The following is a 57159-nucleotide window of genomic DNA, read 5'->3' as shown; positions in this document are numbered from 1 at the left end:
GCGCGTGTGCGGGTCGAGCGCGGAGTCGAACATGTCGCCCAGCTGCTTCATCAGGCGCGGGTCGGCGACGTTCAGGGCGACCTCGACGCGGCGGTCCAGGTTGCGGTGCATCATGTCCGCGCTGCCGATCCAGTACTCGTTGGCGGCGACGAAGTGGAAGACGCGCGAGTGCTCGAGGAACCGGCCCAGGATCGAGCGCACCCGGATGTTCTCCGACAGTCCCTTGATGCCCGGCTTCAACCCGCAGATGCCGCGCACGACCACGTCGACGGGCACGCCGGCCTGCGACGCCCGGTACAGCGCGTCGATGACCTGCTCGTCCACGAGCGAGTTCACCTTGATGCGCACGCCCGACGGCTCACCCGCCTGCGCCCGCTCGATCTCCAGGTTGATCCGGTCCACGATGCCCTTGCGGACGCCGTAGGGAGCGACCATCAGCGAGCGGTACTCGTCCTGGCGCGCATAACCCGTGAGGACGTTGAAGAGGTCGGTGAGGTCCGCACCGATCGTCGGTTCGGCGGTCAGGATGCCGACGTCCTCGTACAACCGCGCCGTCTTCGGGTTGTAGTTGCCGGTGCCGATGTGGCAGTAGCGCCGGATCGTGGAGCCCTCCTGGCGCACCACCAGCGACGTCTTGCAGTGCGTCTTCAGGCCCACCAGGCCGTAGACGACGTGCACGCCCGCCTTCTCCAGCGCCCGCGCCCACTTGATGTTCGCCTGCTCGTCGAAGCGCGCCTTGAGCTCCACCAGCGCCACGACCTGCTTGCCCGCCTCGGCCGCGTCGATCAGCGCATCCACGATGGGCGAGTCGCCGGAGGTGCGGTACAGCGTCTGCTTGATGGCGAGCACGTGCGGGTCGGCCGCGGCCTGCTCGATGAAGCGCTGCACCGACGTCGAAAACGAGTGGTACGGGTGGTGCACGAGCACGTCGCCCTCGCGCAGCGTCGCGAACACGCTCTTCGGCGTCTCGCGCTCACCGAACGCCGGGTGCGTCGCCGGCACGAACGCCGGGTCCTTCAACGTCTTGCGGTCGATGCCGTAGAGCTGCCACAGGCACGACAGGTCGAGCAGACCGGGCACGGTCACGACGTCGTGCGGGTCGACGTCCATCTCCCGCAACAACAGTTCGAGCATGTGCTCGGTCATGTCGTCGGCGACCTCCAGGCGCACCGGCGGACCGAACCGGCGGCGCGCGAGCTCGCGTTCGAGCGCCTGCAACAGGTCCTCGTCGCGGTCCTCCTCGACCTCGAGGTCCGCGTTGCGCGTCACGCGGAACGCGTGGCACTCGATGACCTCCATGCCGGTGAACAGCTCGCCCAGGTGCGCGGCGATGAGCTCCTCGAGCGGCAGGAAGGTCGCGGACGACGACGACCGGTCCGCCTCGACGCGGACGAGACGCGGCACGTTGTCCGGCACCTTCACGCGGGCGAAGCGCTCGCCGCCGCCCTCGGGATCGCGCACGGTCACCGCGAGGTTCAGCGACAGCCCCGAGATGTACGGGAACGGGTGCGCCGGGTCGACGGCCAGCGGCGTCAGGACCGGGAAGACCTGCTCGCTGAAGTAGTTGGAGAGCCTCAGGCGGTCGTAGTCCGTGAGGTCGCCCCACGTCACGATGCTGATCCGGTGCTCTTCCAGACCGGGCCTGATGTGGTCGAGGAACGCGCGGGCGTGCTGCTCCACGAGCTCCTGCGAGCGCTTGAAGATCGCGATGAGCTGTTCCTGCGGCGTGAGCCCGTCCGCGCTGCGCACCGAGAGACCGGTCTCCGCGCGCCGCTTCAGCCCCGCGACCCGGACCATGTAGAACTCGTCCAGGTTCGACGCGAAGATCGCGGAGAACTTCGCGCGCTCCAGCAGCGGCTGCGACGAGTCCTCCGCCAGCGCGAGCACGCGGGCGTTGAAGTCCAACCAGGACAGTTCACGGTTGAAGTACCGGTCGTCCGGGAGGTCCGTGGGCAGAGCGCTCGGCGTCACCGCGGGCGGCGCCGAGGGGACGCTCCGCGTGGGCGCCACGGCCGGTGGCTGCTCCCGTTCGACCTTCGCCCGTGCCGTGGAGGCCCGCCTGGTCGCCGCGCGTGGCTCCCTCTTCGGCGTGGCCGCACGAGGGGTGGCCGCTGCCTTGCCGCGCGTCGAGCGGCGTCGGGAGGGGGTCGCCTTACCGTCGTTGTCGTCCTTGCTCACGTCACGCATTGTGTCTCACTATTGCCGTGAGCGCCCCTAACCAGGACGTCCGTCTGGTGAACTCCTCGTCACAGAACAGGCATGCGAAGAGCGGTGACGGCTCCGTCAGGGCTACGTTCGAGGGTCACCCTCTGGCCCGGACGCAGCATCCGCCAACCACCCGCCGTGACGGCTTCGGCACTCACGTCGACGAGAACGCCGTCATCTCGGAGGACGGTCGCGGAACCGTCGCTGTTAAAAGTAGACACAGTCGCCTGCACGGAGCAGAACCCTAGACGTTCGTCGCTACTGGCCTGCTCCGGCGCGCTGCCAGGGTCGATGCATGAAGGTCATCACCACGATCACCGCGGCGACCCTGTTGGCCTTCACCACGGCAGGCCTGGCTTCGGCGGCTTCCGCCGAACCCAGAACTCCGGTGGTGGACGAACCACGACTCCAGGCGGCGGCCAAGAACGTTCGCCTGAAAGCCTCACTTCCCGGTACCGAACGGGCCATCTCGATCGCGTTCGCCCAGTACGGCAAGCGCGACGTGGCGTTCGTCAGCATGGAGACCGGGCTCAAGACGTTCGACGTCTCCGACCTCGACTCCCCGAAGCTCCTCGACCACCTCACCAAGGAGGAGCTGGCGCTGCCGGGCGACGACCCGACGAAGCGCTTCTGGGAGAACGAGGACATCAACGTCGACCCCAAGCGCAAGCTCGCGTTCCTGGCGCGGGAGGTCAACTCGTTCGGCCGCGCGCTGCCCGGCGACCGCCCGACCGGCAACTACATCGTGTCCGCTGTGGACCCCGCCGACCTCAAGGTGCTCAGCTTCCACAGGCAGAACACCGGTCACACGAGCACCTGCGTCAACGACTGCTCGTTCCTCTGGGCGGCCGGGCTGGACAGGTCGGACGCCAAGACCGGCCGGATCTTCGTGACGGACATCCGCGATCCGAAGACCCCGAAGGAACTCCCGGTCTCCGTCGACGTCCGCGGCAAGGCGGGGGAAGGGAAGATCACGCACGACGTCCAGGTCGACGCTCAGGGAATCGCCTGGGTGGCGGGCGACGACGGCACCCGCGGCTACTACACGCAGGGCTGGCACCGAGACCCGTTGAGCGGCAAGTACCGCGAGGCCAAGGCGTGGGATCCGGTTCCGTACGCGGGCGGCGCGGTGCCGAAGGCGGACATGCCGACCTCGTTCACGCACAACTCGTTCCGCCCGGTCGGCCGCACGCTGCTCGACGGTCCGCTGCCCACGCGGGAGAACCCGCCGGGCTCGTTGCTGCTGCACACCGAGGAGGCGTTCGGTTCTCCCACCTGCAAGACCGAGGGCCGGTTCGTCATCTCGTCGTTGAAGGGCACGCACGACGGTGAGGGCTGGGGCGAGACGCCGAAGGAGATGAAGACCGTCGGCATCTGGAGCCCGGACGACCAGGAGGGCACGATCCCGGGCGACGTCACGTGCTCCGCGCACTACTTCGACGTGCAGAAGAGGATCGTGGCCTACTCCTGGTACAACCAGGGCACCCGGTTCCTCGACATCTCCAACCCCGCCAAGCCGATCCAGATCGGGTACTGGCGGCCGGACACCGCGACCTCGTGGGCGCCGTACTGGCACCGCGGCACGGTGTTCGTCGCGGACATCTCGCGCGGGGTCGAGATCCTGCAACTGGAGAAGGGCGCGTACGACGCGCAGGCGAGCGGCACTCCCGTGACGCTCACCGCGCACCACGCCAGGGAACTGGCCAGGGAGAGCGACCGGGAACCCGTGCCGCTCGCCCCGAACCCGTTCTACGGCTGGGCCTGCCCGATGGTCGCGAGCCGCGACGACTCGGACTGCGGCGTGGGAGCCTGCGGCGCACCCTGCTGAGAGACGCCGTCCTCGACGGCGGTCTTCGCGCGCTGGCGGGTGATCACGCGCCGGCCGAGGTTGATCATCGGGATCTCCACGGTCGAGTAGAGAACGCTCGCCAGCGCCAACCCCAGTGCCGTGACCACGACGGACTGACCGAGGCCGGACAGGTCGGGCCAGAAGAACGCGATGACGGTCGCGGAGATCGTCTGCACCAGGTAGAGCGAGTACGAACGCTCACCGACGAACTGCATCGGCTTCGTGGACAGGAAGGTCGTGGCCGGTCCGGGCGCGACCATCGCGGTCAGCAGCACCGCCGTCGCGAGCGCGTACACCGGGATCACGAGCACGTGACCGGCGATCCCGCCGATGCCGTCGAGGAGTCCGGCGATCGGCTTCACGCTCATGTGCACGCAGACGAACCCGATCGCGACGAGGACCTGCGCGACCTTGCTCGTGAGCGGCCGCAACAGCGCGAACCCGCGCGGGCTGTGCAACGCGATCGCGAGCAGCACACCGGTCAGGATCGAGAAGTAGTGCAGCGGCCAGCCGGGGTTGCTGTGCGACGCGGTGAAGTTCACGACCACGAGCGCGAGCAACATGCCCAGGGCGGCGGCAGCGGCGCGGCGTCGCAGCACGACGGTGCCCAGCGCGATCGCCACCAGCGGCCAGACCAGGTAGAACTTCTGCTCGATGCCCAGCGACCAGGACTGGCCGAACGGGCTCGCGCTGGCGAACTCGTTGGTGAACGTGAGGAAGTACGGCAGCGCGGAGCCGATGCCGTTGCTCAGGAACGTGCCCGCGACCGCGGACGCCACGACCGTGACGAGCAGCAGCACGAAGTACACCGGCAGGATCCGGAACCCCCGCCGCAGGTAGAACTCACGAAGGGAGATCCGGCCCGTCCTGCGCTCCTCGCGCAGCATCAGCGTGGTGATCAGGAATCCGCTGAGGACGAAGAACATCTGGACGCCGGCCCAGCCCTGGAGCCAGTCGGGGCCGCCGTAGTGGAAGAACACGACCAGGACCGCGGCTATGGCGCGCAGGCCGTCGAGTGCGGGAAAGCGGCGCAGCGCCAGGTAGTCGGCGTGCGTCAGTGAACTCATGCAGGTACACCTCAGGGGAACGCGTCGGGGAACGACGTCGGGGGGATACGTCGTCTGGCGTAGGGGGATACGGATGTAAAGGTGCCCGGGTTCCCCCTTGCGTTGCCCAAACCAACACTTTCGTGTTGTTCGTCACTGCGTCAGCAGGCGGGCAAAGGGGAAAGTCCGGTCAGCGGGGTGGAAGCCGCTCGGTGTTCAGGCGCGATCGTGCCCAGCCCTGAGCGCGCACAGCCGGTGCCCTCCGGTCCAGACGGACGCCGCGCCGTCCGGCAACCAGCCGGGTTTCTCGTACTTCCCGTCGACGAGTACGGCAGCACTGTCCGGTGTGTGCAGTGCGAGTTCGTGCACGCCCGCATCAGCAGGCGGACAACGCGGACAGCTCCGACAGCGGAGCGGCGGCCGCGACGCGCCAGCCCTGCTGCGTCAACGCCCCACCGTGGACTTCCAGCCAGTACGAACCTTCGGACGTGTGCATGGTCGCGCCGCTGCGCATGTCCGTGACGTACGACGATTGCGACTGCCACGACACGAAGTCGCCGCTGACCCGCGGGAACACGATGCCCTCGCCCCTGGGTGCGGACCTGATCCCGGCCAGCTCACGCGGTTCGGTCCAGCCTTCGCGCCAGCCGCGCAGCTCGTCGCCCTGCGTCCACACCACCGTGCGGCCGTCCGACGCCACGCTGTCGCCGGGTGTCGCGTTCGCCAGTTGACCGGGAACGGCGCCCTCGGCGCGGAACTTCCCGTCCTGCAGCCAGATGACGGCATCGCCCAGGAAGACCGGCCTCTTGCCGGGGCCGACGACCCTGTCCTTCTTCTTCGCCAGGTCGTAGACGTGCACGCCGAGGCTGTCCGACCAGGCGGCCTTGCCGTTGTGCACCACGGCACCGCTGTCGCCGATCCGCACGGGCGCGCCGTCGTTGCGCGAGTCCCACGCGTAGGTCGTGGTGGTGTGGTTCGCGGGGTTCGGTGTCGTGGAGAACGTCACCCAGCGGCCGTCGAACTCGACGCCGAACAGTTGCCCGTCGTTCTGCACGGCCATCACCTGCTGGCGTTTGCCGTGGTCGTGCAGCACCAGCTCGGTGGTCCTGTTGCGCGTCGTCTTCACCAGCGTCGTGCCGGCGTCCTCGTTGGCCGCGACGACGATGACCTTCTCGTGCGAGCCGGCCTCGGTCCTGTTGCGGGACAGCCGGTCCTTCCAGTCCTGGGGCAACGCCACCTGGCACGTGCTCAGATTGCTCTCGGCCGTGTAGTCGGACGGACGGTCGATCGGATAGGCGGCGACACAGCCCGCGACGGCCGTGACGCCCGCCAGCGCGATGAGCGCTCGCATCAGTCTCCCAAGTCGTGATCACCCCGGTGACCCGGAAGACGCGCGGGGACTGCTCAGGTTGTCCAGGCGGGCAGGGCGTTCGCGGTGCGGGTGCCGAGACCGAGCGCGTTCGCCAGCCGCAGGTCTTCTTCCGTGTCCACGTCGCAGCGCAGCGACGGCCACGGCCCGATCAGCGCGGCGGCACCGGAGACGCGGTGGTGCCCGGCCGACCCGACGCCGAACCTCGGGTCCAGCTGCCCGCCGGGTGCGGCGAGGAGCAGGGTCGTGCCGGTGCCCTGGCGGTCCGGGACGAACGCGCGACGGCCGGCCGCGGCGTCGAGCGCGGCCCGCAGCTCGGCGGACCTGAGCGCGGGCAGGTCGGCCTGGAGCGCGCCGACGCGGGACGACCGGAGCGTGCGGGCGCCGTGCCGCAGCGCCGCGTTGAGCCCGGGCTCGGCGGGCTCGGGCAGCGACTCGACGCCCAGTGCGGCCATCTCGGACGCGACGGCCGGATCGGATGTGATGGTCACCACGCGCCGGACCCCCGGTGTGGCGATCGCGGCGCTCACCGTGTCGAGGGCGAGCGCGAGCGCCAGGGCGGCGTGGGAGACCGGATCTCCGCCGGTCGCGCTGGTCAGCCTGGTCTTGGCCCTGTCCAGCGTCTTGACCGGAACCAGGAGGTCGACTTCGTCTCGCACCTCGTCATAGTCCACGATTCGCGGACTACTGTGCTCCAGGGCGCGGTCTGCGCAGGTCGGGAGTGAGGAGAGGCCACGTGGCCAAGGAGAAGGGCGGCTTCTGGGTGGGGGTCGCCGCGGCGATCGTCTACCCCATGTCGTTCGTGCTGGGCAGGCATCGGATGGTGCACGGCGAGCGCATCCCGCGCGAAGGCGGCGTGCTGCTGGTCATGAACCACATCTCGCACCTCGACCCGTGCTACGACGCCATGTTCGTGCACAAGAACGACCGGGTGCCGCACTTCCTGGCGAAGCACAGCCTGTGGAACGTGCCGATCATGGGGTCGATCCTCAAGGGCGCGAAGCAGATCCCGGTCTACCGGGGCACCACCGACGCCCAGCAGAGCCTGCGCGCGGCGCACGCGGCGCTGGCGGCCGGCCAGGTCGTGGTGATCTACCCGGAGGGGACGATCACGAAGGACCCCGGCGGCTGGCCCGCGAACTCGCGCACCGGCGTCGCCCGGCTCGCGCTGCAGCACGACGGCCCGGTCGTCCCGGTCGCCCGCTGGGGCACGCTCGACCTCTACAACCACTACCAGAAGAAGTTCCGGCCGTTCCCGCGCAAGACCATCACGCACTCCGTCGGTGAGCCGATCGACCTGTCCGCCTACCGCGGCAGGGAGGAGACGCTCCCGCTGCTGCGCGAGGTGACGGACCTGCTGATGGGCGCGGTCAAGGACGAGCTCGCCGAGGTGCGGCAGGAGCAGGCCCCCGAGGGCTTCTACGGACCGAGGAAGGCCTGACATGGCGATCGAACGTGTTGCGGTGCTCGGCTCCGGTTCGTGGGGCACGGCCTTCGCGAAGGTCATCGCGGACTCCGGGCCCGAGGTGGTGATGTGGGCGCGGCGCCAGGAGGTCGCCTCCGAGATCACCGAGACCCGCGTGAACTCCGGTTACCTGCCCGGCATCTCGTTGCCGGCCAACCTCTCGGCCAGCTCCGACCCGGCGAAGGCGCTGGACGGGGCGGACGCGGTGGTGCTGGCCGTGCCGTCGCAGACGTTGCGGGTCAACCTGTCGGCGTGGAAGGAGCTCCTCCCGCCGGACGCGACCCTGGTGTCGCTGTCCAAGGGAGTCGAGCTCGGCACGCTGAAGCGGATGAGCGAGGTGATCCGCGAGGTCGCCGGCGTCGACGAGTCGCAGGTCGCCGTGGTGTCCGGACCGAACCTGGCCAAGGAGATCGCCGTCGAGCAGCCGACCGCGACGGTCATCGCGTGCATCGACCACGACCGCGCGGTCGACCTGCAGCACGCGTGCTCGAACTCGTACTTCCGCCCGTACACCAACACCGACGTGGTCGGCTGCGAGCTGGGCGGGGCGTGCAAGAACGTCATCGCGCTGGCGTGCGGCATGGCGGCGGGCATGGGCTACGGCGACAACACGATGGCGTCGATCATCACGCGCGGCCTGGCCGAGACGGCACGGCTGGGCGCGGCGCTGGGCGCGGACCCGCTGACGTTCGCGGGTCTCGCCGGGCTGGGCGACCTCGTGGCGACGTGCGCGTCGCCGTTGTCGCGCAACCGGTCCTTCGGCGAGCGGCTCGGCAAGGGCGACACCCTCGCGCAGGCGCAGGAGGCCGCGCACGGACAGGTCGCCGAGGGCGTGAAGTCCTGCTCGTCGATCCGCGAACTCGCGGCGGCGCACGGGGTCGACATGCCGATCACCGAAGGCGTCCACCAGGTCTGCCACGACGGTCTGGGCGTGCGCGAGCTCGGTGCCGCGCTGCTGGGCCGCGACCGGAAGCACGAGCGCCAGTGACCCCCGAACTCGGTGACGGCACGCGGGTCGTGCACGCGACCCAGGGCGCGCCGGGCGAACCGTTCGGCGCGCAGCCGGTGTTCGCGTCGGCGTTCCACCTGGGCGGCCAGGACTACTACGCCCGCGCGGGCAACCCGACCTGGCGTGCGCTGGAAGACGCGCTGGGGTCGCTGGAAGGCGGCGAGTGCGTCGTCTTCCCGTCCGGCATGGCGGCGATCTCGACGTTGCTGCGGGCGGTGCTGTCCACTGGGGACACCCTCGTCGTTCCCTCGGACGGGTACTTCCTGACGAGGAAGTTCGTGTCCGAAATGGACGTGAACGTGGTCGAGGTGCCCACGGCGGGGCCGTACCCGTCCTTCGAGGGCGTGAAGCTCGTCCTGCTGGAGACACCGTCTAACCCCGGCCTCGACGTGTGCGACATCGCGGAGCTGGCCGCGCAGGCGCACGCCGCGGGCGCGTTGCTGGCCGTGGACAACACGACCGCGACGCCGCTCGGGCAACGGCCGCTGGAGCTGGGCGCGGACGTCGTGGTGGCGTCGGACACCAAGGCCGTCGCCGGCCACAGCGACGTCCTCTTCGGACACGTGACGCTGGCGTCCTCCGAGCTGGCGACCCGGGTCCGTGACGCGCGGACGCTGAACGGCGCCATCCCCGGCCCGTTCGAGACGTGGCTCGCGTTGCGCGGCCTGGGAACCCTCGACCTGCGGCTCGCGCGGCAGGCGGAGAACGCGGCGGCGATCTACGAGCTGCTGAAGGGCCGTGTCGCGGGACTGCGCTGGCCGGGGGCGTCGGACGACCCCTCGTACCTCGTGGCGGCGCAGCAGATGCGGCGCTTCAACGGCGTGCTGACGTTCGAGCTCGAGTCGGTCGAGGCGGTCGACGAGTTCCTGGCGCGCTCGAAGCTCGTGTCGGCGGCGACGTCGTTCGGCGGCCTGCACTCGACCGCGGACCGGCGCGCCCAGTTCGGCGACCCGGTGCCGGAGGGCCTGGTGCGCTTCTCGGCCGGCTGCGAGGACACGCGCGACCTGGTCGCGGACGTGTCCCACGCCTTGGGACTGGATTGACGGAGGGTCCCGACTTCGGGACCCTCTGCTCCATGTCCTTCAACGCATGTTGCTGTTGTACCTGGCGATAGTCCCGCGTCCTCTTTTCGCGCACTCGCCTGGTAAGGACCTTTCTCCCGATGTTCGCCGTTCCTGAGAACAGCCTCGTTCTGCCTGAGAACTCCGCGCTGCTGCACCCCGTCCGGGTGGCTTTGGCGTGGGCGGCCGACCGCGACCGCTGGAAGCACCTGCTCCGCTACGACATGGAGGAGCGCTTCTCGGCGTTGGTCGACAAGACCGACGACCAGGAGATCTGGCTGATGAGCTGGCTCCCCGGTCAGACCGCGTCGCTGCACGACCACGACCACACCTCGGGTGCGTTCACCGTGGTCAGCGGCCTGCTGACCGAGGTCGTGACCACGAAGATCCAGGTCGTGCACTCGCTGCGCACCGGACAGTCGCGGGTGTGGGGCCCTGGTTACGTGCACCAGGTGCGCAACGACGGTGTGGATCCGGCCGTGTCGATCCACGTCTACCGCCACGGCACCCGCGCCATGACCCCGTACCACTACGACCCGGTCAACGGCCCCGTTCGCTGACGTGCGGCGGGATCGCCCTGTCCGTCTCGTGCGGCACCGGCGCGCCCCACGTCGTGACGAGTGGCATGTGCCCTGCCCACACCAGGTTCGCTTCGAGGTCGGACGGCTCCTCACCGGGGCCGCCGGCGCGCACCTTGACGCTCGCCTCGGTCAGGTCGATCTCCAGCGCGACCGTCTGCGCCATCTCCTTCTTGGACGGGCTGCGCGCGTAGTCCCAGCTGCCCGGCGTGACGTGCTCGACGATGACCTTCAGCGCGTGCTCGGGGTCCTCGGCGATCTTCGCCGTGGCGTGGATGATCGCCGACCGGTAGTTCATCGAGTGGTGGAACACCGACCGCGAGTAGACGACGCCGTCCACGAGCGTGACCGCGACACAAACCGGCTTGCCCTCGATCATGCTCCTGATGGACCGTGAGCCCGTCGACCCGTGCAGGAAGATGCGGTTGCCGTCCCGGCCGTACGCGGTGGGGATGAGGAACGGCGCCCCGTCGACCTCGACGGCGAGATGGCACACCATGCCCGCGTCGAGGACGTCGTAGAGCACCTGGCGGTCTTCGACGGCTCGTTTCTTGCCGCGGACGACGGTGCTGCGCGCGGTGGGGGAGAGCTGCACGTCAGTGGTCATGGGTTCTACTGTGCTCGCGGAAGTGGCATCATTGAAGTGCCAACTTTCGTCGATTTGAGAAGGCCACTTTGGCTGAGACCGCGCTTCCCGTGGCGCTGGACCGCGAGTCCGCCGAACCGCTCGCCGTCCAGCTCGCCGACGCCCTGCGCTCCGCCGCGTCGGAGGGCCGCCTTCGCGCGGGCGACCGCCTGCCGTCCACGCGCGCGTTGGCCGACTCCCTCGGAGTCTCCCGCACGGTGACAGCCGCCGCCTACGAACAGTTGCACGCGGAGGGGTGGATCGCCGGCCGGCACGGCTCCGGCACCTACGTCACCACGACGCCTCCCGGCCCGTTGCGCAAGCGTTCGCGCAAGCCCGTCGCACCCGCCATCACCGACTTCGTGGACCTCGGCACCGGCGCGCCGTGGGCCGGCGGCCTCGACCGCGCGGCCTGGCGCAGGGCGTGGCGCGCCGCCGCGGACGCGCCCCCGCTGTCCCGCCCCGAACGCGCGGGCCTGCCCGACTACCGCGAGGTCATCGCCGAACACCTGCTGCGCCACCGCGGCCTCGCCGTCAACGCCGACCCCGTGCTCGCGACCGGAGGCACCACCGCCGTGCTGACCGAGATCGCGGTCGCGGTGCTCGAGCGCGGCGACACCGTCGCCGTCGAGGAGCCCGGTTATCAACGGGCGGTGGGCGTCTTCAAGGCCAACGGCCTGCGCGTCGTCCAGGCGGCCGTCGACGCCGAGGGCCTGCTCCCGGACGCCGTGCCGGCGGGCGTGAAGGCCGTCTACTGCTCACCCGCGCACCAGTACCCGCTGGGCGGCCGCATGTCCGCCGCGCGCAGGGTCGCCCTGGTCGAACGCGCCCGGCGCGACGGCTGGCTCGTCATCGAGGACGACTACGACGGCGAACTCCGCTACGACGTCGCCCCGCTTCCGTCGCTGGCCGCCCTGGCACCCGACGTCGTGGTCCACCTCGGCACCACGAGCAAGATCCTCACGCCGACCCTGGGCGCGGGCTGGATGGTCGCACCGGAGCACATCGCCACGACCGTCCTCGAACACCGCGACCTGACCGGCACCAGCCCGGCCGCCGCGGGCCAGCGGGTCGTCGTCGAACTGGCGCGCACCGGCGACCTCGGCCGCCACCTGCGCAAGCTGCGCCGGGAACTGTCCGAACGGCGTGCGCTCATCATCGACACGTTCGCCGAGGCCGGCATCGAGGTGCTCGGCGACGACGCGGGCGCGCATGTCGTGGTGCTGCTGCCTGGCGCCGAGCTGGAGCGCGACCTGACGAGGCGGGCGCTCGAACGCGGCCTGCGGGTCGACGGCCTGGCCAGGCACTACGTCAACAGGGCCAAGCTGCACGGGCTCGTCATCGGGTACAGCGCGTGCTCGCGGGAGCAGTTGGTGAACGCGCTGCCCGTCCTCACCGAACTGCTCAGCACGAGCGGCTGACCACGACCACCTCGCGGTGCGTGACGAAGCCGAGCTGCTCGTTCACCCGGATCATGTGGACGTTGGCCGCGTCCGTGCCGGTGTCGATGCGTTCGAGTTCCGGCCGGTCCTCTCGAAGCCACCGCACCATGTGCGCCTTCACGGCCAAGCCGAGTCCGCGGCCGCGATGTGCGGGCGTGACCGCGGTGGTGCCCCATCGGGTGTCCGCCGAGTCGGACGGGTGCAGCGGCACGTCGGTCAGCGCCACCACCTGACCGCCCACCTCCTCGATCGCGACGACGACGCGCTGCTCGACCCCGGCCGCCAGCGCCTCGGCCTCCCCGGCTCGCACGACCTGCGGCGTCCACTCCGGCGCCCGCACCGCCGACGCCGTGGCCGGTGCGTCCTTGATCGACTGCCGGGTGCGGGCCACCGACTCCAGAAGGGGTTCGGGCGTCGCACCGACCCACTGCTCCACCCGGTAACCGGCCGGCGCGACCGCGTGCGCGACGGCTTCGGAGACCGTCAACCGCTGCATGGTCCTGACCGCGGCGATGCGGAACCCGCGCGCCATCGCCCAATGCTCACCCGCGCTGTCCTTGACCACACCCCAGCTCTCGAACGCCGTGCAGCCGCGGTCGCGCAACTCAGGCAGCAGCGCGTCGAGCAACGCGGTGCCGACACCCTGCCGGCGGTAGGCCGGGTGCACGGTGATCGGACCGACCGCCAACTGTGCGTTCACTCCGCCGAGCAGACCCACCGAGGTGATGCCGACGCCCTCACCGCCACGGCGTGCGACGAGTCGGACCACCTCGCCGAAATCGGGGCTCGGTGCTCGCAGCGACGCGATCACACGTTCCCTGACCGAGTCCGGATGCGCGGCCGTCCGGACGTCGGCGTAGGCGTGGACCGCGGCCTCGTCGTCCAGGTCGAGCGGTTTGATCTCCAGCACGCGGGCGAGGCTAACTGGCGGGTAAGGACAATCGCCCAAACGGGTAGGGTCCCCGGCATGACGCAGCGCAAGACGAGGGTGGCCGTGGTCTTCGGCGGCCGCAGCTCCGAGCACGAGGTCTCCTGCCAGTCCGCCAAGAGCGTCCTGCCCTACCTGGACGCGGACCGGTTCGAGGTGGTGCCGGTCGGCATCACACCGCAGGGGCAGTGGGCACTCGGCACGGACCCGAACGCGCTCGAGGCCGGCGCGGGCAACCTCCCGACGTTGCGCAACCAGACCGTCACCGCGATCGAGCCGGGCCAGGCGCTCAAGGACGTCGACGTCGTCTTCCCGCTGCTGCACGGCGCGTGGGGTGAGGACGGCACGATCCAGGGGCTGCTCGAACTCGGTGGCCTCCCCTACGTCGGACCCGGCGTGTTCGCTTCGGCGGCCGCGATGGACAAGGTCTTCGCCAAGAAGATCCTCCAGGCCGAGGGCCTGAACGTCGGCAGGTTCGTCGCTCTCGACCGTTCGGCGAAGACGCTGACGCTCGACGAGCGCGAGCACCTCGGCCTGCCGGTGTTCGTGAAGCCGTCGCGCGCCGGGTCGTCCGTCGGCATCTCCAAGGTCGACGACTGGGACGACCTGGACGCGGCGATCTTCGAGGCGCGCCAGCACGACCCCAAGGTCATCGTCGAGGCCGCCGTCGCGAACCCCCGCGAGATCGAGCTCGCGGTGCTGGAGTTCCCGGACGGCCGCGTCGAGGCCTCGCTGCCGGCCGAGCTGCGCCCGACCGGCACGGGCGCCGACTGGTACGACTTCGACGCCAAGTACGTCAACGACTCCTACGAGGCCGACATCCCGGCGAAGCTCGACGACGACCTCACCGCGCGGGTGCGCGAGCTCGCCGTCACCGCGTTCAAGGCGCTCGACTGCCAGGGACTGTCCAGGGTGGACTTCTTCCTGACCGAGCAGAACGAGCTGATCGTCAACGAGCTCAACACCATGCCCGGCTTCACGCCGATTTCCATGTACCCCAAGGCGTGGGACGCGACGGGCATCGACTTCGCGACGCTGCTGACCACGTTGATCGAGACGGCGATCGCGCGCGGTTCGGGTCTGCGCTAGGGCGCTGTCCTGACCGGCTGCTTCGGCAGGAGGTCGCGCACGGTCGTGGAGATGTCCTGCAACGGTCCGGTGCCCGCTTCGCCGGGCACCGTCAGCGCCACGTACGCGGCGCGGTCGACGATCACCCACGTGGAGCTGCCGGAGCCGGGCAGCTCGAGCCACTGCACGTCGGAGATCACTCGCAGCTGCGAGGTCGCCGACAGCTCGGCCGGCCGCGGCAGGCCGCAGCGCAGAACCACCGGATCGTGTTGGGCGTCACCCCACGCGACCGTGGCGGTGGGGGCGGGCGAGGCGAGTTCCCGGCGCGACAGCATGTCCTTCCCGGACGGCAGTCCCACCGGCAGCTTCTCGACCAGCGTCGTGCACGTCGGAGAGCCGGCGTCCGGGGCGTCGATCGAGACCAGCGCGAGGGGACCCGTGCGACCGGGCACGTCTTCGGACTGGTTACCGGTGCCCAGCCACAGACCGAGGCCGGCCACACCGATGGCGAGCACGACGGCGAGCCCGACCGCCGCGATCAGCGGCCGGGACAACGCCGACGTGGTTTCCTGCTGAGTCACCCGGCTATGACAGCACGAGCTAGAGATGCACCACCGGGCAGGTCAACGTCCGGGTGATGCCTTCGACGTTCTGGATGCGCGCGACCACGAGCTGGCCGAGCTGGTCGACGGTCTCCGCTTCGGCGCGCACGATGACGTCGTAAGGACCGGTGACGTCTTCTGCGGTTGCTACCCCGGTGATTCCGGAGATCTCGGAGGCGACTGCGGCGGCCTTGCCGACCTCGGTCTGGATGAGGATGTATGCATGCACCACGGCGTGCCCCTTCGTCGCGACAGGTTGGGTCGAGGTAGGAACGTGTCACGCAACGTACCCCAGTTGGGGTTCCGAATGCTCAGATTGGGAGGCAACTTTGCGTCCGGAGCCGCCGCGCGACGCGGAGACGGTCGCCGACGTGGGTGAGTTCAACCTCATCCACCGGGTGACGGCCGGTCGGGCGCAGCCGGAGACGACGATCCTCGGTCCCGGTGACGACGCGGCCGTGGTCGCCGTCCCGGACGGACGGGTCGTCGCGTCGATGGACGTCCTGGTCGAGGGTGTCCACTTCAGACTCGACTGGTCCAGTCCCGAGCAGGTGGGCCGAAAAGCGGCCGCGGTGAACCTCGCCGACGTCGTCGCGATGGGAGCGTTGCCGTCCGCTCTGCTCGTCGGTTTCGCGTGTCCCGCGGACACCCCGGCGTCGGTCGTGCAGGGGATCATGGCGGGGCTGTGGGAGGAGTCGGCGAAGGCCGGCGCGGGCATCGTCGGCGGCGACATGGTCAGCTCCGCCACGCTCGTGATCTCCATCACCGCCATGGGGGACATGAACGGGCTCGAGCCGATCACGAGGTCCGGAGCGCTCGTCGGGGACGTCGTCGCGGTCACCGGGAGGCTCGGCTGGGCCGCCGCGGGCCTGGCCGTCCTCGGCCGCGGATTCCGTTCCCCCGTGGGCATCGTGAACGCCCAGCGCACCCCGGAGCCGCCGTACGAGGAGGGCCCCAGGGCCGCGGAGGCCGGCGCCACGTCGATGATCGACGTCTCGGACGGACTGCTGCAGGACCTCGGCCACATCGCGGACTCCTCGGGCGTCGCGATCGACGTCCGAACCGAACTGCTGCCGTTGCACCCGCGCCTGCTCGACGTCGCCTCGGCGCTCGGCGGTGACGCGCGGCACTGGGCGCTGACGGGAGGCGAGGACCACGCCCTCGCGGCGACGTTCCCCGGCCCCAAGGCCGTTCCTCCGAACTGGACGACGATCGGCACGGTCCGCGCGGGCGCGGGTGTGACGGTCGACGGCAGGGTCTACGAAAAACCTCCTGGCTGGGAGCACTGGCGGGCGTAGGATTCACGCCGTGGAACTATGCACGCGCACGTATGACCATCCGGACTCGGTCAAGATGATCGACGACCTCCAGCAGGTCTACGTCGAGCGCTACGGCGACGTCGACGCCACGCCCGTCGACCCGGCGCAGTTCACCGCGCCGCTCGGCTACTTCGTCATCGGCTACCTCGACGGCGTGCCCGTCGCGTGCGGCGGCTGGCGGGTGAACGACGAGCTGGAAGGCGCCGCCGAGATCAAGCGGATGTACGTGGTCGACTCCGCCCGCGGCAGGGGCCTGTCCCGGCTCGTGCTCGCGCACCTGGAGGTCACCGCGCGGGAAGCGGGCCTCGAGCGGATGGTGCTGGAGACCGGGATGAAGCAGCCCGAGGCGATCAGCCTGTACACGTCCAGCGGTTATTCGCCGATCGGCAACTTCGGCGTGTACCGCGACCACCCGGACAGTCGCTGCTTCGGGAAGCCGTTGTAGGTTCAGGCGCATGGCCATCTACGCGCTGGGGGACTACACGCCGCAGATCCACCCGGACGCGTACGTCCACCCGGACGCGACGGTGATCGGCGACGTGCGCATCGGTGCTTTCTCGTCGGTGTGGCCGCAGGCCGTGCTGCGCGGCGACTACGGGCGCATCGTGATCGACGAGCGCACGTCGATCCAGGACGGCACGGTCGTCCACTGCACCGAGGTCCACCCGGTGCACATCGGCTCGTCGTGCGTCATCGGCCACAACGTCCACATCGAGGGCGCCACCGTCGCGGACGACTGCCTGATCGCCTCGGGTTCGGTGGTGCTCAACGGTTCCATCGTCGAGAAGGGCGCGATCGTCGGCGCCGGCGCGGTGGTCTCGTTCGACGGCCACGTCCGCGAACGCACGATGGTGCTGGGCGTTCCCGCCCGCGAGCGCCCCGGACACGTTGTGCCGGAACAGGCCTGGGCGTTCATCGTCGAGAAATACGTTCAGAACATCGCTTTGTACCGGGAGAAGCTCCGTCGGCTCGATTGAGTGAGATAGGGTTCACAGCCGTGGCTCGTCCCCTCAACGAAGTTGTCGAAGCCGGTTGGGCTGAAGCTCTCGCCCCCGTTGCTGACCAGATCGCCGCCATGGGTGAGTTCCTGCGCGCGGAGGTGTCCGCCGGTCGCACCTACCTCCCCGCGGGGGAGAACGTGCTGCGTGCCTTCCAGCAGCCGTTCCACCAGGTGAAGGTGCTGATCGTCGGCCAGGACCCGTACCCGACGCCCGGCCACGCGGTCGGCCTGTCGTTCTCGGTCGCGCCGGACGTCCGTCCCATTCCCAAGTCGCTCATCAACATCTACAAGGAATACGCGGAGGACCTCGGTCATCCCATTCCGTCCAACGGCGACCTGACGCCGTGGTCCGAGCGCGGTGTCCTGCTGCTCAACAGGGCGCTCACCGTGCAGCCCGGCAAGGCGAACTCCCACCAGGGCAAGGGCTGGGAGGCCGTCACGGAACAGGCGATCAAGGCTCTCGCCGCCCGTGACGCACCTCTGGTCTCCATCCTGTGGGGCCGCAACGCGCGCAACCTGCGTCCGCTGCTGGAACCGTTGCCCGCCATCGAGTCCGCGCACCCGTCGCCGTTGTCCGCGCACTCCGGGTTCTTCGGTTCGAAGCCGTTCAGCCGCGCCAACGAGCTGCTCGAGAAGCAGGGCGCCGAGCCGATCGACTGGAAGCTCCCGTAGTTGTCCGTGCCAGACGCGATCTGACGCTGACGGCCGCCGGTGCGGCCGTCAGCGAGTTCGGCAACGCGTTGTCGACACTGGTCCTGCTCTTCTGGGCGACGCCGATCAGCCCTTTGCTGGTCGCCGCTGTCCTCGTCGCCGAACTGCTCCCGTTCGTGCTCGGCGCGCCCCTCGCCGGTGTGCTCGTCGACCGCTTTCCCAACCGCCGCCTGCTGATCACCGCCCTGCTGTGCCAGGGCGTCGCGATCGCGGCCATCGCACCGTTGATGGGGCAGCCCGCGTTCGTGGTGGCGCTGGTGTTGCTCTCCGGCTGTGGCCGTGCGGTGGCGCAGCCCTGCATCTCCGCTCTCGTGCCGCACATCGCCGGTGAGGAAGAAGCGACGCGGGGGTACGCGTGGCTCAGCACCGGGCGCAGTCTCGGCAGCATGGCGGGCGTCACCGGGGGTGCGTTGCTCGCCGGGATCTTCGGCCACCCCGTCGCGTTGCTGATCGACGGCGGCACTTTCCTCGCCTACGCGGCGCTGCTCGCGTTCGTGCGCTCGGAACGCCGGCCGTCCGGCACGCACGAGACGCGGCCCAGTGCGCTCGCGGGCATCCGGCACGTGCGGCGGGACTCCGTGCTGTTCGCGTCGATCATCGGGCTGGCGTTCTGCGTCGGTGCTGTGGTGGTGATCAACGTCGCTGATCCCGCGTTTGTGCGGTACGTGCTGCACGGCGACGAGTTCATGCTTGGTGCGATGCAGGCGTGCTGGATGACCGGAATTCTCGTCGGCAACCGGCTGGCGGCGCGGCTCGAGACGGTGTCCCAGGTGGTGCACGCGATCGCTGTCGCCGCGATCACCACGGGTGTCGGCGTGCTGGTTCCGGCGACGTTGCCGTTCGTCGTCGCGGCGGGGACGGGCTGGGCCATCGGCGGTGTGTCGAACGGCGTCCACAACGTGGCGCTGAACGCCATCGTGCGGTTGCGCACACCTGAGGAGATGCGCGGACGGGCGTTCGCCGCGGTCGGGTCGATGGTGATCGGCGCGAACCTGCTCGGGACGGCCGCTGCGGGAGGGTTGCTGCTGGTGGTGGGTCCGCAGGCGGTGTTCGCGCTCGGCGGCACCGGGGCGTTGCTCAGTGGTGTCGCGTGCCTGGTGTTCGTGCGCCTGGCCCTGAAACGCGAAAAGAGCCCGGCCGAAGCCGGGCTCTCCTCACACTAAAAACGAACTGTGGCGGTGATCAGCCGCGCACGACCTTGCCGGCCTTCAGGCAAGACGTGCACACGTTGATCCGCTGGCGCTGCGAGGCCGAAACCTTGGCGCGCACAGACTGGATGTTCGGGTTCCAGCGGCGGTTCGTCTTCCGCTGGGAGTGCGAAACCGAATGGCCGAAGCCCGGCCCCTTGCCACAGACGTCGCACACGGCAGCCACGTCAGCCACTCCTTCAGGTTCCTCAAGCGGTAAGTCTCGCGTCCCGGTGGGCGCGCAAGCGTGCACAAGCCTCAACCGGGCACGGCAACCCAATCAGGGTAGCCGGTGGGCTCACCCGCGACCAAACCGGGTGGATACTCTCGCCGCCATGCAGGTCATGGATGCGGTCGCGGTGCGCAGATGGGCAGACGCCTGCGTGCGGTCGTTGGACGCCAATCGGGAGTCGATCGACCAGATCAACGTCTTCCCCGTCCCGGACGGCGACACGGGCACGAACCTGCTGCACACGATGCAGTCGGCGCTCGACGCGCTGCTGCGCTCGCCCATGTCGACGGTGGGGGACGCGCTGTCGGCGCTGGCCCGCGGCGCTCTCGCCGGGGCGCGCGGGAACTCCGGCGTGATCCTGTCCCAGGTGCTCAGGGGCCTCGCGGAGACGGTGCAGGAGGTCTCGCTGGTCACCGGCACGGCGTTGCGCAAGGGCCTGCACCGGGCCGACGAACTGGCCACGGCCGCCGTGTCGAAGCCCGTGCCCGGCACCGTGCTGTCGGTGCTGCACGCCGCCTCCGAGGCCGCTCGTGACTGTGCTTCGGACGAGCTGGACGACGTCGTGATGGCCGCGTCGCGCGCGGGGGCGGTCGCATTGGCCGACACGCCCCGTCAGCTCGCCGTGCTGGCCAAGGCCGGCGTGGTCGACGCGGGCGGACGCGGGCTGGTTGTGTTGTTGGACACACTGGCCGCGGTGATCACCGGCCAGAGCGTGGCGACGCCGGTGGACGCGCCTCTCGCGCCTCGCACGCCCGAATCGCTGACGACCGAGCGCGAGAGCGGGTCGCCGGAGTTCGAGTACGAGGTCATGTACCTGATCGACGGCACGTCCGAGGAGGCGGTCGCGGAGCTGCGCGCCTCGCTGAACCTGCTCGGCGACTGCGTGTCGGTGGTGGGCGACGGAGTTTCGTTGTGGACCGTCCACGTGCACTGCAACGACATCGGCGCGGCCATCGAGTCGGGTGTGCGCGCAGGACGTCCGCACCGCATCACCGTGGCGCGGTTCGCCGACCAGATCGCCGCGCAGGCCTCCCGGTTCGTGCGCGACCGGGCGATCGTGGTGGTCGTGAGCGGCGCTGTGGACCTGTTCCGCGCGGAAGGCGCCGCGGTGTTCGACCTCGCTTCTTCTTCGGCGACGCCCACGGACCTGTTGTCGGCCATCGTGTCGACGCGCGCGCGTCACGTCGCCGTGCTGCCAGGCGATCCGGACATCCGCGGGGTCCTGGACGAGGCCGTCGCGTACGCACAGGCCGCCGGGCAGGACGTGGTGGTGGTGCCGACGTTCTCGCCCGTGCAGGCCCTCGCGGCGTTGGCGGTGCACGACTCCTCTCGTCGTGCCGGTGACGACGTTGTCGCCATGGCCGAGGCCGCCGCGGCGACGCGTCGTGGTGAGCTCTCGATCGCCGCCGACGAGGCGTTGACGTGGGTCGGCCGCTGCCAGCCCGGCGACCTGCTGGGCATGCTGGACGGCGAGGTCGTGCTGATCGAGCCCGGTCCCGCGGCGCCGGAGTCGGTGGTGGACCTGTCCTGCCGCCTGGTCGACCGCATGCTGGCGGGCGGTGGTGAACTGGTGACCGTCATCCTGGGTGCGGACGCGCCGGACGGCCTCGCCGACGTGCTGGAGGACCACGTGCGGGTCACCCATCCGGAGGTCGAGGTGACCGCGTATCCGGGTGGTCAGCCGGACGCGGTGATTTTTGTCGGTGTCGAGTAGTTCAATGGGACGCGATGATCTCCTTCGACGACAAGCTGCAGCCGTTGCTCGGCAAGAAGACCGCCGACGCACTGGAGACCGGCCTCGGCCTCACGACGGTCGGTGACCTGCTGCGCCACTACCCGCGCCGCTACGACGAGCGCGGGAAGCTGACCGACATCAAATCGCTCGAGATCGACGAGCACGTGACGGTGCAGGCCGAGGTCCGCAAGTGCCAGAAGCGCCAGATGAAGGCGCGCCGCGGCCAGATGACGGAGGCCGTGATCACCGACGGCACCTCCGAGCTGCACCTGGTGTTCTTCGGCAAGCCCGCGTTCGTCGCCGAGCAGGAGCTGCTGCCGGGCACGCGCGCGCTGTTCGCCGGCAAGGTCGGCCGCTACCGGCAGAACCTGCAGCTGGTGCACCCGGCGTTCGAGGTCCTCACCGCGGAGCACGACGGGTCGTCGTTCCTGCAGGCGTTCCTGCCCGTCTACCCGGCGTCGCAGCACATCAACACGTGGAACATCGCGAACTGCGTGAAGCAGCTCCTGGAGATCTGGGACGGCGTGCCGGAGGACCCGCTACCCGCCGACTTCCGCTCCGAGCAGGGCCTGATCGGCCTGGAGGACGCGCTGCGGTCGATCCACCGGCCGGAGAGCTGGGCGCAGATCTCGGTCGCGCAGCTGCGGCTGAAGTGGGACGAGGCGCTGGCCGTGCAGCTGGCGCTGGCGCAGCGCCGCAAGGCCTCGACGGCCCGTCCCGCCCCGTCGTGCGCGCGCCGGTCCGGCGGCATCCTCGACGCCTTCGACGCGCGGCTGCCGTTCACGCTGACGGCGGGCCAGGTCGAGGTCGGCGAGCAGGTCGCGTCGGACCTGGAGTCCGTGGTGCCGATGAACCGCCTGCTGCAGGGCGAGGTCGGGTCGGGCAAGGCCCAACCGCTCGACTCGCTGGTCCTCACGCCGACCGGCTTCGTCAAGATGGGCGAGGTCCGGGTCGGAGCCGAGGTCATCGCGCCCAGCGGCGAGGTCACCGTCGTGACCGGGGTCTTCCCCCAGGGGGAGCGAGATGTCTACAGGGTGCTGCTCTCCGACGGCCGCGGCGTGGAGTCCGATCTCGAGCACCTGTGGGCCGTGAACACGACGGTGCGCCGTGACCGGGGGAACCCGCTGAAGGTGCTGTCGTTGCGAGAGATCCGCGACGACCTCACGACGTCGGACGGTGCCTCGAAGTGGCATCTGCCCGTGGTGGAAGCGCCCGAGTTGGACAGCCTGACCGAGCGGCCGCTGGACCCGTACGCGCTCGGGTGGCTGATCGGGGACGGTTCGCTGCTCAACGGCGGAGTCGTGTTCACCGGTGCCGATCCAGAGCTGCTCGTCGAGCTGACGGCAGCTCTTCCCGAGGGCGCGCACCTGGTCGAGCCCGGCTGGTCGAACAAGTACGACCGGCTTGTGGACGGGTGCCGCGAGGGTGCGAATCCGGTCCTCGACGCGCTGCGGGATCTGGGGGTCTGCGGTCATCGGGCCGGGGACGAGTTCCTGCCGGAGAACTACCTGATCGCACCGGTGAAGGTGCGGCACGCGTTGTTGCAGGGGCTGCTGGACACCGGCGGCACGCTCGACCGGCAGCAGGGCTCGGACGTGACCTTCCTGTCGGCGTCGCCGCGGTTGGCCGACCAGGTGTCCTGGCTGGCCGAGTCGTTGGGCGGCACGGGCCGGGTCCGCCCGGTCGAGAAGATGGGCAACACGTACCACCTGGTCAGCCTCCGTCTGCCGAATGAGTTCCCACCGTTCCGGCTCAGCCGGAAGGCAGAACTCGTCAAGGAGCGCACCAGGTGCGAAGAGCCTGTCCGGGCGATTCGCTCGGTCGAGTTCGTCGGTCGCAAGCCGGTGCAGTGCATCTCTGTCGCACACCCTGATCAGCTCTACGTCACCGACCACTTCGTGGTCACCCACAACACCATGGTCGCGTTGCGCGCCATGCTGCAGGCCGTCGACTCGGGCCGTCAGGCGGCGATGCTCGCCCCCACGGAAGTCCTTGCGGCACAACACGCCCGTTCGCTGGCGGAGATGCTCGGCGACCTCGCCCAGGCGGGCCAGCTCGGCGGCGCGGAGCACGCGACCCGCGTGACGCTGCTGACCGGCTCGATGAACACGGCCCAGCGCCGCCAGGCGCTGCTCGACATCGTGACCGGCGAGGCGGGCATCGTCGTCGGCACGCACGCGATCATCCAGGAGAAGGTGGAGTTCCACTCCCTGGGTCTGGTCGTCGTTGACGAGCAGCACCGCTTCGGCGTCGAGCAACGAGCGGCGCTCTCGGCCCGCGGCGAACGCGAGAACCCGCACGTGCTGGTCATGACAGCGACCCCGATCCCGCGCACCGTCGCCATGACGGTCTACGGCGACCTGGAGGTCTCCGCCCTGCGCGAGCTGCCCGGAGGCCGCTCACCGATCAAGACCTCGGTGGTCCCCGTCCGCGAGAAGCCCGCGTGGCTCGACCGCGCGTTCGCCCGAGTGCGCGAGGAGGTGGCGAAGGGCCACCAGGCGTACTTCGTGTGCCCGCGCATCGGCGACGAGGAACCGGCGAAGTCCGACGACGAGGACAAGCGCCCCGCCCTGTCCGTGATCGACGTGGCGACGATGCTCGCGCAGGGCCCGTTGCGCGGCCTGCGCATCGAGATCCTGCACGGTCGCATGCCCCCCGACGAGAAGGACGCCGTGATGCGCGCCTTCGCGGCCAACGAGGTCCACGTCCTCGTGGCCACCACCGTCATCGAGGTGGGCGTCAACGTCCCGAACGCCACCGTCATGGCCATCATGGACGCCGACCGCTTCGGCGTCTCCCAGCTCCACCAGCTCCGCGGCCGCGTGGGCCGCGGCAGCGCACCGGGCCTCTGCCTCCTGGTCACCGAGATGCCCGAGATGACGGCGACGATGGAACGCCTGCGCGCCGTCGAGTCGACCCTGGACGGCTTCGAACTGGCCCAGCTCGACCTCGAACTGCGCCGCGAGGGCGACATCCTCGGCGCGGCCCAGTCAGGCCGCCGCTCGGGCCTGAAGATGCTCTCGCTGCTGCGCGACGAGGACATCATCGCGGACGCCCGCACGTCCGCGCAGCAGGTCGTGGACGCCGACCCGGACCTGGAGAAGCACCCGGGGCTGGCCGGCATGGTGGCGACGCTGCTGACGGAGGAGCGCGCCGAGTACCTGGAGAAGACCTAGACGCTGTCCTGCAAGTTCGTCAGGTGAGAGACGGGGGCCCTCGGCCGCCGCTGTCGCCCGACGAGACTTGCAGGACAGCGCCTAGCCGCGCGGGACCGGGCCCGCGAGGTGGCGCACGGCCGTGACGCGATCCGCAGTTCCGGGCACGCACGAAAAACGCCACCCCAGCTGGGGTGGCGTCGTTCGACGGCACGAATCGACCGGTGGCTCCCGGCGAACGGCGGCGGTCACACGAGACCAGTCCGTCGCCGTCCCCGGCTGAGCCTCAGTCCCTCTGACGCGGTTTCGGCAGCTGCTCGGTCTTCTGCTCACCGGGCGCAACGGGCGCGACCGGCGAAACAGGCGCGGAAGGAGCCTCGTCGGCGTCGGCGGTCCCGTCCTCCAGGGGCTTGAGCACCGACATCGCCGCGTCCACCGCGGCCTGGGCCGCGTGGAACTGCGTGGCGAGGTTGTCGTGCGCCGAACGCAGCGACGCCTCCTTCTCGGACGCGGCGGCGGCACGCTGGTCCGCCTCGGCGACGGCCGCGGCCGACTTCTCCTCGGCCTCGCGAACGAGCGCGCGCGCCTTCTCGTCGGCCTCGCGCACCGTGGTCGCGGCCTTCTGGTCGGCGTCGCGCACGGTGGTCGCGGCCTTCTCGTTGGCGTCGCGCACGGTGGCCGTGGCCTTCTGATCGGCCTCGGTGACGGTGGCGGTGGCCTTGTCCTCGGCGGTGCGCAGGGTCGTCGCCGCCTTCTCCTCCGCCGCGCTGACCAGGGCGATCGCCTGCGCGGACGCGTCGGAGGTGACCTTCTCGGCCTTGGCGAGCGACTCGGTCTCGAGCTCGGCGAGGACCTTCGCGGCCTCCTCCTGCCTGGCCGAGAGCTCGCTCTCGAGCTTCTGCAGTGCCGCGGCGCGCTTGGCCTCCGCGTCGGCGACGATCTGCTCGGCCTCGGCCCGCGCGTCCGCCAGCACCTTCTGGTGCTCGGCGGTCAGCTTCGCCTTGAGGCCGTCGTACTCCTTGTCGAGCTGGTCGTGGTACGCCTTGTACTTCGCGTCGAGCTCGGCGCGGTGGGTGTCCAGGTCGGCCGACTTCTTCTCGAACTCGGCGGCGACGCGATCACCGTTCGCGCGCACGTCGGCGACCAGGGCCTCGTGCTCGGCGGTGAGCTTCGCCTGCAGCGACACGTGCTCGGCTTCCAGCTCTGACCTGCGGCCGGCGGTCTGCTGGTCGAGCTCGGCGTGGCGCTGCTGGTAGTTCATCTCCAGCTGCTTGCGGCGCGCCTCGGTCTCGGCGAGCAGGCGCTGGTGGGCCTCGCGCTGCTCGGCTGCCCACTTCTCGGCCTCACCGCGCGTGGCGGCGGCCTTGTCGAGGGCGTCCTTGCGGATGTCCGCGATCTCTTCCTCGGCCAGGCTCATCATCACGCGAACGCGCTCGGTGACGTTCGACGCGCTGACGGGACTGTTGGCGAGGTTGTGGAGCTGCACCTTGGACTTGTCGAGGTCCGCGCGCATCGAGTTGAGCAGTTTGGTGAGCTCCGCCACCTGCGCGGCGGCCGCGTCACGGGAGCGGTTCGAGTTCTTGAGATCGAACTCCAAGCGGGTGACTCGTTCGTTCACCTGTCGCTGGTTGTAACCACGAAGGACAACGTCGAAATGCGGTGTGCGGGCAGTAGGCTGCCCGGCTCCATCAGCCCCGGCCATATGGCTCACCCTACCGAGATAGTCACGAAGATCGTCACTCGATCTGGTTAAACCCACTACCGGCCGCAGTCTGACCGGGTGGTGGGTATCGGATTCGCTCCCATCACGCGAGAATCCCTGCGAGCAAGACCGATCAGGATGACACCCATCACGTGAGACAGTCCTCCCAACAGGCAAGAGTCGCACGGTAACGTGCCACGACTGATGACCGCCGAGTAACACCGGGAGGGCACGGATGTTCCGCAAGGTTCTTGTCGCCAACCGCGGCGAGATCGCGATTCGCGCGTTCCGAGCCGCTTACGAACTGGGCGCTGGAACGGTCGCCGTTTTCCCTCACGAGGACCGGAACTCGCTGCACCGGTTGAAGGCGGACGAGTCCTACGAGATCGGCGAGCCCGGCCACCCCGTTCGCGCGTACCTCTCCGTCGAGGAGATCATCAAGGCCGCCCGCAAGGCCGGCGCCGACGCGATCTACCCCGGTTACGGCTTCCTGTCGGAGAACCCCGAACTCGCGATGGCCTGTCGTGAGGCAGGTCTCACGTTCGTCGGCCCCGTGGCCGAGGTGCTGGAGCTGACGGGCAACAAGGCGCGCGCCATCGCCGCCGCCCGCGAGGCCGGGCTGCCGGTGCTGGAGTCGAGCCCGCCGTCGTCCGACATCGACGAGCTGCTCGAGGCGTCGAAGACGATGCGCTTCCCCGTCTTCGTGAAGGCCGTCGCCGGTGGTGGTGGCCGGGGCATGCGCAAGGTCGACGAGCCCGCCGCGCTGCGCGAGTCGCTCGAAGCGGCGTCCCGCGAGGCGGAGTCGGCGTTCGGCGACCCGACCGTGTTCCTCGAACAGGCCGTGGTCGAACCGCGCCACATCGAGGTGCAGATCCTCGCCGACGGCCAGGGCAACGTGATCCACCTCTTCGAGCGCGACTGCTCCGTGCAGCGGCGCCACCAGAAGGTCATCGAGATCGCGCCCGCGCCGAACCTCGATCCCGAGCTGCGCGACCGCATCTGCGCCGACGCGGTGAAGTTCGCCCGGCACATCGGCTACCGCAACGCCGGCACCGTGGAGTTCCTGCTCGACCCGCAGGGCCACTACGTCTTCATCGAGATGAACCCGCGCATCCAGGTCGAGCACACGGTCACGGAAGAGGTGACCGACGTCGACCTGGTGCAGTCGCAGATGCGCATCGCGTCCGGCGAGACGCTGGAGGACCTGGGCCTGTCCCAGGACACCGTCCAGCTGCGCGGCGCGGCGCTGCAGTGCCGCATCACCACGGAGGACCCGGCCAACGGCTTCCGCCCGGACACCGGCACGATCAGCGCGTACCGCTCGCCCGGTGGTTCGGGCATCCGCCTCGACGGCGGCACGGCGGGCGCGGGCATGGCCATCAGCCCGCACTTCGACTCGATGCTCGTGAAGCTCACGTGCCGCGGCCGCACGTTCTCCCTCGCCGTCGCCCGTGCGCGCCGTGCGATCGCGGAGTTCCGCATCCGCGGTGTGTCCACGAACATCCCGTTCATCCAGGCCGTCCTGGACGACGCGGACTTCTACGAGGGCCGCGTCACCACGTCGTTCATCGAGAAGCGCCCGCACCTGCTGACGGCCCGCCACTCGGCCGACCGCGGCACGCGACTGCTGACCTACCTCGCGGACGTGACGGTCAACCACCCGAACGGCACGCGCCCCACCGCGGTCGACCCGCGCGAGAAGCTGCCGGTCGTGGACCTGAACGCCGAACCGGTCGCCGGCTCCAAGCAGAAGCTGGTCGAGCTCGGCCCCGAGGGCTTCGCGCGGTGGATGCGGGAGAGCAAGGCCGTCGGCGTCACGGACACGACGTTCCGCGACGCCCACCAGTCGCTGCTGGCCACCCGAGTGCGCACCAAGGACCTGCTCGCCGTCGCGCCGCACGTCTCGCGCATGACGCCCGAGCTGCTGTCCCTGGAGTGCTGGGGCGGCGCGACCTACGACGTGGCGCTGCGGTTCCTCGCGGAGGACCCGTGGGAGCGGCTCGCCGCGCTGCGCGAGGCCGTGCCGAACATCAACCTGCAGATGCTGCTGCGCGGCCGCAACACGGTCGGCTACACGCCGTACCCCGAGGCCGTGACCAAGGCGTTCGTGGAGGAGGCGACGAAGACCGGCATCGACATCTTCCGGATCTTCGACGCCCTGAACGACGTCGAGCAGATGCGCCCGGCGATCGAGGCCGTGCGCGAGACCGGAACCGCGGTCGCCGAGGTCGCCCTCTGCTACACGAGCGACCTGTCGAACCCGGACGAGCGTCTGTACACACTGGACTACTACCTCAAGCTCGCCGAGCAGATCGTGGGCGCCGGCGCCCACGTGCTGTGCGTCAAGGACATGGCCGGCCTGCTGCGGGCTCCCGCCGCGTCGCGCCTGATCTCCGCGCTGCGCAAGGAGTTCGACCTCCCGGTCCACCTCCACACGCACGACACGGCCGGCGGCCAGCTCGCGACCTACCTCGCGGCGATCCAGGCGGGCGTGGACGCGATCGACGGCGCGACCGCGTCGATGGCGGGCACGACGTCGCAGCCGCCGCTGTCGTCGATCGTGGCGCTGACCGACCACACCGAGCACTCCACCGGCCTCAACCTGCAGAACGTCTGCGACCTGGAGCCGTACTGGGAGTCGGTGCGCAAGATCTACGCGCCGTTCGAGTCCGGCATCCCCGGCCCGACCGGCCGCGTCTACCACCACGAGATCCCCGGTGGTCAGCTCTCGAACCTGCGCACGCAGGCCGTCGCGCTCGGCCTCGGCGAGAAGTTCGAGGAGATCGAGTCGATGTACGCGGCCGCCGACCGCATGCTCGGCCACCTCGTGAAGGTGACGCCGTCGTCCAAGGTCGTCGGCGACCTCGCGCTGCACCTCGTCGGCGCCGGCGTCTCCCCGAAGGAGTTCGAGGAGAACCCCGGCAAGTTCGACATCCCGGCCTCGGTGATCGGCTTCCTGCACGGCGAGCTGGGCGACCCGCCCGGCGGCTGGCCGGAGCCGTTCCGCAGCAAGGCCCTGGAGGGCCGTCCCGCCCCGAAGCCGGTGGAGGAGCTCTCGGCCGAGGACGAGGCGGGCTTGGCGGACGACCGGCGCGCGACGCTGAACAGGCTGCTGTTCCCGGCTCCCACCAAGGAGTTCCGCACGCACCGCGACGCCTACGGCGACACGTCGGTGTTGCGCTCCAAGGACTTCTTCTACGGCCTGCGTCCGGGCGAGGAGTACTCCGTCGACCTGGAGCCGGGTGTCCGGCTGTTGATCGGCCTGGAGGCGATCTCCGAGGCCGACGCGCGGGGCATCCGCACGGTCATGGCCACGCTGAACGGCCAGCTGCGCCCGATCCAGGTCCGCGACCGCTCGGTGGCCGCCGACATCCCGGCCGCCGAGAAGGCCGACCGCTCGAACCAGAACCACGTGGCGGCCCCGTTCGCCGGCGTGGTGACGGCGGTGGTGGCCGAGGGCGACAGCGTCGACGCCGGTCAGACCGTCGCGACGATCGAGGCCATGAAGATGGAGGCCGCGATCACCGCCCCGAAGGCGGGCGTCGTGCAGCGCCTGGCGTTGCGCGGTGCCCAGCAGGTCGAGGGCGGCGACCTCCTGATCGTCCTGCAGTAGCCGAGTTGCCGAAGGGCCCGGTCTCCGCGTGGGACCGGGCCCTTCGTGCTGCGGGGAGCCTGGAACTCCACGACTATTTCGTGCGTTGCACCGAGCACGGGGTCAGGGAGAGGGAATCGCATCATGAAGAAGGCGTTGGCCGGCCTGCTCGGCCTGGCAGGGGTGGCGTGGGCGCTGAAGGACGTGCCCCGGCAGCTGGGCGGCAAGCCGGACCCGGTCCACATGTCGCGCTCACCGCGGTATCGCGACGGCAAGTTCCACAACGACAAGGAAGTCCGCACCGTTCCGGATGGCGACTCCTTCTCGGCGCGTGACTTCCTGTTCGGCGGCGCGGACCGCAAGCCGTCTGTTCCCGTGCCGCTGGTCGGGCCTGCGGCGCCGGTGTCCGACGGTCTGCACATCACCTGGTACGGGCATGCTTCCGCGCTCATCGAGATCGACGGGGCGGCGGTTCTCGTCGATCCTGTGTGGAGTGAGCGGGTCTCGCCGTCTGCTCGGTTGGGGCCTCGGCGGTTGCACCCGGTTCCGCATCAGTTGTCTGATTTGCCTGCTGTCAGTGCGGTTGTGATCTCGCACGACCACTACGACCACCTCGACATGGTGACCGTGCAGTCGTTGACTGCTTCCACGTCTGCGGTGTTCGTGGTTCCGTTGGGGCTTGGGGCGCATCTTGCTCGGTGGGACGTGCCATCCTCGCGGATCGTTGAGTTGGACTGGGACGAGTCGCATTCCGTTGACGGGTTCACGCTCACTTGTACTGCGGCGCAACACTTCTCTGGGCGGTCGGTGCAGCGGAACGTCACGTTGTGGGCGTCTTGGGTGATCGCTCGGGGTTCGCGGTCGGTGTTCTACAGCGGGGATACGGGGTATTTCGCCGGGTACAAGGCGATCGGGGCTGCTCATGGGCCGTTTGATGCTGTGTTGATGCAGGTTGGGGCCTATGACGACGCATGGCCGGACATCCACATGACGCCTGAGGAGGGGGTTCGGGCGTTTGATGATCTTGGTGGGGGGTTGTTGATCCCGGTTCATTGGGCGACGTTCAACCTCGGGTTGCATCCGTGGGGGGAGCCGATTGATCGGATTTGGCGGGAGGCGAAGGCCGGAGGGGTTCGGTTGGCTGTGCCTCGGCCTGGGGAGAGGGTGGATGTGGACTCTCCCGGTGAGGTTGATGGGTGGTGGCAGGCGCTTGTCTGAGGTGGGGTGATTTGTCGCGTCGCGGTTTGGGGGGTGGGTTGGGTTGCGGGCGGCGTGTTGCGGTTGCGTGCTTTCCCCTGGGGGCTCTGCCCCCAGACCCCCGGCAATCTGATCCGGGGGGTGGCGCCGCCGGCGGGTTGATGGCACGCCTGTTTGTGCTGGGCGGCTGGCTGTTGCGTTGTTTGTTGCGTTGGCGGTGGGGTCCCGTCACAAGTCGCACCAGGAGCTGGCCACACCTGAGGGGTGAGGTCAAGTCGACGAAAAGCGTGTCGACTTGACCTCACCCCTCAGGTGCAGCAGGAGCTGTGGCGCGACTCGTGACGGGACCCCACCGCCCAGGCCTCCGGCTAAGGGCAAGGACGGCTCGCCTGCGGCATTGCGTGGGGAGGACGGCTCGCCTGCGGCATCGCTGGGGGAGGACGGCTCGCCTGCGGCATCGCGTGGGGGAGGGCGACTCGCCTTCGGCATCGCGTTCGGGGTGGGGTGGGTCGCCTGAGACGATGTCCCGGTGACACGAATCGTTGCCGGGACGGCGGGGGGTCGCAGGCTCAGGGTGCCGCCCAAGGGCACTCGGCCCACGTCCGACCGGGTCCGGGAGGCCCTGTTCAGTTCGCTCGAGGCTGCGTTCGACCTGGACGGGGCTCGGGTGCTGGACCTCTATGCGGGGTCTGGGGCGCTGGGGTTCGAGGCGTTGAGCCGGGGGGCGGGGCACGCGACGTTCGTGGAGTCGGACAGGCGGGCCGCTGACGTGCTCAAAGGCAACGCGAAGGAGCTCGGGTTCGGCGATGTCGTGATCGTGAACCGTACGGCCGAGGCGTTCGTGGCGGTCGAAGGGGAGAAGTTCGACGTTGTTTTTGCGGATCCGCCGTATGCGGTGGGCGATGAGGAGCTCGCCAAAGTGCTTGCGGGGATCGTGCCCAGGCTCGCGGGGGAGGCCGTCTTGATCGTGGAACGTGCTTCGCGAAGTGGCGAACCTGTGTGGCCTGAAGGGGTGGAATCCTTGCGTGCCAAGCGTTACGGGGACACTGCCGTGTACTGGGGGCAGGTGCGTTCTGATGGGTGACGAGAACCACGGACACGCCTGGAGGCGTCCGATCGGGTGCTAACGTCCGCTTCATGACACGTGCCGTGTACCCCGGCTCCTACGACCCGGTAACCAACGGTCACCTGGACATCATCGGGAGAGCCGCGCACCTGTTCGAAGAGGTTGTCGTCGCCGTGCTCATCAACAAGAACAAGCGCACCTTGTTCGACGTCGAGGAGCGGCAGGAGATGCTGCGCGAGGTCACGGCGCAGTGGGACAACGTGCGCGTGGACTCGTGGCATGGGCTGTTGGTCGACTACTGCCGTGAGAACAACATCAAGGCCATCGTGAAGGGTCTGCGCGCGGTCAGCGACTACGACTACGAGCTGCAGATGGCGCAGATGAACCACCAGCTCACGGGCGTCGACACGCTGTTCATGCAGGCGAGCCCGCAGTACTCCTACCTGGCGTCCTCGCTGGTCAAGGAGGTTGCGACGTACGGTGGCGACGTTTCGACGCTGCTGCCCTCGACCATCGAGCAGCGGTTGCAGCAGCGCCTCGCGGAGACGCGCTAGAGCGTCAGCTTCATGCCCACGTGCGACGCCGGTGCGCGTCCACGCGTGACGCGTCCGTCGTCAGCTGCACCAGGCCGCAGCCGCGTGCGCGGGCCTCGTCGACCGCCCACCTGATCAGGTGTTCGCCGAGGCCGTTGCCGCGCTGGTCGGAGCGCACGCGCACGGCCTCGATGGTCGCCCGGGTCATGCCCAGGCGGGACAGGCCCGACGTGAACGTCAGCTGCAGCGTGCCCACCACCTCGCCGTCCGCGTCCGCCACCGCCAGGAGCTGGTGCGGGTCGGCGTCGATCACCTCGAACGCCTTCAGGTACGCCGGGTCGCCCGGCTTCTCGCGCCGCGCGCCCAGCGGGTCGTCCGCCAGCATCGTCACGATCGGGTGGACGTCGTCGGCACGGGCTCGCCTGATTGTGATCTTCACGGTTCCCCCAGGTGGATGTGGGGAAATCCTGACACGCCCTGCCGATGTCCCGGGTCGGGGGAGATCGGCAGGGCACACTTGTGGGTGGGAGTCACAGGGCTTAGGGAGTGAGACGTGTACCGGGTGTTCGAGGCACTCGACGAGCTCGTCACGATCGTCGAGGAAGCGCGCGGGGTTCCGATGACATCGGGGTGCGTGGTGCCGCGCGGCGACGTGCTCGAACTGCTCGACGACGTGCGCGATGCGATTCCTGCCGAGCTCGACGACGCGCAGGACGTGCTGGACCACAAAGAAGAGCTCGTCGGCAAGGCCAAGCACGAGGCCGAGTCGGGCGTGTCCAAGGCGCGTGCCGACGCGGACCGCATGCTCGCCGAGGCGCAGGCCGAGGCCGAGGCGATGCTGTCCGACGCGCGCGCCCGTGCCGAGCGGATGATCGCCGAGGCGGAGGACCAGGCCGAACGGACCGTGGCCGCCGGTCGCCAGGAGTACGACGACCTGGTGGGCCGTTCGCACGCCGAGTCCGAGCGCATGATCCAGGCGGGCCGCGCCAACTACGAGCGCGCCACCGAGGACGGCAGGGCCGAGCAGGCCAGGCTCGTCAACGAGCAGGAGGTCGTCCGCGCGGCGCACTCCGAGGCCGCGCGTCTGCTCGACGCCGCCCAGAACGAGTCGATCCGGCTGCGGTCGGAGTGCGACGCGTACGTGGACAGCAAGCTCGCGGACTTCGAGGACCTCCTCGCGCACACGCTCAGGTCGGTCGGCAAGGGCCGTTCGCACCTGCGCGGGCCGGCCGTGGCGGGCGCCGCGGCGCCGTTCGACTACGGTTCCTGACGAACCAGCCGGTTCCGAGGCACCTGAACGTGTGATTCGCGCTACGTCTTGCAGGTGCGATCACCTGCGGATTTCACGCGTGAGCCCGTCGTCCCGTACCCTGGAACGGCTGGACGTGGTAGGTCCCCGTCAGCAAAACCCGAAAAATCATGACTGAGCATCGTCACGCGTCCACGCGTCCCACAGCATCCAGTCCCTGGGTCATCGACACCAGGGACATCGGCCGTCGCGCCGGTCTGAGCCGACCCCTCGCGAGGTCGGTCCCCGGCGCAGGTGTGGGGTTGCTCGGGGTGATCGCGGTGCCCGAGAACGGGGAGGTCGAACTCGACCTCCTGATCGAATCGGTCGTCGAGGGTCTGCTGGTGTCGGGAACGGCGTCCGCGAAGGTCGAGGGTGAGTGCTCGAGGTGTCTCGAGCCGCTCACCGATGAGGTTGAAGTCCGGATCACGGAGCTCTACGCGTGGCCGGACAGCACCACGGACGAGACCACTGATGAAGACGAGGTCAGCCGGATCGTCGACGATCTGATCGACCTCGAGCCTGTGGTGCGGGACGCCATCGTTCTCGCACTGCCGCAGGCGCCGCTTTGCGAGCCGGACTGCAAGGGGCTTTGCTCCGAGTGTGGTGGCAGGTGGGCGGAGCTCGGGCCCGACCACGGGCATGAGACGATTGACCCTCGGTGGGCCGCGTTGCAAGAGCGGTTCAGCGATGACAACAACGAGGAGAAGTAGTCGTGGCCGTCCCGAAGCGGAAAATGTCGCGTTCGAACACCCGTGCGCGCCGTTCCCAGTGGAAGACGTCTGCTGTGCACCTGGTGGCGTGCCAGAACAAGGCCTGCCGTCAGCCGAAGCCGCAGCACGTCGCCTGCCCGGCCTGTGGTCAGTACGCTGGCCGCCAGGTCGCTCAGCCGGCCTGATCTCCTCGCTGACGTAGTGGGGGGAAAGCCGCCGCGCGCACCGCAAGCGGACCGCGCGGAACTGCTCGAAGCGCTCGGCGTCCACCTGGACGCCGAGCTGCTCGTGCTGTCGCTCACCCACCGGTCTTACGCGTACGAGAACGGCGGCTTGCCGCCGAACGAGCGTCTCGAGTTCCTGGGAGACGCGGTTCTCGGGCTGGTCGTCACCGACCACCTCTACCGCACTCACCCCGATCTTCCCGAGGGTCAGCTCGCGAAGCTCCGCGCCAGCGTGGTGAACATGCACGCACTCGCGGGCGTAGCGCGTGACCTGGGACAGGACGGGCTCGGTGCACACCTGCTGCTCGGTCGTGGCGAAGAGCTGACCGGCGGCAGGGACAAGGCGAGCATCCTCGCCGACGGCCTCGAGGCCGTCATCGGTGCGGTGTACCTGCAGTTCGGTATCGATACCGCACGAACGTTCGTTCACCGGCTGTTCGATCCGCTCTTGGCCAAAGCTCCGCTTTTGGGTGCTGGACTGGACTGGAAGACAAGCCTGCAGGAGCTCACCGCTCAAGCCAGCCTCGGCGTCCCGGAGTACCGCGTGGACGACCAGGGGCCGGACCACCGCAAGGAGTTCACCGCAACGGTGCTCGTCGGTGGCCAGCCTTACGGCAAGGGTGATGGGCGCACCAAGAAGGAAGCCGAGCAGAAAGCCGCCGAAGCGGCTTATCATGTTCTGTCGGAACGGGTCAAGGCCGAGCAGGAGTCGGTCCGATCCGCAAACGGACAGAATGGCGCCTCGGTGACGCCAGGGACCGCCCCAACCGAGGAAGACTGAGACACGCGATGTATGCGACCAGGAACCGCACGAACCGCCGCACCCGCACCGTCCGCGGGCCGGTGAACACCTCCCGCAGTGGAGGCATCCAGGGCCTTGTGCTGGTCAGGGACACGAGCCGCGCGGGTGTGTGGGTGCTCAAGCCCACCAAGCCGCAGGCTGCCGTGATCGAGGCGCAGCCCATCGACGAGGGCAAGTCCGAAGCCTGACGTGCCCGAACTCCCAGAGGTCGAGGTAGTACGCCTCGGCCTCGAAGCCCACGTCGCCGGCCGGGTCATCTCCTCGGTAGAGGTGCTGCACCCACGCGCAATCCGCCGGCACGACCTGGGTTCCCAGGACTTCTGCGCGCGCCTGGCAGGCCAGCCAATGGCCGCTGCCAGGCGCCGCGGCAAGTACCTCTGGGTGGAGCTGGCAGACAAGGCCGCCATGCTCGCGCACCTGGGCATGAGCGGCCAAATGCTCGTCCAACCCTCGTCGGCCCCCGACGAGAAGCACCTGCGCGTCCGCTTCCGGTTCGACGACGGCGGACCAGAGCTCCGCTTCGTGGACCAACGCACCTTCGGCGGCCTGGCCTTGGCCGAACTCGTCGAGGTGGACGGCACCCTGGTCCCCGACTCCGTCGCGCACATCGCCCGCGACCCCATGGACCCTCTCTTCTCCCGTGATGCTGCCGTGCGCGCGTTGCGCCTGCGTCACACGGAGATCAAGCGCGCCTTGCTGGACCAGACCCTCGTCTCCGGCATCGGCAACATCTACGCCGACGAGGCCCTCTGGCGCGCCAAACTCCACGGCACCCGCATGACGGACAAACTCGCGAAGGCCAAGGCCTACGAACTCCTCGACCACGCCACCGACGTCATGCGCGAGGCGCTGGGCCAGGGCGGCACGTCGTTCGACGCGCTCTACGTCAACATCAACGGCCAGTCCGGCTACTTCGACCGCTCCCTGAACGCCTACGGCCAGGAAAACCGACCGTGCAAGCGGTGCGGCGCGTCGATGATCCGCGAACCGTTCATGAACCGGTCCTCGTACTCGTGCCCGAGGTGCCAGCCCCGGCCGAGGCTCTGACCCAAGCAGGTCCAGCACGCCAGGCACACGTAAGGCGCCACCCTCGCAAGGCGACAAACGCACCCGAGGTGACCACCCCGCTGGAACCGGCGCCAGCCATCGCAGCGGCACCCGCGCGGTGCCAACCGGTCAGCCGACATCGCAAGGGCAACCTCGGACGAAACCTGGCGTGGCGATGCGAAGCGAGCCGTCCGAACTGAAAGCTCTGGGTAGCGGTGCACCCCGCTCATGGCGATTGGGGCTTGACCTTGAGGGGCGGGGTGCTACCCCTGATCGGGCACGGCCGGGCGCTTTTCAGCCCGGCCTTTTCCGGCCGTCTCAGCGCCCCGCCAGAGGCTCAAGGTCAAGCCCCAATCGCCAGCCCTTGATTCGTCACGACCTGCGCGCCCGTCCTCGCAAGGTGACCGAGCTCCAGGAACGCGACCAATCCCGCTGGAACCGGCGCCAGCCAACGCAACCCGACCCGCGCAGCCCGTTCAAGCAACGCCCCACCACCAAAAAGCGTCCTCCAGACGTGGCCCTCAACCACACCCAACCCACCCAGCACACCCACAAGAACCAGCGCATTAGACAGTACTGCGCACTGCGTAGTACCGTTCACAGCGCAACAGCGGTTCGGAGGGGGCCATGGACACCAGTCAACTGCTCAAAGGGGTGCTGGACCTGGCCGTTCTGGCGGTTCTCCGCAAGGACGACGGGTACGGGTACGACGTGGTGCGCAGACTGCGCGCCGGCGGCTTGAACGAAGTGGGCGACGCGTCCGTCTACGGCACGCTGCGCAGGCTCTACAACGCGGGGATGCTGACCTCGTACGTGGTGCCGAGCGAAGAGGGGCCGCACCGCAAGTACTACAGCATCAACGAGACCGGGCGGGCGCGCCTGGCTGAGTCGAGGGAGACGTGGAGGTCGTTCGCGAGCACGCTGGACGGCCTGCTCGAGGAGGTCGCAGCATGAACACCCAAGCGCTCGGTGTCGAGCACTACCTGGCCGGGATGCGTGCCGCCCTCGACGACCTGCCGCCCAACGAGGTCGCCGAGATCATGGAGGACGTCGAGGCGCACGTCGCCGAGTTGTCCACGGAGCTCGGGCCGGAGGAGACGATCGAGCAGCGGCTCGGGTCTCCGGAGCAGTACGCGCAGGAGCTCCGCCAGGCGGCGGGGTACCCGTCGCGGACCGAGCGGTTGCCGGTCACGACGAAGAAGCAGGTGCTGCCCAGGCCTCGTGCCGCCGCCTGGGGGTTGGTGGGGGCCACCGGCATCACGTTGCTCGCGGGGGCGGCGTCGTTGCGCGAGCCCGCGGTGCTGCTGCTGCCCGCGGTGATCATCGTGTTGAGCCTGGCGCTCGTGCACGACCGGGGGCCCACGCAGCAGGAGATCATGAACCTGCCGGAGACGGTCAGGCTCAAGGCGTGGCTGACGCCCGAGGCGGGCACGCCGGCCGAGCGGGCGATCACGTACCTCAAGTCGTTGCAGCCGGCCTGGTGGCTGGTGCGGGCCGGTCTGCTCGGCCTTGGCGCCGTGCTGCTCGCCGGTCGCGACATCCTGGGGTTCCTCGCGATCGCGGCGATCGCCGTGGTGTCGGTGTTCGCCGGGCCGCGCGCCAAGGTCGACCGGCGCTGGCTGTGGTTCAGCCTGCCTGCCTCGGCGCTGGCCGTGGGGTTGCTGTTCCAGGTGATCGACGTGACGGCGGGGCAGCTCGGCTACAACGCCTCGCGGTCGTCGTATTCGCCGCCCGTCATGGAGACGTACGACAACATCTACGCGTACGACGAGAACGGCAAGCTGCTCACGAACGTGCTGCTGTACGACCAGAACGGTCAGCCGATCAACGCGCCGCGCAACTACAACAGCTGCGACGAGCCTGGTAGCGGTCCTGAACCGGTGATTCCTGCTAACCGCTATCCGCGGCCTCAGATCGACTACGAAAACGGTCGGTGTTACACAGTGGCACCGAGCGTGACCGCTCCGTCATCATCGCCGTCAACGACGAGTTCGGCTCCGTCGAGTTCCGGAAGCGCGACTTCGAGCCCGGTGTCACCTACTTCTGTGTCACCGAGCAAGTAAATCCTGGAGCGGGACCCGTCGGGGGGTCCCGCTCCTACTTGTTCTCCTGCGGTTCGGCCAGGTGCCTCAGAATCGGCATGGCCGAGCGCAGGTGTTCTCTGTCTTCTGGTGAAAGTTCGGACATTCTTTCACTCAATAGTTCGGCTTCGCCGTGAGCAAGCGACTGGATGGTCTCGCGGCCGACTTCGGTGAGCACGACTATCGTTGCCCTGCCGTCCGCGGCGTCAGGCTCACGACGGACGAGTCCGGTGGACTCCAGGCTGGTCACGACGGTTGTGGCGGTCGGCTGCGAACACAGCGCGCGCACCGCGATCTCGCCGATCCGCATCGGGCCGTGGGCACTCAGTTCTGACAGCACCAATAACTGGGTGGGTTGCAAACGGCGGGCCGGAGCGGCCTGCCGAAGACTTCGCACCAGCCGGTGCACGGCCACCACGAGTTGAAGTGCCTCGTGGTTGGTGACGGTGGTGGGCATCGTTTCTCCGCGCGCATGTGATTGTCCGAATTCGGACACGAACCCTGGCACTTTCCCTCATTCACGCTCCGCGCGCTATCCGCCACTTGCCGATAACCCATTCGGCCGTTGTGGTGACGCGGGCGTCACGCGGCGCGTCCGGCTCACTTAAATGTGCTGGTAAACAGCGTAAAAAGCGCGGTGAACCTCACTCGAACGGTCGCCGGGCTGAAGCATGATTCAACGAGACAGATCTGCTGTCAGAACTGTGGGAAGGCGCACTCGTTTCGCCGGGTGGCGCAGCGCGTACCCCCGAACGGTCCACGCGGCGCCAGGGCAGACTGGTCCGGTGAGTCCGAAAACCAGGCGTGGCGAGCTCCGCATCCACCTCGGTGCCGCTCCCGGCGTCGGAAAAACGTTCGCCATGCTCAGTGAGGCGCACCGAAGGCGGGAACGCGGCACCGATGTCGTCGTCGCATTCGTGGAGACTCACGGCCGTGCGAAGACCGCGGAGCTGGTCGAAGGCTTGGAAGTGGTGGCGCGCAGGCACTTCACGCACCGTGGCGTCGCACTGTCCGAGATGGACGTAGACGCCGTACTGGCTCGTGCGCCGCAGGTTGCCGTCGTCGACGAACTCGCACACACGAACGCGCCGGGATCGCGTAATGCGAAGCGGTGGCAGGACGTCGAGGAACTCCTCGAAGCCGGTGTCGACGTGCTGTCGACGGTGAACATTCAACATCTTGAATCACTCAACGACGTCGTTCACCGCATAACGGGCGTGCCGCAGAAGGAAACGGTGCCGGACGAGGTCGTGCGCAAAGCCGACCAGACGCAGCTCGTCGACCTCACGCCGGAAGCGCTGCGCCGCCGGCTCGCCCACGGCGACGTCTACGCGGCCAACAAGATCGACGCCGCGCTCGGCAACTACTTCCGCGTCGGAAACCTCACCGCGCTGCGCGAACTCGCGTTGCTGTGGGTCGCTGATCAAGTCGACGTGGCGTTGCTGCGATATCGGACAGAACAGCAGATCACCGACACGTGGGAGACACGCGAACGCGTCGTCGTCGCCATCACCGGCGGCGCGGAAAGCGAGACTCTCATCCGTCGCGCGCGTCGCATCGCCACGCGCGCGGGTGGCGACCTTCTCGTCGTGCACGTGCTTCGCGGCGATGGGCTCGCGGGAGCCGATCCGCACGCGCTGCAGAAGTACCGCAAACTCGCTGAGGACGTTGGTGCCACCTTCCACACCGTTGTTGGTGATGACGTTCCGACGGCGCTGTTGGAGTTCTCTCGCGGCGTCAACGCCACACAGCTCGTGGTCGGCACCTCGCGCCGTTCGCGGTTCGCGCGCGTGTTCTCAGCGGGCATCGGCTCCACGGTCGTGCAGGAATCCGGTGCGATCGACGTCCACATGGTCACCCACCCGGCGACGACCAGCGGCTGGCGCGCCCGGTTCGCGGGCAGCCCGTTGAAGCCGAGCCGGCTCGCCTGGGGCTGGTTCCTCGCGATCGCCGGGCCCGCGCTGGTCACGGCGGCGGGTGTCTCGCTGCGCAGCGGCCTGAACTTCTCCACGAACGTCATCGGCTACCTGCTGATCACGCTGGTCGTGGCGATCGTCGGCGGGCTTGGTCCCGCGATCGCCGCCGCGCTGGTCAACGCGCTGCTGCTCAACTTCTTCTTCACCGAGCCCATCTACACATTCACCATCAACGCGCAGCAGAACGTGCTCACCTTCTTCGCGATGATCATCGTGGGCGTGTCCGCCGCGTTGGTGGTGGACTACGCCGCTCGCCGTGCGGCTCAAGCAGCGCGCGCTCGCACCGAGGCCACGCTCCTCGCGTCGTACGCGCGCACCGTGCTGACGAACCCGCAACCGCTCGCACGGCTGTTGGAGAAGGTGAAGGAGAACTTCGGCCTGACGTCCATCGCGCTGCTCGAACGCGTCGACGGTGCCTGGGAGCGCGTCGCGTGCGTCGGCATCGGGCCGTGCGACGAACCCGACGACGCTGACGTCGACATAGCCGTGACGCCTGAGGTGCACCTGGCGCTGCGCGGCCGTTCGCTGCCCGCGTCCGACCGACGCGTCCTCGAGGCGGCCGCGGGGCAGGCGTTGCTCGCGCTGAGGCAGCAACGCATGGCCGAGCAGACCCTCGAAGCCCAGCGCCAGGCCTCCCGCACCGAGCTGCGCACCGCTCTCCTGAGTGCCGTCGGACACGACCTCCGCACGCCGCTGACCTCGATCAAGGCGTCGGTCGGCTCGCTGCGCGACCCGGAGCTCACCCTGTCCGGCGAGGACACCGCCGAGCTGCTGGAGGCCGTCGAGGAGTCGGCGGACCGGCTCGCCGGCCTGGTGGACAACCTGCTCGACTCGTCCCGGCTCGCCACCGGCGCCGTGGAACCGCAGTTCCGCGCCGTCGACTACTACGAGGCCGTCGCGAGGGCGCTGGCCGGCCAGCCCGGCGACGTCGAGGTCGACGTCCCGGAAACCCTCCCGCCCGTGCGCGCCGACGTGGGCCTGCTCGAACGCGTGATCGCGAACGTGGTCGGCAACGCCCTGCGCTACGCCGGCGCCGTGGCGCTGCGCGCGTCCGCCCACGGCACCGAGGTGGAGCTGCGCGTCGTGGACCACGGCCGGGGCCTGCCCGCCGGCACCGCGGACCAGGTCTTCGCCCCGTTCCAGCGCCTCGGTGACCGCACGCCGGGTGGCGTTGGTCTCGGTCTGAGCGTGGCGAAGGGCTTCACGGAGGCGATGGGAGGCACCATCACCATGGAGGACACACCCGGTGGCGGCCTCACCGTGGTGATCTCACTCCCCGCCGATGAGAGGGTCGCGTGACAAAAGTACTGGTGGTCGACGACGAGCCGCAGATCGTGCGCGCCCTGCGGATCAACCTCTCGGCCCGCGGCTACGAGGTCCTCACCGCCCCGGACGGCGCCACGGCCCTCCGTCTCGCGGCCGACGGCAAGCCCGACGTGGTGGTCCTCGACCTCGGCCTGCCGGACATGGACGGCACCGACGTCATCGCGGGCCTGCGAGGCTGGACCACGCTTCCGATCATCGTCCTGTCCGCCCGCACCGACTCGACCGACAAGGTCGACGCCCTCGACGCCGGCGCCGACGACTACGTGACGAAACCCTTCGGCATGGACGAACTCCTCGCCCGCCTCCGCGCCGCCGTCCGCCGCTCGGCCACAGCCGGCCCCGAGGACGAACCGATCGTGAAGACCGCCTCGTTCACCGTCGACCTGGCAGCGAAGCGCGTCCTCAAGGACGACGTCGAGGTGCACCTCACGCCGACCGAGTGGGGCCTGCTGGAGGTGCTGGCGCGCAACGCGGGCAAGCTCGTCGCGCAGAAGCAGCTGCTGCGCGACGTGTGGGGGCCCGCGTACGAGAAGGAGACGCACTACCTGCGGGTGTACCTGGCGCAGCTGCGGCGGAAGCTGGAGCCGGAACCGGCGCGGCCGCGGCACCTGCTGACGGAGCCCGGCATGGGGTACCGGTTCGAGCCGTGACCGACGACCACACGAGGTGGCTGGAACCGGCACCGGCCGATGAGTACGCGTTGCGCCGCAGCCGAGAGGCCGGGTGCGGCGCCGCCACCACGCTCAAAGCGACCTGGAGCTAGGGTTTCGGGTCCGGCGAGGGCGTGCTCGACGACGTGGACGGCGGCGGCGTGGTGCTCGATGCCGTCGAAGACGAGGTGGAGGACGACGTCGGCGGCTCCGTGTGGGGCGGCGGCGTGCTCTCCGTCTCGGTCCTCGTCGGCTTCGCCGGGTCGGTGGTGAGCTGCGGCTGGTCCGGCGTGCCCGGCTTCGCCTGGTCCTGCGGTGGTGCCGCCTGCTTGCGGTCCTGGTTGGACACGGCCTTCGGGGCGCCGGAGCCGGAGGACACGGTGACGACGACGGTGCTGGTGCTGCCGTCCGGTGCGACGCTCGTGATGGTCTGCACGACGTCGGCCGCCGTGCGCTCCGGTGCGGCTTCGCGGCCCGATGCGGCGAGCATGGACGCCACGGTGGCGAACAGGGTCGCCACGACCACGCCGCCCGCAGCCAGCATCACTGCCGTGCCCATGCGCTTCTTCGGCTGGGCCGGCTCGGTCGGTGACTGCGGATGATCTTCCTCGAACACACCCATCTCCTCGTGGGAAACCCGGTCGGATGGTCTTGCGTTCGAGTTATCGGCGGAAACGAACCAACGCCTCAGTCTCGCCACACCTTCGTGTAGCAGTGCGTTACATGGTCGACGACTGGCGTAACTCTACGACGTCGGAGTCGTTGGGTCCGGCTGCGTCGTCGTGGTGGTGGTCGTGACCGCCGTGGTGGTGGTCGTCGTCGCCTTGGTGGTCGTGGTCGTCGAAGAAGTCGACGTGTTCGCGGGCGGCGGGTCGTCGGTGGTGACCGTGGTGGTCGTGCCGTCCGGGCGCGTGATGGTCGTGACGCGCGTCTGCTTCTTGGTCGTCGTGGTGGTGGCGGAGGTCGTGGTCTCCGAGGTCGACGAGGTCAGCTCGGCGGACGAGACCGGCGTGGACGTCGGCACGATGCTCAGGGCGTCGCGCACGGCCTCCTTGCGCGGTGACTGGGTCGCCGGGCCCTCGCTCGCGGTGCCGGAGCCGGCGGCGAGTGAGGCGACGGCGGCGAAGACGGTCGCCAGCACCACACCTGAGGCGGCTAGGACGACCTGCGGCGCACCTCGGAAGAAGCGCGAGCGCGAGTCCGGTTCCGGGCTCTCGTACACGAAGTTTCCCCTGCTCGAAACGGTCAGCGGCCGAAGTTCTGGGTCCAGTAGTTGCCGCGGGTGTCCAGCCCCACGCCCATCGTGGTGAAGCTGCAGTTCTCGATGTTCTCGCGGTGGCCGGTGGAGTTCATCCAGCCCTTCACGACGGCCTGGGCGTTGGGGTAGCCCTTCGCGATGTTCTCGCCGCCCGGCTTCGGGTAGCCGGCTTCCTTCATCCGGACGTCGAACGTCCTGCCGTCCTGCGAGTTGTGCGAGAAGTAGTTCTTGTTCGCCATGTCCGTGCTGTGGGCCTGCGCGGCGGTCGTGATGCGGTCGTCGATCACGAGGGCCTTGCACCCCGCCGCGGCACGGGCGTCGTTCGTGAGCGCGAGCACGGCCTGCTCCGGCGTCTGGCCGGCGGGCGGCGGCGTCTGGGCGGGCGGCTTCGGCGCTTCGGGCGGCGTCGTCGTGGTGGTGGGCGCGGCTGACGAAGAAGAGGAGGAAGTCGTCGTCTCGGTCGTCGTGGTGGTGGGAGCGGAAGAGGAGGACGACGAGGCGGTGGGGATGCCGGCAGGGGTCTCTTCAACGGTCGGGCGGCCGTTGGGCGCGGCGGCGTTGCCCGTTCCGAACTGGTTCGCCGCGTCGGCGTTCTCCTGTTGCGCGGCATTGGTGAAACCGATGCCGAGAGGGGAGGTACCGGTGAAGGCGAGACCGCCGATACCGGTTGCACCGATCAGCAGGCCGAGTAAGAGGCTGCGGGCACTCACGAGTCGGGACCGTACCACTAATGGGTGACAACCCCAGAGTGCGTCATTCGTCACCTGGTGTGACTGCGGGACCATTCGGCGGTGGACGTGCGACTGAACGCGTGGGTGCGAGGACGGGTGCAGGGTGTCGGTTTCCGCTGGTGGACGCGGGCCAGAGCACTGGAACTCGGCCTGGTCGGAAGTGCTTCGAACCGGCCTGACGGACGGGTCGAGGTCGTTGCCGAGGGTTCGCGGGAGAAGTGTGAACAACTGCTGAAAGCTCTCCGTTCGGGTGACACCCCCGGACACGTCGAATCGGTCGGTGAGCAGTGGTCGGACGCCAGGGGTGACCTGACCGGGTTCATCGAGCGCTGAACCTTTCCCGCGGACATGGCGTAGTAGGGGATCGTGGACTCCTCAGAAGACGTCCTCATCCAGCTGTACGACCGCTGGAGGGGCCCGCTGCTGCACTACGTGCTGCGGCTGGTCGACGGTGATTACCAGCAGGCGGAGGACGTCGTGCAGGAGACCTTGCTCCGGGCGTGGCGGCACCACGAGGAGTTGAAACCGGACGACGCGGCGCCGTGGCTCTACACGGTCGCGAAGAACCTGGTGATCTCCGGCTACCGCCGCCGCAACGCACGCGCGACCGAGGTGCCGCTCGAGCCGGTGGACCTGCCACCGGTGAGCGACCAGGTCGAACACGTGCTGCAGACGTGGCAGATCGCGTCGGCGCTGCGGGCGCTCACGCCAGAGCACCGGACGGTCGTCATCGAGCTCTACTACCGCCGCCGCACCATCGCGGAGGCCGCCAGAACGCTCGGCATCCCGCCGGGCACGGTCAAGTCGCGCTGCTTCTACGCACTGCGGGCGCTGCGCGACGCACTGGAGGAGAGAGGGGTGACAGAGGCGTGAGCTGTCAGCACACCGTCGACGTCGGCGCCTACCTCTTCGGCTCGCTCGACCTCAAGGAGCGAGCCGCGTTCGAACGCCATCTCGGCACCTGCGAGTGCTGCCGGGCCGAGATGCTGCGACTGGCCCCGCTGCCGGGACTGCTCGGCCGCCTGACCTTGGAAGACGTCGAGAACCTCGACGAGATCCCTGCCCGCCCGCCGAAGCCGAGGTACGACCAGCGCCGGGTGCTGGTCGCGTGTGCGGCCGTTCTCGTGCTGCTCGCGCTGACCGGGGTCAGCTTCCTGGTGTGGCCGCCGCAGGCACCCCCCGTCGCGGCGCCGCCCTCGCCGTCACCGCCTCCGCTCCCGCCGACCTGGATCTCCGAGGACGCGGCCACCGGCGTGAACGGCGAGGCCGAGATGGTCTCCAAGTCGTGGGGCACCGAGATGTGGTTCAAGCTCGGCGACGTCAAACCGGGCGCGCGCTGCAAGGTCATCGTGTTCGACCGGCGCGGCCAGCGCGAGGTCGGCGGGTGGTGGGGGTCCGACCACGGCCCTGACGAGCGCATTCCCGGCTCGACCTCGTTCCGGGTGGACCAGATCGATCGTTTGGAGGTCTCGGACGAAAGCGGGTTGCTGGTCACTCTCCGTCCCTAGACGCGCAGGTCAAGGCATGCCTCCCGCACCCTGCGCAAGCGCTTGGGTACTCTGCCCGGCGTGCATCTCAAGAGCCTGACGCTGAAGGGCTTCAAGTCCTTCGCCTCGGCTACCACGCTGCGCTTCGAGCCCGGCATCACCTGTGTGGTCGGCCCCAACGGGTCCGGCAAGTCCAACGTGCTCGACGCGCTGCGCTGGGTGATGGGCACGCAGGGTGCCAAGGACCTGCGCGGCGGCAAGATGGAGGACGTCATCTTCGCCGGCACGTCCGGCCGCGCGCCGCTCGGCCGCGCCGAGGTGACGCTGACGATCGACAACGCCGACGGCATGCTGCCGATCGAGTACACCGAGGTGTCGATCACCCGCCGCATGTTCCGCGAGGGCGCCACCGAGTACGAGATCAACGGCAACTCGTGCCGCCTGATGGACATCCAGGAGTTGCTTTCGGACTCCGGCATCGGCCGCGAGATGCACGTGATCGTCGGTCAGGGCCAGCTCGCCGCGATCCTCGAGTCCAAACCGGAGGAACGGCGCGCGTTCATCGAAGAGGCCGCCGGCGTCCTGAAGCACCGCAAGCGCAAGGAAAAGGCGCTGCGCAAGCTCGAGGCGATGCAGGCGAACCTGACGCGCCTCACCGACCTCACCGCCGAACTGCGCCGCCAGCTCAAGCCCCTGGGCAAGCAGGCCGAGATCGCCCGCCGCGCGCAGGTCGTCCAGTCCGAGCTGCGCGACAGCAAGCTCCGCCTGCTCGCCGACGACCTGGTGACGCAGCGCGAGACGATCGCGCAGGAGGAGCACGACGAGGCGAAGGCCCGCGTGCGCCGCGCCGAGGTCGAGAAGTCGTTGCAGGCCGCGCAGTACCAGCAGAACGAGCTGGAGGAGCGGGTCGCGGCCGACTCGCCGAAGCTGCAGGCCGCGCAGGACACCTGGTACCGGTTGTCCGCTCTGGAGGAACGCCTCCGCGGCACGGTGAGGCTCGCCGCCGAACGAGCGCGGCACCTGTCCGACGTCGTGGACGCGCCGAGTCGCGGCCGCGACCCCGACGACCTCGACCGCGAGGCCGAGGAGACCGCCGAGATGGAGCTGGAGCTCCAGGAAGGCGTCACCGAGGCCCGCATCGCGCTCGCGGAGGCCGTGGAGACGCGCGCCGAGCTGGAGCGCATGGTGTCGCAGGCGGAGAAGGCGCACATCGCCGCCGTCCGCGCGATCGCCGACCGCCGAGAGGGCCTCGCGCGCCTGTCCGGTCAGGTGGAAGCGTTGCGCAGCAAGACGAACGCCACCGCCGAGGAGATCGAACGCCTCTCCGTCACGGTGGCAGAGGCGTCCGAACGCGTCGAGTTCGCCTCGATGGAACTGGCGGAGGCCCGCGAGATCACCGGCACCGAGGACGAGGACGACCACGGCCTCGACGAACGCCACCGCCAGGCCGTGCAGTCCAACGACGCGGCACGGCAGCGCGTCGAGGAGCTCGTCAAAGCCGAACGCACCGCGGAACGCGACATCGCGTCGTGGCGCGCCCGCGTCGACGCTCTGTCGCTCGGCCTGACGCGCAAGGACGGTGCGGGCGCGCTGCTCGCGTCGGACGTGCCGGGCCTGCTGGGTTCCGTCGCCGCGCTGCTGACCGTGGAACCGGGCTACGAGGTTGCGCTGGCCGCCGCGCTCGGCCCGATCGCCGACGCCGTCGCGGTGTCGTCCGGTGACGGCGCGCTCGCCGCCCTGAAGCTGTTGAAGGAGAACGACGCCGGCCGCGCGGGTGTCCTCATCGGCTCGTACGGGTCCACTGTGGACACGAGTCAGTGGGGTCACTTGCCGCACGGCGCGCGGTGGGCGATCGACGTCGTGCACGCGCCGGAGGCGTTGCGTCCGGCGCTGGCCCGTGCGCTCGACCGCCTCGCGGTGGTGGACGACCTGGACTCTGCGGCCCGGTTCAGCGGCCGCGCGGTGACCCGCGAGGGCGACCTCTTCGGCACGGACTGGGCCGTCGGCGGCTCGGGGGCCCGGGGCCAGAGCGTCATCGAGGTGCAGGCCGCCGTCGACGAGGCGCAGGAGCAGCTCGCGACCGCGGAACGGGCGCTGGAGCACGCTTCGGCCGCGCTCGAGGGCGCCCGCGCCGAGCAGCAGGCCCGCCGCAAGGTGCTCGACGCGGTCAAGGAGGCAATGCAGGAGGCCAAGGTCCGCCAGGCCCGCTCCGGTGAGCGGCTGAACCGGATGGCCGCGGCGGTGCGGTCGGCGGAGGCCGAGGTCAACCGCATCACCGAGCAGCGCGCCAAGGTCGAACGGTCGCGCGAGGAAGCCCTGATGAAGCTGGGCGAGCTCGAAGAGCGGCTGCTGATGGCCGAGGAGGAGCAGACCCTCGAGGACGAGCCGGACACCGAGCAGCGCGACGCGTTGTCCGCGGAGCTGGCTCAGGCGCGTCAGGGCGAGATGGACGCACGTCTGGTGCAGCGCACGGCCGAGGAGCGCGCTCGGGCCGTGCAGGGCAAGGCAGAGGGCCTGCGCCGGGCCGCACGCGCTGAGCGTGAGGCTCGCGAGCGCCACGCCCGCGCCACGGCTCACCGTGCGCGTGGTGCCGTCGTCGCGAAGGCCGTCGTCCGCGGCGGCGAGCAGGCGCTGGAACGCATCGAGATCTCGCTGTCGCGTGCCGCCCGTGAGCGCGACCTGGCGCAGGAACGCCGTTCGCAGCACGAACTCCTGCTGACGCAGGTGCGCAACCTGGTGCGGGAGATGTCCGGTGAGCTGGAGAAGCTCGTGGACGCCGTGCACCGCGACGAGGTCCTGCGCGCCGAGCAGCGCATGCGCATCGAGCAGCTGGAAACCAAGATCGCCGAGGACTTCGGCATCGGCCTGGAGGACCTGACCACCGAGTACGGCCCCGACGTCATGGTGCCCGCCTCGGCCGCCGAGATGGCCGAGTACCAGGCCGCCAAGGAACGCGGCGAGCAGGTCTCCGAGCCGCAGCCGATGCCGTACGACCGCGACACCCAGGTCCGCCGAGCCAAGCGCGCCGAGCGCGACATGTCGTTGCTGGGCAAGGTGAACCCGCTCGCCCTGGAGGAGTTCGCGGCGCTGGAGGAGCGCTACAAGTTCCTCTCCACGCAGCTCGAGGACATCAAGGACACCCGCCGCGACCTGCTCACCGTTGTGAAGGAGGTCGACGACAAGATCCTCGAGGTCTTCACGCTGGCCTACGAGGACGTGGCGCGCGAGTTCGAGATCGTCTTCAAGGTCCTGTTCCCCGGTGGCGACGGCCGTCTGGTGCTGACCGAGCCCGGCGACATGCTGACCACCGGCATCGAGCTCGAGGCCCGCCCGCCCGGCAAGAAGGTCAAGCGCCTGTCGCTGCTCTCCGGTGGCGAGAAGTCGCTGGCCGCCGTCGCGATGCTGGTCGCGATCTTCCGCGCCCGCCCCTCACCGTTCTACGTGATGGACGAGGTCGAGGCGGCGCTGGACGACACGAACCTGCACCGGCTGATCAGCCTGTTCGAGCAGCTGCGGGAGAAGTCGCAGCTGCTGATCATCACGCACCAGAAGCCGACCATGGAGATCGCGGACGCGCTGTACGGCGTCTCGATGCGCGGTGACGGCATCTCGCAGGTGATCTCGCAGCGGCTGCGCACGTCCGCCGACGAGCCCGCCCGTGCGGCGGCACGACCCGCCACGGAGCCGGCCGCGTCCGCTGAGCCCGTCGCGGAGACGGCCGAACCCGCTGAGCCCGTTGCGGAGACGGCCGAACCCGCGGCGCCCGAGGCCTAGCGCGGCGGAACCGCAGGGTCAGGCACCGCGGGAGTCGAGCCTGGCCGCCTGCTCCGGCGTCGGCGCGGTGCCGCCGAGGTGCGCGGGAGTCCACCAGGTACCCGGCTCGTTCGGGTAGGAGGCCTGCGCGGTGTCGAGCAGGTCCTGCATCCGCTTGTGCAGCACCTCGTCACCGGAGTCGCCGGGGGAGGCCTCGAACGGCTCGCCGATGAGGATCGTGATCGGCACGTGCCGCTGGGTCAGGTTCTTGGGACGGCCCTTGGTCCACAGGCGCTGGGTGCCCCACAACGCCATGGGGATGATCGGAACGCCGGCCTCGTGCGCCAGGCGGTTCGCGCCGGACTTGATGTCCTTGACGGTGAACGACCGGCTGATCGTGGCCTCGGGGAAGATCCCGACGACCTCGCCGGTGCGGAGCGCGGACAGGGCCTGCTGGTAGGAGGCCTGGCCCGCGCTCCGGTCGACGGGGATGTGGTGCATGCCGCGCATGAGCGGGCCTGCGATCTTGTTGGCGAAGATCTCGTGCTTCGCCATGAACCGCGTGAGGCGCCCCGAGGGATGCGCGCCGTAGCCCGCGAAGATGAAGTCGAGGTAGCTGACGTGGTTCGACGCCAGCACCGCCCCACCCGTGCGCGGAACGTGGTGCGCCCCCTCCACGGTGATCCGCAGGTCGAGCACCTTGAACATGGTCTTCGCTGCGGCGATCACCGGGGGATATACGCGATCCGACATGCTTCCGAACGGTAGCCTAGAGAACCTACTGGCCGGTAGACGACCCTTCGTGTTCTCGCATGACCTTGGGCACGCCCGCCAGATCCTCGTCGTTGCACAGCAGCTTGAGGTCGTAGTACGGGTTTCCGTGCGTGTCGTCGTAGTCGAGATGGACTGCGATCACGTCCACGGGTTCGCCCAGCCAGTCCTGGGTCTGCCGCAACCAGGCGGCAGCACGTTCCAGAGCTGACGGAAGATCATCGTCTCGGAATTCGACCGGCCGATACGGAACTCCCTGGACACCGTCCCGGATGTTCGGCGGCAAGGGCAGGTCGACGGCCACCCCGGATTCGTTGAGATCGAGTTGGATCGTTTCCTCACTCACCGTAGAAGAGTCCCCCACCCTCACCTGCCCTGCAAGCCCGAATCTGGGTGGCGCCGGTGTTCGTGAGGGGGCATACCAGTGCTGCGGAGGCCGCCGGTGTGAGTGTTGTCTCCCACGTCAGGGAGCCCGCTTGAGGAACGCGATGTCGCGCTTGACCTTGGTGATCCGGTCGTGGGTCGGCACGAACAACCGCGACAGTGCGGTGTGGAGCTCCTCCAGCTCCTCCGCCGCCCCCGCCGGATCGCCCGCCTGGTAGCGCAGGTTGGCCAGCAGCTGCCGGGTCTCCAGCACGTCGGCGTGCTCGGGGCCGAGGACGCGGACCTGGTCGCGCAGGAGCGGTTCGCAGACGTCCACGGCCTTCTTGAGCTGCTTCGCGGTGCCGAGCACGCGGGCGAGGTTCAGCCGGACGGAGAGCGTCCCGGGGTCGTCCGCGCCCGCTTCGCGCACGTACTCCTTGGTGAGCGCGCGCAGCTCGGCGGCGGCGCCGCGGAAGTCGCCGGAGTGCGCCTTGGCCTCCGCCTGCGCGGCCCGGACGGCCAGTTCTTCGGACGACATCCACGTCATTTTACCGGGCCGCGCGTCCGTTACCTGAGCGCCGGGAAAACTCCCTCGCTTCGAACGGCCGTGCGAGTGACCATTCCTCCTATGTACGACATCCGTTTCGCCGAACCTGGCGACCTCGGCGCCACGATGGCGCTGCTGGTCCGGCTCCAGGCCGACAAGGCACACCACATCGGGTACCTCGGTGAGACAGTCGAAGAGCTCCGCGCGGAGCTCGGTGAGTTCGAGCCCAGCTGGGCGGACTGCACGGTGGTGGCCGTCGACGCAGACGACAACATCACCGGCATGCTCAGCGTGGAGGTCGACGCCGAGCTCGGCCGTGCGTGGCTGCACGGACCGTTCGTCGACGTACCGGTCAACCACCCCGCGGGCAGCCGCATCTGGGACCAGACCGCCGACGCGATGTTCCGGCGCGCCACCGAGCTCTTGACCGGCATCACCGACCTCGAGCTCTACGGGCACACAGCCCACCGACGACTGGCGGCGTTCGCCGAACGGCACGCCTTCAGCGCCGGCAAGGCGAGCGCCATCCACATACTCGACAACGGGGATCTGCGCACGTTGCTGCTCAGGGACGCCAAATGTCCCAGCGACCGCGAGATGCGCGTCCTCCCGACCGACGAGTTCGTGCACGAGGCCGTCGCCGTGCTGCACGAGCGATGTTTCCCGCACACGTACCTGTCCGGGAAACAACTCGTCGAATCCGATCCGGCCAAACGCACCGTCGTCGTCGCCATGGACGGCGAACGCGTGCTCGGGTACGCCGCGGGCAAGGCCCAGCCCGAGGAGTACTACGTCGACTTCGTGGCCGTCGAACCCGATGTTCGCGGTCAGGGCGTGGGCGCCGCTCTCGTCACCGAACTGCTGTGGAAGCTCGCGGCCGAGCACGGGGCTCGGCCGCAGGCCGCCGCGTCGATCTACGCGGGCAACGAGAGCTCGCGGAACATGTTCGCCCGCCTAGGATTCCGCCTTCACATCGAGCTCGTCTCGTACCGGCACACCGCGTGAATGACGCAATGACAGCAACCCACCCACCAGCAAGGTGACCGCCACCCCCAGGGGCGTGTTCCACCAGCCGGTCAGGGACTTCAGGTCGGCCGTGGCCTTCCCGAAGTTGATCGTCGGCGTGCTGCCGGCGAACTTGACCCCGAGAATCACGAAACCGACGACCAGCACCGTCGCCACGAACGCGATGATCGCGTCCGCCTGCGTGACGCGCTTGAAGATGAGGCCGAGGAGGAAGGCCCCGAGCAGCGCGCCGTAGGTGTACCCGGCGATGCCCAGCGCCTGCACCACGATCGGATCCGCCGTGGTCTTGTTCGAAGAGGCGAACAGGCCCGCGCAGACGATCAGCAGACCCGCCCACACCAGGGTCCAGGCCCGGCCGTGGCGCAGGCGTTCGTCGTCGGTCATCGGGGTCTTGCGGATGCGCTCGTAGACGTCCGTGACGGTGCTGGAGGCCAAGGCGCCCAACGACGACGACAGCGCGGCCGCGAGGATGCCGGCGATCACGAAGCCGGACAGGCCCGACGGCAGCGAGTTGACGATGAAGTACCCGAAGAGCTCGTCCTTGTTGCCGAGCTTCAGGTCCTTCACGGGGTCCACGCCGTTGTAGAAGGCCCACATCATCACGCCGATGAACAGGAAGAACGCGAACTGCAGGAACACCACGAAACCGGAGGCGATCAACGCCTTCTGCGCGGACTTCACGTCCTTGGTGGACATGAGCCGCTGCACGATCAGCTGGTCCGCGCCGTGCGAGGCCATCGACAGCAGCGCGCCGCCGAAGAACGCGGCGATGAACGGGTACGCGCCCGTCAACGGTGACGAGGTGAAGTCGAAGATCTGGAACTTGTTGACGTCGACGGCCTTCGAGAACCAGCCGTCCTGCAGCTGCCCGGACAGCCACCAGATCACCACGAGACCACCGAGGACGTACCAGAGCATCTGGATGGCGTCGACCCACACGACCGCGCGCACGCCGCCGAAGAAGCTGTAGAACACCATCGCGACGCCGAGCGCCAGGATGATCGTCCAGTAGTTGGCCTCGATGCCGTACTGGGCCAGCACCAGCTTGATCGGGATCGCCGTGGCGAAGAGCCGGATGCCGTCCGCGAGCAGGCGCGTGAAGAGGAACGTCACGGACGCCGTGGCGCGCATGCCGTTGCCGTACCGCTTGCCCAGGAACGCGTACGCCGTCACGAGGTCACCGGCGATGTAGCGCGGCAGCAGCACGAAGCTCACGATGATCCGGCCGACGATGTACCCGAGCGCGAGCGTCAGGTACGTCATGCCGCCCTGCGCGGGCGTCGCCATGTACGCGATCACCGGCACGCTCAGCACGGTGAGCGTCGAGGTCTCCGCGGACACGACCGACAGGCAGACGACCCACCACGAGATGCGCTTCTCGCTGACGAAGTAGTCGGTGGACGACTTCTGCCTGCCGCCGATCCACATGCCGAGCAACGGCATGCCGACGAGGAACAGGACGATGATCGCGAGGTCTAGTCCGCGCACTTCGGTTCCCCCACATTCAGCTTGGTGACTGCGGTCGTGACGGGCTCGGGCATTCGGAGCGGCCCGCCGCCGGGCGTGATGCTGCCGAGCAGCCGCGGACCGGACGCGCCGGTCGCGGACGGCGTGTTGCCCGCGATCCCGTGCCACGTCAGGAATCCGAGCAGCGCGGCGAGGTAGGCCTCCTTGCCGTCGCGCGGCAGGCCCAGCGAGTCGCTGATCTTCAACGGGATGGGGTCGAGGGCCTTGGTGAGCGCCTCGACCAGCACCGGGTTGCGCATGCCGCCGCCGGACGCGACGACCGTGCTCGCGTCGTGCGCGCGGCAGGCGTCCGCGATGGTGCGGGCGGTCAGTTCGGCGAGCGTGCGGAGCATGTCCTCGGCCTGGACCGTGGGAAAGCCCTGGAGGTACTCGGCGTTGAAGTGCTCCTTGCCCGTCGACTTGGGCCACGGCTTGGCGTAGTACGGGTCGGCGAGGAGCTTCTTGAGGACGTCTTCCCTCACGGTGCCCCTGCTCGCGAACTCGCCGTTGGTGTCCTGGCGCCGTTCGCCGTTCGAGAGGACCTCCATGACGGCGTCCATCAGCGCGTTGCCGGGGCCCGTGTCGTAGGCGATCGGCGGGCTGCCGGGCCGGACGACGGTGATGTTCGCGATTCCGCCGATGTTCAGCGCGACCGCGTTCCCGGCCATGCCGGCGAGCCACAACGCGTCGAGCGTGCTGGCCAGCGGCGCTCCGTGGCCTCCCGCGGCGACGTCGCGGACCCTGAGGTCGGCGACGACGGGGACGCCGGTGCGTTCGGCGATCCAGGCGGGCTGGCCGAGCTGCAGCGTGCCGAGGCAGTCGCCGTCCTGCACCTCGTGGTGGACGGTCTGGCCGAGGGAGCTGATCAGGTCCGCCGGCAGGTACCCGGCGGCGACTTCGCCGAAAGCCTGCCCGAGCGACGTGTCGAAGGCGCACACTTCAGCGAGATCGCGCGGCTTCTCCAGCAGGTCCTTCGGAAACGGGTGCTCGGCGCACTGCACCGGCACGAGTTCGACGACGTCACCGTTGATCGACAGGTCGGCGACGGCGACGTCGATGCCGTCCATCGACGTGCCGGAAATCAGTCCGATCACCCTCACGACGTGTGGTCTATTCCACACCGTGGCAGGGCGCAAGAGCTTTGGTGAAATCTTCGCCTAATTGAGCAACAACTGGTTGACAGGTCACATGCGGGTCTGTGAAACCATGGGCCGGTGTCGACGTCCTCCCTTGTCCTGATCCTCGTCGTCGTGGCGGTCGTGCTGATCGCCGCGCTGGTGACCGGTGTGGTGCTGACGCGTCGCCGTCGCATCAGCCTGACCCAGAAGGAGGAGACGCCGAAGCCCGGCGGATACCAGGCCTCGGCCGGCATCACCTTCACCCCGGCCGCCCCCGGCGCCACCGACGCCGAGGCGGTCGCGGTCGCCGAAGCCGAGGTGACCCCCGTGCACCCGGCTCCCGTGGAGCACCCGGTCGCCGACCGGACCGAGACCGACGGCCAGCCCGGCGTGGGCGACGACGCCTCCGTGCCGCGCGACTCGGTGAAGCGCGGCTTCGTCGAGGTCGACCTGCCCGTCGAGGCGTCCGAGGTCGAGGAGATCGAGCCGACCGCCGGTCGTCTCGAGCGGCTGCGCGGCAAGCTGTCGAAGTCGCGCAACGCGTTCGGCACCTCGCTGCTGGGCCTGCTCGGCGCCGGCGACCTGGACGAGGACTCGTGGCAGGACGTCGAGGACACGCTGCTGATCGCGGACCTCGGGGCGACGCTCACCACCGAGATCGTGGCGACGCTGCGCTCGAAGCTCGCCGAGTCCGGCGTGCGGACCGAGGCACAGGCCCAGGCGCTGGTGCGCACGGTCCTCGTCGACGCTCTCGGCCCTCGGATGGACCGGTCGTTGAAGGCGCTGCCGCACGCCGGCAAGCCCGCCGTGCTCCTGGTCGTCGGTGTGAACGGTGTCGGCAAGACCACCACCACCGGCAAGCTTGCGCGCGTGTTGGTGGCTGATGGGCGCACGGTGCTGCTTGGCGCTGCTGACACGTTCCGTGCTGCTGCCGCCGACCAGTTGGAGACCTGGGGCAAGCGTGTTGGTGCGGAGACCGTGCGCGGGCCCGAGGGCGGCGACCCGGCCTCGGTGGCGTTCGAGTCGGTGAAGCGGGGGATGGACACCGGGGTCGACACGGTTTTGATCGACACCGCTGGGCGGTTGCACACCAAGAAGGGCCTGATGGACGAGCTTGGCAAGGTCAAGCGCGTTGTCGAGAAGCAGGCTGTGGTGGATGAGGTTCTGCTGGTTCTGGATGCGACTACCGGTCAGAACGGGTTGACGCAGGCTCGGGTGTTTGCGGAGCAGGTTGCGATTACCGGGATTGTTCTGACCAAGTTGGATGGGACTGCCAAGGGCGGGATCGTGTTCCAGGTGCAGCGGGAGCTTGGGGTTCCGGTGAAGCTCGTTGGGCTTGGTGAAGGGGCTGACCACTTGGCGCCGTTTGAGCCTGGTGCGTTTGTGGACGCTTTGCTCGGGTGATCTTGTCGGAGCTGCTGAGTAGGTTGTGATGTAGGGGTTCCCGGAACGGGGGGACGCCTGCGTTAGCTTGGCTGGTTTGCGGTTTGTGGTCTTGCGGGTGGGTCGTTTCCGCGAGTTGGCGGGTGGGTTGGGTTGGGTGCGGCGTGTTGCGGTTGCGTGCTTTCCCCTGGGGGCTCTGCCCCCAGACCCCCGGCAATCTGATCCGGGGGGTGGCGCCGTGGGTGGGTTGATGGCACGCCTGTTGCGTTGGGCGGCTGCGCGTTGAGTTCGTGGTTGCGTTGGCGGTGGGGTCCCGTCACGAGTCGCACCAGGAGCTGGCCACATGCAGGTAGGGGTGTCAACTCGACAAAAAGCGTGGAGTTGTCCCCGGTTCCCGGACACGGGGTGTTCACGCAGCGTAGGTGATGCGTGT

Annotated in this window: 54 protein-coding genes and 2 pseudogenes (1 of these 56 only partly in view); 35 read left to right on the top strand and 21 right to left on the bottom strand. The window is 69.3% G+C overall.

What is annotated here, in order from left to right; translation table 11 throughout:
- A protein-coding gene (locus IE307_RS23200) for an RNA degradosome polyphosphate kinase (protein WP_191301005.1) crosses the window boundary here: on the bottom strand, window positions 1-2187 show its 5' portion. 108 nt of this gene lie to the left of the window's left edge; only the first 2187 of its 2295 coding nucleotides appear in the window; its start codon is at window positions 2185-2187; the stop codon falls past the left edge of the window.
- Window positions 2188-2500: 313 nt separating this feature from the next.
- On the opposite strand from IE307_RS23200, the gene IE307_RS23195 reads away from it, so the two are divergent.
- Window positions 2501-4033: an LVIVD repeat-containing protein gene (locus tag IE307_RS23195; RefSeq protein WP_191301003.1), complete on the top strand. Its 1533-nt coding sequence runs from the start codon at window positions 2501-2503 to the stop codon at window positions 4031-4033.
- Here IE307_RS23195 and IE307_RS23190 read toward each other — a convergent pair.
- The 4 genes from IE307_RS23190 to cofC form a co-directional block, all read right to left on the bottom strand.
- The gene (locus IE307_RS23190) at window positions 3955-5121 is read right to left on the bottom strand and encodes an acyltransferase family protein (protein WP_191301001.1); all 1167 of its coding nucleotides are present in this window, start codon (window positions 5119-5121) and stop codon (window positions 3955-3957) included. The two genes, IE307_RS23195 and IE307_RS23190, sit on opposite strands and share 79 nt — an antisense overlap.
- Window positions 5122-5316: 195 nt before the next feature.
- Window positions 5317-5469 carry a hypothetical protein gene (locus IE307_RS23185; RefSeq protein ID WP_191300999.1) on the bottom strand — a complete coding sequence of 51 codons (153 nt, stop codon included), beginning with the start codon at window positions 5467-5469 and terminating at the stop codon, window positions 5317-5319.
- A 7-nt stretch (window positions 5470-5476) separates the two neighbouring features.
- Complete coding sequence (locus IE307_RS23180) at window positions 5477-6451, bottom strand: hypothetical protein (RefSeq protein ID WP_191300997.1); 975 nt, start codon at window positions 6449-6451, stop codon at window positions 5477-5479.
- A 53-nt stretch (window positions 6452-6504) separates the two neighbouring features.
- On the bottom strand, window positions 6505-7128 hold the full coding sequence (cofC, locus tag IE307_RS23175) for a 2-phospho-L-lactate guanylyltransferase (RefSeq protein ID WP_191300995.1): 624 nt from the start codon (window positions 7126-7128) through the stop codon (window positions 6505-6507).
- Window positions 7129-7205: 77 nt separating this feature from the next.
- On the opposite strand from cofC, the gene IE307_RS23170 reads away from it, so the two are divergent.
- The 4 genes from IE307_RS23170 (at window position 7206) to IE307_RS23155 (ending at window position 10564) form a co-directional block, all read left to right on the top strand.
- Entirely contained in the window at window positions 7206-7910 is a 705-nt protein-coding gene (locus IE307_RS23170) for a lysophospholipid acyltransferase family protein (protein WP_229904996.1), read from the top strand.
- Between the two features lies 1 nt (window position 7911).
- Window positions 7912-8922, top strand: coding sequence for an NAD(P)H-dependent glycerol-3-phosphate dehydrogenase (locus IE307_RS23165; protein WP_191300993.1), 1011 nt, complete (start codon window positions 7912-7914; stop codon window positions 8920-8922).
- On the top strand, window positions 8919-9986 hold the full coding sequence (locus IE307_RS23160; RefSeq protein WP_191300990.1) for a cystathionine gamma-lyase: 1068 nt from the start codon (window positions 8919-8921) through the stop codon (window positions 9984-9986). Before IE307_RS23165 ends, IE307_RS23160 begins: the two co-directional genes overlap by 4 nt.
- 119 nt (window positions 9987-10105) lie before the next feature.
- The gene (locus IE307_RS23155) at window positions 10106-10564 is read left to right on the top strand and encodes a cysteine dioxygenase (RefSeq protein ID WP_191300989.1); all 459 of its coding nucleotides are present in this window, start codon (window positions 10106-10108) and stop codon (window positions 10562-10564) included.
- Here the strand turns inward: IE307_RS23155 and IE307_RS23150 are convergent.
- A complete protein-coding gene (locus IE307_RS23150; protein ID WP_191300987.1) occupies window positions 10545-11189 on the bottom strand; it encodes a pyridoxamine 5'-phosphate oxidase family protein in 645 nt (214 codons plus the stop codon). The genes IE307_RS23155 and IE307_RS23150 overlap by 20 nt on opposite strands.
- Before the next feature lie 68 nt (window positions 11190-11257).
- Between IE307_RS23150 and pdxR the strand changes: the two genes are divergently transcribed.
- Entirely contained in the window at window positions 11258-12628 is a 1371-nt protein-coding gene (pdxR, locus tag IE307_RS23145) for a MocR-like pyridoxine biosynthesis transcription factor PdxR (protein WP_191300985.1), read from the top strand.
- Here pdxR and IE307_RS23140 read toward each other — a convergent pair.
- Complete coding sequence (locus IE307_RS23140) at window positions 12612-13559, bottom strand: GNAT family N-acetyltransferase (protein WP_191300983.1); 948 nt, start codon at window positions 13557-13559, stop codon at window positions 12612-12614. The two genes, pdxR and IE307_RS23140, sit on opposite strands and share 17 nt — an antisense overlap.
- A 57-nt stretch (window positions 13560-13616) precedes the next feature.
- Here IE307_RS23140 and IE307_RS23135 point away from each other — a divergent pair, with 57 nt between their 5' ends.
- On the top strand, window positions 13617-14666 hold the full coding sequence (locus tag IE307_RS23135; RefSeq protein WP_191300981.1) for a D-alanine--D-alanine ligase family protein: 1050 nt from the start codon (window positions 13617-13619) through the stop codon (window positions 14664-14666).
- Here IE307_RS23135 and IE307_RS23130 read toward each other — a convergent pair.
- Together IE307_RS23130 and IE307_RS23125 are read right to left on the bottom strand one after the other, a co-directional pair.
- Entirely contained in the window at window positions 14663-15226 is a 564-nt protein-coding gene (locus IE307_RS23130) for a DUF3515 domain-containing protein (protein WP_229904995.1), read from the bottom strand. The genes IE307_RS23135 and IE307_RS23130 overlap by 4 nt on opposite strands.
- 19 nt (window positions 15227-15245) lie before the next feature.
- Entirely contained in the window at window positions 15246-15479 is a 234-nt protein-coding gene (locus tag IE307_RS23125; protein WP_090008449.1) for an Lrp/AsnC ligand binding domain-containing protein, read from the bottom strand.
- A 97-nt stretch (window positions 15480-15576) separates the two neighbouring features.
- Between IE307_RS23125 and IE307_RS23120 the strand changes: the two genes are divergently transcribed.
- From IE307_RS23120 to IE307_RS23100, 5 genes are read left to right on the top strand one after another with little or no spacing between them, the layout of a single operon-like run.
- The gene (locus IE307_RS23120) at window positions 15577-16545 is read left to right on the top strand and encodes a thiamine-phosphate kinase (RefSeq protein WP_229904994.1); all 969 of its coding nucleotides are present in this window, start codon (window positions 15577-15579) and stop codon (window positions 16543-16545) included.
- 10 nt (window positions 16546-16555) lie between these two features.
- On the top strand, window positions 16556-17011 hold the full coding sequence (locus IE307_RS23115; protein WP_229904993.1) for a GNAT family N-acetyltransferase: 456 nt from the start codon (window positions 16556-16558) through the stop codon (window positions 17009-17011).
- Between the two features lie 10 nt (window positions 17012-17021).
- Window positions 17022-17543 carry a gamma carbonic anhydrase family protein gene (locus IE307_RS23110; protein WP_191300979.1) on the top strand — a complete coding sequence of 174 codons (522 nt, stop codon included), beginning with the start codon at window positions 17022-17024 and terminating at the stop codon, window positions 17541-17543.
- Between the two features lie 20 nt (window positions 17544-17563).
- Window positions 17564-18238 (top strand): uracil-DNA glycosylase, encoded by a 675-nt coding sequence (locus IE307_RS23105; RefSeq protein ID WP_191300977.1) that lies wholly within the window; start codon window positions 17564-17566, stop codon window positions 18236-18238.
- A complete protein-coding gene (locus IE307_RS23100) occupies window positions 18223-19440 on the top strand; it encodes an MFS transporter (protein WP_268250402.1) in 1218 nt (405 codons plus the stop codon). Before IE307_RS23105 ends, IE307_RS23100 begins: the two co-directional genes overlap by 16 nt.
- A gap of 19 nt (window positions 19441-19459) precedes the next feature.
- Here the strand turns inward: IE307_RS23100 and rpmB are convergent, their stop codons facing one another.
- Window positions 19460-19651 (bottom strand): 50S ribosomal protein L28, encoded by a 192-nt coding sequence (gene rpmB / locus IE307_RS23095; RefSeq protein ID WP_030467945.1) that lies wholly within the window; start codon window positions 19649-19651, stop codon window positions 19460-19462.
- 148 nt (window positions 19652-19799) lie between these two features.
- Between rpmB and fakA the strand changes: the two genes are divergently transcribed.
- The 3 genes and pseudogenes from fakA to IE307_RS46905 form a co-directional block, all read left to right on the top strand.
- Entirely contained in the window at window positions 19800-21410 is a 1611-nt protein-coding gene (gene fakA / locus IE307_RS23090; protein WP_191300973.1) for a DAK2 domain-containing protein, read from the top strand.
- Between the two features lie 14 nt (window positions 21411-21424).
- Window positions 21425-21922, top strand: a pseudogene (locus IE307_RS46910) (OB-fold nucleic acid binding domain-containing protein); the annotation flags it as partial.
- 1422 nt (window positions 21923-23344) lie between these two features.
- Window positions 23345-24607, top strand: a pseudogene (locus IE307_RS46905) (ATP-dependent DNA helicase RecG); the annotation flags it as partial.
- A gap of 265 nt (window positions 24608-24872) precedes the next feature.
- Here IE307_RS46905 and IE307_RS23080 read toward each other — a convergent pair.
- On the bottom strand, window positions 24873-26183 hold the full coding sequence (locus IE307_RS23080; RefSeq protein WP_191300969.1) for a coiled-coil domain-containing protein: 1311 nt from the start codon (window positions 26181-26183) through the stop codon (window positions 24873-24875).
- 340 nt (window positions 26184-26523) lie between these two features.
- Here IE307_RS23080 and IE307_RS23075 point away from each other — a divergent pair, with 340 nt between their 5' ends.
- The 4 genes from IE307_RS23075 (at window position 26524) to coaD (ending at window position 32697) form a co-directional block, all read left to right on the top strand.
- Window positions 26524-29901, top strand: coding sequence for a pyruvate carboxylase (locus IE307_RS23075; protein ID WP_191300966.1), 3378 nt, complete (start codon window positions 26524-26526; stop codon window positions 29899-29901).
- A 123-nt stretch (window positions 29902-30024) separates the two neighbouring features.
- Window positions 30025-31098 (top strand): MBL fold metallo-hydrolase, encoded by a 1074-nt coding sequence (locus IE307_RS23070; RefSeq protein WP_191300963.1) that lies wholly within the window; start codon window positions 30025-30027, stop codon window positions 31096-31098.
- A gap of 508 nt (window positions 31099-31606) precedes the next feature.
- The gene (gene rsmD, locus IE307_RS23065; RefSeq protein WP_191300961.1) at window positions 31607-32161 is read left to right on the top strand and encodes a 16S rRNA (guanine(966)-N(2))-methyltransferase RsmD; all 555 of its coding nucleotides are present in this window, start codon (window positions 31607-31609) and stop codon (window positions 32159-32161) included.
- 53 nt (window positions 32162-32214) lie between these two features.
- Window positions 32215-32697, top strand: a complete 483-nt coding sequence (gene coaD, locus IE307_RS23060) for a pantetheine-phosphate adenylyltransferase (RefSeq protein WP_191300959.1) — start codon at window positions 32215-32217, stop codon at window positions 32695-32697.
- 10 nt (window positions 32698-32707) lie between these two features.
- Here the strand turns inward: coaD and IE307_RS23055 are convergent, their stop codons facing one another.
- The gene (locus IE307_RS23055) at window positions 32708-33109 is read right to left on the bottom strand and encodes a GNAT family N-acetyltransferase (RefSeq protein ID WP_229905036.1); all 402 of its coding nucleotides are present in this window, start codon (window positions 33107-33109) and stop codon (window positions 32708-32710) included.
- 120 nt (window positions 33110-33229) lie between these two features.
- Here IE307_RS23055 and IE307_RS23050 point away from each other — a divergent pair, with 120 nt between their 5' ends.
- The 8 genes from IE307_RS23050 (at window position 33230) to IE307_RS23015 (ending at window position 38813) form a co-directional block, all read left to right on the top strand.
- The gene (locus tag IE307_RS23050) at window positions 33230-33946 is read left to right on the top strand and encodes a DivIVA domain-containing protein (RefSeq protein ID WP_191300957.1); all 717 of its coding nucleotides are present in this window, start codon (window positions 33230-33232) and stop codon (window positions 33944-33946) included.
- A gap of 149 nt (window positions 33947-34095) precedes the next feature.
- Window positions 34096-34677, top strand: a complete 582-nt coding sequence (locus IE307_RS23045; RefSeq protein WP_191300955.1) for a YceD family protein — start codon at window positions 34096-34098, stop codon at window positions 34675-34677.
- 2 nt (window positions 34678-34679) lie between these two features.
- Entirely contained in the window at window positions 34680-34862 is a 183-nt protein-coding gene (rpmF, locus tag IE307_RS23040) for a 50S ribosomal protein L32 (RefSeq protein WP_065916643.1), read from the top strand.
- A 16-nt stretch (window positions 34863-34878) separates the two neighbouring features.
- Entirely contained in the window at window positions 34879-35682 is an 804-nt protein-coding gene (gene rnc / locus IE307_RS23035) for a ribonuclease III (protein ID WP_191300953.1), read from the top strand.
- 8 nt (window positions 35683-35690) lie between these two features.
- A complete protein-coding gene (locus IE307_RS23030) occupies window positions 35691-35891 on the top strand; it encodes a hypothetical protein (protein WP_191300951.1) in 201 nt (66 codons plus the stop codon).
- Between the two features lies 1 nt (window position 35892).
- On the top strand, window positions 35893-36750 hold the full coding sequence (mutM, locus tag IE307_RS23025; RefSeq protein WP_191300949.1) for a bifunctional DNA-formamidopyrimidine glycosylase/DNA-(apurinic or apyrimidinic site) lyase: 858 nt from the start codon (window positions 35893-35895) through the stop codon (window positions 36748-36750).
- Between the two features lie 627 nt (window positions 36751-37377).
- On the top strand, window positions 37378-37704 hold the full coding sequence (locus IE307_RS23020) for a PadR family transcriptional regulator (protein WP_089917641.1): 327 nt from the start codon (window positions 37378-37380) through the stop codon (window positions 37702-37704).
- Complete coding sequence (locus IE307_RS23015) at window positions 37701-38813, top strand: DUF1700 domain-containing protein (RefSeq protein WP_191300947.1); 1113 nt, start codon at window positions 37701-37703, stop codon at window positions 38811-38813. The genes IE307_RS23020 and IE307_RS23015 overlap by 4 nt, the downstream gene beginning before the upstream one ends.
- Window positions 38814-38847: 34 nt before the next feature.
- Here the strand turns inward: IE307_RS23015 and IE307_RS23010 are convergent, their stop codons facing one another.
- On the bottom strand, window positions 38848-39288 hold the full coding sequence (locus IE307_RS23010; RefSeq protein ID WP_191300946.1) for a MarR family winged helix-turn-helix transcriptional regulator: 441 nt from the start codon (window positions 39286-39288) through the stop codon (window positions 38848-38850).
- 328 nt (window positions 39289-39616) lie between these two features.
- Between IE307_RS23010 and IE307_RS23005 the strand changes: the two genes are divergently transcribed.
- On the top strand, window positions 39617-42106 hold the full coding sequence (locus tag IE307_RS23005) for a sensor histidine kinase (RefSeq protein ID WP_229904992.1): 2490 nt from the start codon (window positions 39617-39619) through the stop codon (window positions 42104-42106).
- The gene (locus IE307_RS23000) at window positions 42103-42783 is read left to right on the top strand and encodes a response regulator (RefSeq protein WP_191300942.1); all 681 of its coding nucleotides are present in this window, start codon (window positions 42103-42105) and stop codon (window positions 42781-42783) included. Before IE307_RS23005 ends, IE307_RS23000 begins: the two co-directional genes overlap by 4 nt.
- Window positions 42784-42892: 109 nt before the next feature.
- On the opposite strand, the gene IE307_RS22995 is transcribed toward IE307_RS23000, so the two are convergent.
- The 3 genes from IE307_RS22995 to IE307_RS22985 all read right to left on the bottom strand — a co-directional run bounded on the left by IE307_RS22995 (window position 42893) and on the right by IE307_RS22985 (window position 44751).
- Window positions 42893-43399 carry a hypothetical protein gene (locus IE307_RS22995; protein WP_191300940.1) on the bottom strand — a complete coding sequence of 169 codons (507 nt, stop codon included), beginning with the start codon at window positions 43397-43399 and terminating at the stop codon, window positions 42893-42895.
- Between the two features lie 129 nt (window positions 43400-43528).
- Complete coding sequence (locus IE307_RS22990) at window positions 43529-44005, bottom strand: hypothetical protein (RefSeq protein ID WP_191300938.1); 477 nt, start codon at window positions 44003-44005, stop codon at window positions 43529-43531.
- A gap of 23 nt (window positions 44006-44028) precedes the next feature.
- Window positions 44029-44751: a CAP domain-containing protein gene (locus IE307_RS22985; RefSeq protein ID WP_191300936.1), complete on the bottom strand. Its 723-nt coding sequence runs from the start codon at window positions 44749-44751 to the stop codon at window positions 44029-44031.
- Window positions 44752-44832: 81 nt separating this feature from the next.
- Here IE307_RS22985 and IE307_RS22980 point away from each other — a divergent pair, with 81 nt between their 5' ends.
- From IE307_RS22980 to smc, 4 genes are read left to right on the top strand one after another with little or no spacing between them, the layout of a single operon-like run.
- Window positions 44833-45105 carry an acylphosphatase gene (locus IE307_RS22980; RefSeq protein WP_229904991.1) on the top strand — a complete coding sequence of 91 codons (273 nt, stop codon included), beginning with the start codon at window positions 44833-44835 and terminating at the stop codon, window positions 45103-45105.
- Window positions 45106-45138: 33 nt separating this feature from the next.
- A complete protein-coding gene (locus tag IE307_RS22975) occupies window positions 45139-45645 on the top strand; it encodes a sigma-70 family RNA polymerase sigma factor (RefSeq protein WP_191300934.1) in 507 nt (168 codons plus the stop codon).
- Entirely contained in the window at window positions 45642-46280 is a 639-nt protein-coding gene (locus IE307_RS22970; RefSeq protein WP_191300932.1) for an anti-sigma factor family protein, read from the top strand. The genes IE307_RS22975 and IE307_RS22970 overlap by 4 nt, the downstream gene beginning before the upstream one ends.
- Before the next feature lie 60 nt (window positions 46281-46340).
- Entirely contained in the window at window positions 46341-50033 is a 3693-nt protein-coding gene (gene smc, locus IE307_RS22965; protein ID WP_191300930.1) for a chromosome segregation protein SMC, read from the top strand.
- Window positions 50034-50051: 18 nt separating this feature from the next.
- Here smc and IE307_RS22960 read toward each other — a convergent pair whose 3' ends face one another.
- The 3 genes from IE307_RS22960 to IE307_RS22950 all read right to left on the bottom strand — a co-directional run bounded on the left by IE307_RS22960 (window position 50052) and on the right by IE307_RS22950 (window position 51684).
- On the bottom strand, window positions 50052-50765 hold the full coding sequence (locus IE307_RS22960) for a lysophospholipid acyltransferase family protein (protein WP_191300929.1): 714 nt from the start codon (window positions 50763-50765) through the stop codon (window positions 50052-50054).
- Window positions 50766-50790: 25 nt separating this feature from the next.
- Window positions 50791-51129, bottom strand: a complete 339-nt coding sequence (locus IE307_RS22955; RefSeq protein ID WP_191300926.1) for a hypothetical protein — start codon at window positions 51127-51129, stop codon at window positions 50791-50793.
- 117 nt (window positions 51130-51246) lie between these two features.
- Window positions 51247-51684 (bottom strand): tetratricopeptide repeat protein, encoded by a 438-nt coding sequence (locus IE307_RS22950; protein WP_191300924.1) that lies wholly within the window; start codon window positions 51682-51684, stop codon window positions 51247-51249.
- Between the two features lie 90 nt (window positions 51685-51774).
- Here IE307_RS22950 and IE307_RS22945 point away from each other — a divergent pair, with 90 nt between their 5' ends.
- Window positions 51775-52698 carry a GNAT family N-acetyltransferase gene (locus IE307_RS22945; RefSeq protein ID WP_191300922.1) on the top strand — a complete coding sequence of 308 codons (924 nt, stop codon included), beginning with the start codon at window positions 51775-51777 and terminating at the stop codon, window positions 52696-52698.
- Here IE307_RS22945 and IE307_RS22940 read toward each other — a convergent pair.
- On the bottom strand, window positions 52648-54207 hold the full coding sequence (locus IE307_RS22940) for a sodium:solute symporter (RefSeq protein ID WP_191300920.1): 1560 nt from the start codon (window positions 54205-54207) through the stop codon (window positions 52648-52650). The two genes, IE307_RS22945 and IE307_RS22940, sit on opposite strands and share 51 nt — an antisense overlap.
- Window positions 54195-55319, bottom strand: coding sequence for an anhydro-N-acetylmuramic acid kinase (locus IE307_RS22935; protein ID WP_191301715.1), 1125 nt, complete (start codon window positions 55317-55319; stop codon window positions 54195-54197). Before IE307_RS22935 ends, IE307_RS22940 begins: the two co-directional genes overlap by 13 nt.
- A gap of 120 nt (window positions 55320-55439) precedes the next feature.
- Between IE307_RS22935 and ftsY the strand changes: the two genes are divergently transcribed.
- Window positions 55440-56747, top strand: coding sequence for a signal recognition particle-docking protein FtsY (gene ftsY / locus IE307_RS22930; RefSeq protein WP_191300918.1), 1308 nt, complete (start codon window positions 55440-55442; stop codon window positions 56745-56747).
- The last annotated feature ends 412 nt before the right edge of the window (window positions 56748-57159 follow it).

The sequence above is a fragment of the Lentzea cavernae genome (assembly GCF_014653695.1).
Lineage (GTDB): Bacteria > Actinomycetota > Actinomycetes > Mycobacteriales > Pseudonocardiaceae > Lentzea > Lentzea cavernae.
The sequence above is the reverse complement of the archived record's forward strand: the minus strand, read 5'-3'. Positions and strand labels throughout refer to the sequence as shown.

Excerpts from the sequence above, each read along its gene's own strand:
- IE307_RS23195 (WP_191301003.1), top strand. The coding sequence starts at position 2,501 with ATGAAGGTCATCACCACGATCACCGCGGCGACCCTGTTGGCCTTCACC.
- IE307_RS23190 (WP_191301001.1), bottom strand. The coding sequence starts at position 5,121 with ATGAGTTCACTGACGCACGCCGACTACCTGGCGCTGCGCCGCTTTCCC.
- IE307_RS23180 (WP_191300997.1), bottom strand. The coding sequence starts at position 6,451 with ATGCGAGCGCTCATCGCGCTGGCGGGCGTCACGGCCGTCGCGGGCTGT.
- IE307_RS23165 (WP_191300993.1), top strand. The coding sequence starts at position 7,912 with ATGGCGATCGAACGTGTTGCGGTGCTCGGCTCCGGTTCGTGGGGCACG.
- IE307_RS23155 (WP_191300989.1), top strand. The coding sequence starts at position 10,106 with ATGTTCGCCGTTCCTGAGAACAGCCTCGTTCTGCCTGAGAACTCCGCG.
- IE307_RS23150 (WP_191300987.1), bottom strand. The coding sequence starts at position 11,189 with ATGACCACTGACGTGCAGCTCTCCCCCACCGCGCGCAGCACCGTCGTC.
- IE307_RS23135 (WP_191300981.1), top strand. The coding sequence starts at position 13,617 with ATGACGCAGCGCAAGACGAGGGTGGCCGTGGTCTTCGGCGGCCGCAGC.
- IE307_RS23110 (WP_191300979.1), top strand. The coding sequence starts at position 17,022 with ATGGCCATCTACGCGCTGGGGGACTACACGCCGCAGATCCACCCGGAC.
- fakA (WP_191300973.1), top strand. The coding sequence starts at position 19,800 with ATGCAGGTCATGGATGCGGTCGCGGTGCGCAGATGGGCAGACGCCTGC.
- IE307_RS23075 (WP_191300966.1), top strand. The coding sequence starts at position 26,524 with ATGTTCCGCAAGGTTCTTGTCGCCAACCGCGGCGAGATCGCGATTCGC.
- IE307_RS23070 (WP_191300963.1), top strand. The coding sequence starts at position 30,025 with ATGAAGAAGGCGTTGGCCGGCCTGCTCGGCCTGGCAGGGGTGGCGTGG.
- coaD (WP_191300959.1), top strand. The coding sequence starts at position 32,215 with ATGACACGTGCCGTGTACCCCGGCTCCTACGACCCGGTAACCAACGGT.
- IE307_RS23045 (WP_191300955.1), top strand. The coding sequence starts at position 34,096 with ATGACTGAGCATCGTCACGCGTCCACGCGTCCCACAGCATCCAGTCCC.
- IE307_RS23030 (WP_191300951.1), top strand. The coding sequence starts at position 35,691 with ATGTATGCGACCAGGAACCGCACGAACCGCCGCACCCGCACCGTCCGC.
- IE307_RS23020 (WP_089917641.1), top strand. The coding sequence starts at position 37,378 with ATGGACACCAGTCAACTGCTCAAAGGGGTGCTGGACCTGGCCGTTCTG.
- IE307_RS23015 (WP_191300947.1), top strand. The coding sequence starts at position 37,701 with ATGAACACCCAAGCGCTCGGTGTCGAGCACTACCTGGCCGGGATGCGT.
- IE307_RS23010 (WP_191300946.1), bottom strand. The coding sequence starts at position 39,288 with ATGCCCACCACCGTCACCAACCACGAGGCACTTCAACTCGTGGTGGCC.
- IE307_RS22960 (WP_191300929.1), bottom strand. The coding sequence starts at position 50,765 with ATGTCGGATCGCGTATATCCCCCGGTGATCGCCGCAGCGAAGACCATG.
- IE307_RS22950 (WP_191300924.1), bottom strand. The coding sequence starts at position 51,684 with ATGTCGTCCGAAGAACTGGCCGTCCGGGCCGCGCAGGCGGAGGCCAAG.
- IE307_RS22945 (WP_191300922.1), top strand. The coding sequence starts at position 51,775 with ATGTACGACATCCGTTTCGCCGAACCTGGCGACCTCGGCGCCACGATG.